Source organism: Ectopseudomonas khazarica, from assembly GCF_004521985.1.
GTDB classification, from domain to species: domain Bacteria; phylum Pseudomonadota; class Gammaproteobacteria; order Pseudomonadales; family Pseudomonadaceae; genus Aquipseudomonas; species Aquipseudomonas khazarica.
Map to the genome: position 1 here is coordinate 166308 of NZ_SBHZ01000010.1, position 40640 is coordinate 206947.

Below are 40640 nucleotides of genomic sequence, written 5' to 3' on the forward strand. Positions count from 1 at the left end.
AGGTGCTGGAGGAGAAACTCTCCGCCCAGGCACGCGGCGAGGAGCAACTGGGTCTGGCCAAGGCCAAGGCGACCAAGGAACAGGGTTCGGCCGAAGCCGCGATCCTGCTGGAGCGCCTCAGCGCCGAAGCCGAAGGTCTGGGCAAGAAGTTCGGTGCGCTGGATTCGCTCAGCGACGCGGCACGCGCTCACGAAGAGTTCCGCATGCAACTGGAGAAGAGCTTCGAAGAGGCCATGGCCGCCATCGACGCCAACAAGGACATCGCCAAGGACCAGGCCGAAGTGCTGGCCGCAGCCATGGCCAAGGCGAAGATCGAGATCGTCGGCGGCGAGGGCGACTTCTTCAACTCCTTCGCCAAGTCGCTGTCGGTGGGCAAGGCCATCGAAGGCGTGGTCGGCAAGAGCCCGGTGGTGCAGGACGTGATTTCCCGCCTGCTGGCCGGCAAGGCCGCATCCGCCGCGCCGGTCGTCGCCCCGAGCGCTGGTTCGGAGCAGGCCTGATAGCAGGGTGGGCGACGCGCAGCATGTCCACCGCTTGCATCGCCAAAGGTGGACAGAAAGCGTTGTCCACCCTGCCGACCATCCATTCATTGCTAGGTCCGGTGGGAGGTGCTTGAGCGGCGATTTTCGCGGCTCCAGCCATCCCGCGGCCCTATCGTTCGACCAATCAGGGACTACGCAATGTCAGAATCAAGAGACTATCTGGAGATGACCTTTCGCTCGATCCAGTGCTTCAGTAACGACGGCCGCCTGGATGCGCAGGAGCTCAAGAGTCTGCTGGAGATCGCCGAGCGCGATGGCGTGATCGACGACAACGAAGTACGGGTGCTGCGCAAGATCATCGCCCAGGTACGCCCCGAGGAAATCGACGCGGCGCTGCGCGACAAGATCGCCATCGTCGAGCAGAAGATCGGCGCGTAACCCACCGGGAGGCTTGCCCACCCGCAGTGTGGCCCTCACCGGCGCACTACGCATTTCTCAGCAGCCTCAGCGCACTGCGCGGGTGAGGCTGCTCGATGCCGCATATCCAGGAAGAACACGATGTCGGACGTACAGACACAGGACGTATTGGACAAGGCCGTCGCCGAGGGCGGCGCCTACGAGGTGCTGCACAAGCGCCTGCAGGAGCAGGGGCAGCGCCTGCGCGGGTTGACCGAGGCGCTCAATGGCCAGCGCCTGGCCGAGTTCGGCAGCAGTGCGATGGAGGCCATCGGCCGGGTCCGCATCCGCACCGAGAACAACTGCATCGCCCGCGATATCGTCCAGGTCGGCGAGTGCCTGCTGTTCGGCTACAACGTGTTCCTCGGCCTGAAGAAGGAAACCACGATCTCCGACGTGTTCTCCCTCTACCGGCTGGTGCAGGGCGCGGAAGGCTTCGATGCCGAGCCGGTGTCCCTGGAGGGTTCCTTCCTGGCGCAGGCCAGCTTCGTTGCCGACTTCAACGAGCTGTACACCTATTACAAGAACACCCGTCTGCTGCAACTGGCGATTCGCGATGGCAAGCTGCTGGCGAGCTTCCAGATCGGCGAACGGGTCAGCGACATCCGTGTGTTCCGCTGGTCGATCTCCACCGACGGCAAGGAAGTTCGCTACATCGATAACCGTGGCGAGCGTGATATCGCCCTGCCGGCGCCGTTCGATTTCGAATGGCAGAAGACGTCCCGCGAGATGGCGGTCACCGGCCGCCATCCGCACATGAACATCCTCGACACGGTGTTCGTCGAAACCGTCGGTGGCGACCTCACGATCAAGGTCGAGAACAACACCCAGGACGGCCTGGGCATCTACCGCGAAGCCGTGGTGGACAAGACCCAGTCGCTCGACGACGCGCAGATCGAATACGCCCGCCTGGGCAGCCTGATCCTGCTCAAGGTGCTGCCTTACCGCGAGGAGCAGTGGCGCTACCTGGTGTTCAACAGCCTGACCAACCAGGTCGAGCGCATCGACGCCATCGGCCTGGCCTGCGTACAGCTGCCGGAAGATCACGGCATCATCTTCCCCGGCGGCTACTACCTGCAGAGCGGCGAGTACAAGACCTTCGAACAGCCCATGGACGGCATGCGCTTCAAGCGCTCGGTCCGCTCGCCCAACGGCGAGGACGTGCAGTACATCTTCTACCACCCGGAGGAAGGTCGTTCGGCGCTGTTCACCTACAACATGATCAAGCGTCAGCTGCACAACCCGATCTTCGGCCACGGCTACGCGCGCCTGGAGGACGGGCGCATGGTGATCTTCTCCGCCGAGGGCAGCGAGCCGACCCGCATCCATCCGATGCAGATCTGGCAGACGCCGTTCGAGAGCGACGATTACGCGGCTCGCCAGCCGGCGCGCAGCGGCTTCTTCGGTCGTATCGGCAATGCCGAGCTGGTGCGCGGCGTGTCCGACCTGCTCAACCTGAGCCGCGAGATCGACAGCCGCGAAGTGTCGGTGGCGCGCTACACCCAGCTGTGCCAGAACACCCGTCGCCTGTTCGACGTCTACCACTGGCTGGGTGACGCCCAGTGCGCCGAACTGGCGCCGCTGCTGCGCGAGGTGGCTGCCACCTCCGAGCTGGTGCTCGACGAGTTCGAGAAGGTCGAGAGCATTCGCCAGCAATCGGCCCGTGCCATGACCGAGGCCGAGACGCGGCAGAAGAGCCTGCTCGCCGGCCTGCTGGTCGACAGCTGGGACGAGGTGCAGCATTTCGTCGAGGCGCTGAATGCCATCACCGCGCAGCGCGGCCAGCTGCTGACCATCCGTGACTACCGCTACATCGACGTGGCGCGCATCGACGCCATGGAAGCCGAGTTGCTCGAAGCGCAGGAGCGTGTGGCGGCGGCCACTTCGAACTTCCTCGCCAGCGACGCGGCCCTGCAACCCTATGTGCAGCGCCTGGGTGAACTCGATGGCCAGGCGCAGAAGGCCGAGAGCGTCACCCAGCTGAACGAGCCGCTGGTCGAGATGCAGGCCATGGCCGGCAACCTGGACATGCTGTCGAGCCTGATGGCGTCGCTGAAGATCGACGATGCCACCCAGCGCACCCGCATCGTCGAGTCGATTTCCGAGGTCTATGCCCACCTCAACCAGGCCAAGGCGCGCGCCGAACAGCGGCGCAAGGGGCTGGGCTCGGCCGAGACCGTGGCGCAGTTCGGCGCCCAGTTCAAACTGTTCAGCCAGGGCATCACCAACGCCCTGGCGCTGTCGCAGGACCCGGAGAAGTGCGACGAGCAGCTGTCCCGCCTGCTGGTGCAGCTGGAAGAGCTGGAAAGCCAGTTCGGTGATCACGAGGAATTCCTCAGCGACATCCTGGGCAAGCGCGAAGAACTGCTGGAAACCTTCGAGTCGCACAAGCAGAGCCTGCTCGACGACCGTCAGCGCCGTGCCCAGGGCGTGCTCGACGCCGCCCAGCGCATCCTCGACAGCCTGGGCCGGCGCACCGCGCGCCTGACCCAGATGGAGGAGCTCAACGCCTTCTTCGCTGCCGACCCGCTGATTCTCAAGCTGCGCGAGATGGCCGAGCGCCTGCGCGAGCTCAAGGACAGCGTCAAGGCCGATGACGTCGAGGCGCGCCTCAAGGGCGCCCGCGACCAGGCCGTGCGTGCCCTGCGCGACAAGAGCGAGCTGTTCGAAGAGGGCGGCAACGTTATCAAGCTCGGCCCGCGCCACCGTTTCAGCGTCAACACCCAGGAACTCGACCTGACCCTGATGCCGCGTGGCGATGGCCTGTACCTGCATCTGACCGGCACCGATTTTCTCGAGCCGCTGCGCGACGAGACACTGGAAGGCCTGCGTGACTACTGGCAGGTGTCGCTGGAGTCCGAGTCGCCGTCGCTGTACCGCGCCGAATACCTCGCCGGGCTGGTGCTCGACGCCGCCGTGGCTGGCCGTGAAGGGCTAAGCCTGGACCTGCTCAAGACTCACCTGGCGCAGCCGCAGAGCCTGACCCGGGTGATCCGCGACTTCGCCGCCCCGCGCTACAAGGATGCCTACGAGAAGGGCATCCATGACCATGATGCGGCGCTGATCCTCAGCCAGCTGCTGCCGCTGCGCGAAAGCGCCGGCCTGCTGCGCTTCGCGCCCACCGCGCGCGGGTTCGCCGCGCTGTTCTGGAACCGCTGGGGGGCGGACATCGAGGCCGAACTGTGGCCGGAGCGTGCACGCAGCAGCCTGCACCTGCGTCAGCTGTTCGGCAGCAGCGATGGTGTCCGCCGCCTGCAGGACGAAATCGATGCGGCGATGCAGCGCTTTCTCGCTCAGCATCCGCTGCCGGTCGATGCCGCGCAGCGTCAGCAGGCTGCGGCCTATCTGATCGAGGAACTGGCGGCCAAGCCCATCGAGTTCACCTTCAGCAAATACGCCCGCCAGCTGCTCGACACCCTGCAGCAGCGCATGCAGGCCAGCCACGTGTGGGACGACTACCGCGCGGCCCTCGACAACCTGCGCGGCCGCCCGCAGCAGCGCTGGTCGCTGGTGCAGACCTGGCTCGATGGCCTGTGTGCGCAGGACGAGGCCCTGCGCGAGCTGCTCGACTACGTGCCCGAGGCGATCGCCATCAGCCTGCTCGATGACGACTTCCCCCGGCGCTTCACCGAGGTCGACCTGCGCTTCAGCGTCAGCGGCCTGCTCGGTGACCATCCGCGTCTGCAGGATGCGACCCTGGTGCTGGCCATCGACGATTACTTCGCCCGCCTGCAACAGCATCTGGAGCACTTCGTGCCGCAGCTGCAGCGTTACCAGACGCTGCGTCAGGAGGTCATCAACCGCGAGCGCGAGGCGCTGCGCCTGGCCGAGTTCAAGCCGCGGCCGCTGTCGTCGTTCGTGCGCAACAAGCTGATCAACGACGTCTACCTGGGCTTCATCGGCGACAACCTGGCCAAGCAGATGGGCACCGCCGGCGAGAACAAGCGGACCGACCTGATGGGCCTGCTGATGCTCATCTCGCCGCCGGGTTACGGCAAGACCACCTTGATGGAGTACGTGGCGCACCGCCTGGGTCTGATCTTCATGAAGGTCAATGGCCCGGCGCTGGGCCACGAGGTGCGCTCCATCGATCCGGCGCAGGCGCCGGACGCCACCTCGCGCCAGGAGCTGGAAAAGCTCAACCTGGCGCTGGAGATGGGCAACAACGTCATGCTCTACGTCGACGACATCCAGCACACCCACCCCGAGTTCCTGCAGAAGTTCATCTCGCTGTGCGACGGCACCCGGCGCATCGAGGGCGTGTGGAAGGGCAAGACCAAGACCTACGACATGCGCGGCAAGAAGTTCTGCGTGGTGATGAGCGGCAACCCCTACACCGAGTCCGGCGAAGTCTTCAAGATTCCGGACATGCTCGCCAACCGTGCCGACATCTACAACCTGGGCGACACCCTGGGCGGCATGCAGGAGGCCTTCGCGCTGTCCTACATCGAGAACAGCCTGACCTCCAACCCGGTGCTGGCGCCGCTGGCCACCCGCGACATGGCCGACGTCTACCGTTTCGTCGCCAAGGCCGAGGGCAAGCCGTTCTCCGCCAATGAACTGAGCCACACCTACAGCGCCGCCGAGATCAACGAGATTTCCTCGACCCTGCAACGCCTGATGCAGGTGCGCGACGTGGTCGGCCGGGTCAACCAGCAGTACATCGTCAGCGCCGCGCAGGCCGACCAGTACCGTACCGAGCCGCCGTTCAAGCTGCAGGGCAGCTACCGCAACATGAACAAGATGGCGGAGAAGATCAGCTCGGTGATGAACGATGGCGAGCTGCTGCAGCTGATCGCCGACCACTACCAGGGCGAGTCGCAACTGCTCACCACCGGTGCCGAAGAGAACCTGCTCAAGCTCGCCGAGCTGCGTGGCAATCAGACGCCCGAGCAGGCCGAGCGCTGGGCGCAGATCAAGCGCGACTTCATGCGCAACAAGGCCATGGGCGGCAGCGACAGCGATGTCGGTGGCCGCGTGGTGGCGCAGCTCAACGACCTGGTGGAAAGCGTGCGTGGCCTGGGTGCCGGCAAGCCGGCGGCCGAGGCGCCCAGCGTGCCCTGGGAGCAGCTGCTGGCGGGGTTGGACAACCTCGGCAAGCTGCGGCCACAGGTGGAAGTGGTTGCACCTGCGCAGCCGGGCACGCAAAAATTGCTTGAGAACCTGGCCGACAGCCTGGAAAACAGCTTCCTGCCGCTGATCAAGGCGATGGACAAGAAGATCGACATCGATTTGCGCACGCACAACCGCATGCTGGAAATATCCACCCAACTGCGCGACCTCGGCACGCTGCTCGGACACGAGCAGCGCAGCGACGCCGCGGATGACGAGGCGCCGTGAGGCGAGGCTGGCTGGTTGAGCTGCGTCCGCTGCTGCTGATCAGTGGTGCGATGCTGCTGCTGCAACTGGCCAACAGCGCCCTTGGCGGCGCCCTGAACGTCTGGGGCCTGGTGCCCCGGCATGTCGAGGCATTGCCGGGCATTCTCTTCGCGCCCTGGCTGCACGGCAGCTGGGCGCACCTGCTCAGCAACCTCAGCGGTTTGCTGGTGCTGGGCAGCCTGGTGCTGTTGCGCTCACGGCGCGACTTCCTGTTCTCCAGCGCCTTCATCATCATCGGCAGCGGCCTGCTGGTCTGGGTGTTCGGCCGTACCGGCCTGCACATCGGTGCCAGTGGCTGGCTGTTCGGTTTCTGGGGCCTGTTGCTGGCGCGCGCCTGGTTCGAGCGCAGCCTGCTCGACCTGCTGCTGGCGGTGCTGGTGTTCTTTCTCTATGGCGGCTGGTTCTTCGGCTTGTTGCCGCGTGCCGGCGTTTCTTTCGAATATCACCTGGCGGGAGCGTTCTGCGGTGTGTGTTACGCCGCCCTGAGCCGCCGCCGTCTCACTCGATGAAAAGGACTTTGCATGGACTTCAACCATCTCGATCAGCAACTGCGTGACAGCCTCGCCGACCTGCGTCTGAGCAACGAGGAGCGCGACGAACTGCGCCAGCTGGGCAGCGAGCTGAGCAGCGACCAGGTGCGCTTCATGCGCAACCGCGCCTTCGCCCTGGCCCGTGAGCTGATGCGCGAGCCGACCAATGTCGAGCCGGTGCTGAAGTGGCTGGAGCAGGTGATCAAGACCCTCGACAGCGTCGGCAGCGCTCCGCGCGTGGAGCATGCTACGGCGCACTTCAGTCCGGGCGAGAGCTGCCGGCGCAAGATCCGCGACCTCTGCCGCCAGGCGCGCAAGAGCGTGGAGATCTGCGTCTACACCATCTCCGACGATCAGCTCAGCGAAGAGGTGCTCGCCTGCCATGAGCGCGGCATCGCGGTGCGGGTGATCAGCGACAACGAAAAGCAGTTCGATGCCGGCAGCGACATCCAGCGCCTGCGTGACAAGGGCGTGCCGCTGCGCATCGATGCCGGTCCCTTCCACATGCACCACAAGTTCGCCCTGTTCGACGGTCGCCTGCTGCTCAACGGCAGTTTCAACTGGACCCGCAGCGCCAGTACCAGCAACGAGGAAAATCTGCTGGTGATCGACCATCCGCAACTGGTGGCGGCCTACAGCCGCGAGTTCGAGATGCTCTGGACGCGTTACGCAGACAACTGATGACTCAGCCTCACGCCCAACGGCTTCTCGGTTTCTACCGCAGCTGCTACCTGGCCGACAGCCGCGACCTGGACCTGGACAACGTTGCCCGGCTGCCCGGCAAGCGCTGGGCCTGGCTCGACGGGGACGAGGAACTGGCCAGCGGCGGTGTGCCGCTGCTGCCGCTGTCGGCCGAGCTGGGCCGGGAGCTGGCCGAGGCGCAGACGCTGTACCAGCGTGAGCTGCAACTGATCTACGGCGTGCTGCCGATCTGTGGTCGCCAGCAGCTGGACGGCGGCGCATCGCGGGCCATCTGCGGCCCCCTGATGTATTACGAGGCCAGCCTGCAGCCGACTGCCGATGGCCAGGCCCAGTTGCTGGTCATCGATCCGCAGCAGGTGCGTGGCAACTGGCGTCTGCTGCGCAGCCTGTTCGACGAAAGTGGCGCGGACAGCCTGGACGGCCTGCCGTTGCCCAGCGGGGTGCTGGACGCCTCGGCACTGGGTCAGTTGCTCGCCTGGGTGGCGCGCCATACGCAGGTGCGTGAGGTCAGCGAGGCGGCGGGCTTTCCCCGGCTGGTCGACGGCGAGGCGCTGGGCAAGGCCCAGCGCCGGCGCAGCCTGTCGCTGCAGGCGGGCGCCTTCGTCGCCCTGGTGCCGCGTGGCAGTGGCAGCCGTGGCATCGCCCATGAGCTGCAGTTGCTGCAGGAGGCGCAGCAGCTGTCGCCGGCCCTGTTGCAACTGCTCGGCGAGGCGTCGGACGCGCCGTTGTCCGTGGTCGCGAGCACGCCGCAGCGCCTGCCGGCCCAGCTCAGCCTGGCGCAATGCCGCGCGCTGGACAATGCCGCGCGCCATTGCCTGAGCCAGATATCCGGTCCGCCCGGCACCGGCAAGAGCTACAGCCTGGCGGCGCTGGCGCTGGATCGTTACCTGCAGGGCGAGAGCGTGCTGCTGGTCAGCCGCAGCGCCCAGGCCGTGCGGGTCATCGCGCAGAAGCTGCGTGAAGACTTCGGCCTGCGCGAGGGTATCCTGGAGGGCGATGGGCAGAGCCTGCGCCAGGCCTTGCGCGACCGCCTGCAGCGCATGCTGCAGGGCGAGATTTCCGATGTCAGCGACCAGCTCGAGGCGCGCCAGCGCAGTGAGCTGGAGGTGCTGACCCAGGCCGAGCGCCGCCTTTCCGGCGACTTCGTGGCCCGCTGCGAGCAGGCCGTGCGCTGGAGCCGTCTGCTGCTGCGCGCCGAGCGCGGCAGCCTGGCTTTCTGGCGCCGGTGGCTGCAGGTGCCCTGGGTACGCAGGCGGGTCGGCAGCAGCGTGCGTCCCTGGGCGTTGCTGGACGAGCTGCGTGAATGCCAGCAGCGCCGCCAGCAGCTCAGCCGCGAGCACCTCAACAGCCATCACAGCCTGGCACTCAAGCGTCTGCTGATGACCGACCGCAGCCTGTTCGTGCGCTACAACCAGGCCATCCGTGCGCGCAATTCGCAGCGCCAGCTGGCGCTGTTCGAGGGCATCGATCCGGCGCGCCTGCTGGCCGCGTTCCCGATCTGGGTGGTGACGCTGGACGAGCTGCACCGCCTGCTGCCGTTGCGCGCCGGGTTGTTCGACGTGATGGTGATGGACGAGGCGACCCAGTGCGACATCGCCTCGGCGCTACCGGCCTTCCAGCGCTGCAAGCGCGCGGTGGTGACCGGCGACGCGCGCCAGCTGCGGCATATCTCCTTTCTCTCCCGCGTGCGCGAGGCGCAGCTGCTGCAGCGTGCCGGGCTGCAGGCGGACGAGCGCGAGGCCTGGAGCTACCGCGACAACAGCGTGCTGGACCTGGTCGGCCTGCAACTGGCCAGCCAGGACGCGGTGGTGTTCCTCGACGAGCACTTCCGCAGCCGCCCGGCGCTGATCCGTTTCAGCAACGAGCTGTTCTACGACCAGCGCCTGCGGGTGATGAAGGAACGTCCCGGTGGCGACACCTGCGACAGCCTGCAACTGCTGCGCGTCGAGGGCGCACGTGGTCGCAATGGGGTCAACGAGGCGGAGGTCGAGCGGGTGCTGGAGTTGCTGCGCGAGCACTTCGACACCTACCGGAACAGCCCGCTCAAGCCCAGCGTTGGCGTGCTGTCGCCGTTTCGCGACCAGGTCGAGCGCATCCGCGAGCGCATTGGCGAGAGCATGCCGCTGGAGCAGTTGCGCGCGTTTCGCCTGCTGGTGGACACGCCCTACGGCTTCCAGGGCGAGGAGCGCGACCTGATGATTCTCAGCTTCGCCATCGACGTCGAGTCCACCCAGGCGGCCCACTACCTGAACCGCGCCGACCTGTTCAACGTGGCCATCACCCGCGCCCGTGAGCGCCAGGTGCTGCTGTTCAGTGGTGACGAACGCCAGTTGCCGGCCACCCATCTGCTGCGCCGTTACCTGGAATTTCAGCAGCAACCGGCGGTCAGTTTGCAGGCAGGGGCCATCGATGTCGCTCGCCAGGATCTGTGCCAGGCGCTCGAAGCGCAGGGCGTCGGGGTGTGGAGCCACTACCCGCTGGCTGGGCAGGTGCTGGATCTGTTCTGCCGACGCGGCGACAGATGCCTGGCCATCGACCTGATCGGTTTCCCTGGCGAAGGCGAAGGCTTTCTCGAACTGGAGCGCTACCTGGTGCTGGCCCGCGCCGGTCTGGAAACCCTGCCGCTGAGTTACGGTCTCTGGCAGGAGGCGCCGGACCAGGCCGTGCAGGCGGTGCTGGCGCGGCTCTGAGGCGCCGCTTCGCGGATGCGTCGTCGCGGCGTCGCTTGACGCGTGCGGCGATCGTGGCCTAGGCCTTTGGTAGACCAACACTGTGCCGGGGGGCTCATGACACTGCGCAATGCTGTTCAACTGATCACCTATCCCGACCGCCTGGGGCGCAATCTGGGCGAACTCTACCAGCTGCTCGACCGGCACCTGGGCGATGCCCTGGGCGGTGTGCATATCCTGCCGCTGTATCCGTCCAATGCCGACGGTGGCTTCTCGCCGCTCACCCACATGGAGGTGGACCCGCGCTACGGCGACTGGGCGGATGTCGAACGCATCTCCGCGCGTTTCGACCTGTGCGTCGACCTGGTGATCAGCCATATCGCCGACGAGTCACCGGAGTTTCTCGATTTCGTCGCGCGCGGCCAGGACTCGCCCTACGCGGAGCTGTTCGTGCAGGTCGACAGCCTGGGCGAGATCAGCCATGACGACCTGGCCAAGATCCATATCCGCAAGGAGAAGGAGCCATTTCGCGACGTGCGGCTGGCCAACGGCGAGACCTGCCGGGTCTGGTGCACCTTCACCGAACGGCAGATCGACCTGAACTACGATTCGCCACAGACCTACCAGCTGATGGAGCAGTACATGGCCTTCCTCGCCGCGCGCGGGGTCAAGCTGTTCCGCCTGGACGCCTTCGGCTACACCACCAAGCGCATCGGCACCAGCTGCTTCCTGGTGGAGCCGAACGTCTATCGCATCCTCGAATGGTTTCGCGAAACCGGGGCCAAGTACGAGACCGAGATGCTCCCGGAGGTGCACGACCATATCAGTTACCAGTACGCCATCTCGCGTCGGCAGATGCGCCCCTATGCCTTCGCCTTGCCGCCGCTGGTGCTGCATGCCTTGCTCACGGGGAGCAGTCGCTACCTCAAGCACTGGCTGCGCATGTGTCCACGCAACCAGATCACCGTGCTCGATACCCATGACGGCATCTGCATTCCCGATGTCGAGGGCATGTTGCCCGAGGCGCAGATCCAGTACCTGGTCGACGAGATCTCGACGCGCAGCGCCGACCCGATCCTGCGCCGCTCGGCGGTGAACGTGCACAGCGTGGGCGCCATCTATCAGCTGACCTGCACCTTCTACGAGGCGCTGATGCGCAACGACGAGGCCTACATTGCCGCACGGGCCATGCAGTTCTTCACCCCGGGCATCCCGCAGGTGTACTACGTCGGCCTGCTCGCCGGCTGCAACGATTTCGATCTGCTCGAGCGAACCGGCGAGGCCCGCGACGTCAACCGCCATTACTACAGCGTCGAGGAGGCCGAGCAGGCCTTGCAGCAACCGCTGGTGCAGCGCCTGCTGGCGCTGATGCGTTTCCGCTGCCGGCACCCGGCCTTCGAGGGGCGTTTCGAGCAGAACTATTCGGCGGATGACCAGCTGCTGCTGGCCTGGCGCCATGGCGAGCACTACTGCCGCCTGCACCTGGACCTGAGCAGCCTGCAGGCGAACATCGAGTACAGCGACGAGCAGCGGGGGATCTGCCACATGACCTGCTGAAGGTCGGCGGGGGCCATGCTTTCGCGGTAGACTTGCGCTCTTTCGACCAGCCAAGAAGCCCGCCATGGCCCTGCCATCGACCACCTACAAGATCGACCTGAACCTCACCGACATGGATCGCAGCGTCTACCAGACCCTGCGTTTCACCGTCGCCCGCCATCCTTCGGAAACCGAGGAGCGTCTGGCCGCGCGGTTGATCGCCTATGCGCTGTTCTACGACGAGCAACTGGCCTTCGGCCGTGGTCTGTCGGACGTCGACGAGCCGGCGCTGTGGGAGAAGAGCCTGGATGATCGCGTGCTGCACTGGATCGAGGTGGGGCAACCGGACAGCGAGCGCATCACCTGGTGCTCGCGGCGTACCGAGAAGTTCAGCCTGGTGGCCTACGGCAACCTGCGCGTGTGGCAGGGCAAGTGCCTCGACCCGGTGCGCAGCCTGAAGAACATCAACGTCGTGGCCCTGGGGCAGGAGGCGCTGGCCGAGCTGTCGCTGGACCTGCCGCGCTCGCTCAGCTGGAGCGTGATGATCAGCGATGGCGAGCTGTTCGTCACCGACGAGCGCGGCCAGCACGAGATTCCGCTGGAGTGGTTGGCCGGCCAGCGCTGAGCGCTGTAGGGTGGACGACGCCCTTTTCGTCCAGCACAACGCGTGTGCGGGGTGGATGGATGCCGTGTCGCCCACCCTGCGCATCAGCCCGGCGAGTGTCGAGCCGTAGCCCGGATGCGATCCGGGGCCGCCCCTACCCAATGTCCGGACTGCATCCGGGCCACATCTGAAAAGCGACCTTTTGTTCATGCGTATCGAAGCCCGTCCCTTGCCTGCTCAGTTGCCCGACCTGGGCAACCTGCCGCCCTTGCTGACCCGCCTGTACGCCGCCCGTGGTGTGCAGTCCGCCGAGGAGCTGGACAAGGGCCTGGCGCGGCTGATTCCGTATCAGCAGCTCAAGGGCATGACGGCGGCGGTGGAGCTGCTGGTCGAGGCGCTCGAGCAGCGCCAGCGCATCCTCATCGTCGGTGACTTCGATGCCGACGGCGCCACCGCCAGCAGCGTCGGCGTGCTCGGCCTGCGTCTGCTCGGCGCGGCGCATGTCGACTACCTGGTGCCCAACCGCTTCGAATTCGGCTACGGCCTGACCCCGGAGATCGTCGCCGTGGCGCTGCAGCGCCAGCCCGACCTGCTGCTGACCGTGGACAACGGCATTTCCAGCGTCGAAGGCGTGGCTGCGGCCAAGGAGGCCGGACTCAAGGTGCTGGTGACCGACCACCACCTGCCGGGGCCCGAATTGCCGCAGGCCGACGCCATCGTCAATCCCAACCAGCCCGGCTGCGAGTTCCCGAGCAAGGCCATGGCCGGGGTCGGGGTGATGTTCTACGTGCTGCTGGCGCTGCGGGCACGCCTGCGTGAAAGCGGCTGGTTCGCCACTCGCCAGGAGCCGAACCTGGGCGAGCTGCTCGACCTGGTGGCGCTCGGCAGCGTGGCCGACGTGGTGCCGCTGGATGCCAACAACCGCATCCTGGTCCACCAGGGGCTGGCGCGTATCCGTGCCGGCCGTGCGCGGCCCGGGCTGCGGGCGATTCTCGAAGTGGCCGGGCGCGATCATCGGCGCATCACCTCCACCGACCTGGGGTTCATCCTCGGCCCGCGACTGAATGCGGCGGGGCGCCTGGACGACATGAGCCTGGGGATCGAGTGCCTGCTCAGCGACGACGAAGCGCTGGCCCGCGACATGGCGGTGCAGCTCGACCAGCTCAACCAGGACCGCAAGGCCATCGAGCAGGGCATGCAGCGCGAGGCGCTGGCCCAGCTCAAGGACCTGCCCGTGGCGGACATGCCGTTCGGCCTGTGCCTGTTCGAGCCGGACTGGCACCAGGGGGTAATCGGCATCCTCGCCTCGCGCCTGAAAGAGCGCTACCACCGTCCGGCCATCGCCTTCGCCGATGCTGGCGATGGCATGCTCAAGGGCTCGGCGCGCTCGGTGCCAGGGTTGCATATCCGCGACGCGCTGGACGCGGTGGCGGCGCGACATCCGGGGCTGATCAGCAAGTTCGGCGGGCACGCCATGGCCGCCGGGCTGTCCCTGCGACAAGAACATTTCGGTGCCTTCGCCGCGGCCTTCGATGCCGAGGTGCGCCGTCAGCTCAGCGAGGATGACCTCACCGGCAGGCTGCTTTCCGACGGTCAGCTCGACGCCACCGAGTTTCACCTCGAACTGGCTCGTGCGCTGCGCAATGCCGGGCCCTGGGGCCAGCACTTCCCCGAGCCGCTGTTCCACGGCGTGTTCCAGATCGTGGGCCAGCGCATCGTCGGCGAGCGTCACCTGAAGCTGGTGCTCAAGACCGAGTGCGGCAGCGTGCAGCTCGACGGCATCGCCTTCAACATCGACCGCGACATCTGGCCCAACCCCACGCTGCGCTGGGCCGAGGTGGCCTACAAGCTCGACCTCAACGAGTTTCGCGGCAACGAGAGCGTGCAGCTGATGGTGGCGCATATCGCCCCGCGCTGAGGCGGGGCAGCGCGGGAGCTAATTCGCCAGGCCTTCGAGTACCTGGCGCAGCTGTTCGCGGTTGGCCGGCGAGCAGGGCAGGATCGGTGCGCGCACCTCGTCGCTGCTCAGCCCCAGCAGGGCCAGGGCCGCTTTCAGCGCAGCCGGGTTGGCTTCGCAGAAGGCCGCCTGCATCCAGGGCAACAGGCGATAGTGCAATTGCCGGGCGCCGCGCAGATCACCCTGCATGACGCACGCGTGCATGCGCGCATAAAGGTCGGTGCGGACATGCGCCGAGGCCGAGATGGCGCCATGGCCGCCCAGGCACAGGGTGCTGAATATCTGCGTATCCTCACCGGCAAGCACCTGCACCTGTGCGTCCGCGATCAGGGCCATGGTGGTTTCCGCATCGCCTGCACAGTCCTTGATGGCGGCGATACTGGCGTGGCGCACGATGCGGCGCAGCGTGTCGCGCTCGATCCGCACGCCGGTCCGGTAGGGGATGTCGTAGAGCACCAGCGGGACGCTGGCGGCATCGGCCAGGGTGGTGAAGAAGTGCTCCAGCCCGGCCTGGGAGGGGCGAATGTAGTAAGGCGCCGGTACCAGCAGCCCGGCCAGCGGGCGGCGCTGGATCTCCCGCTGCCGATCGAGCAGGGCATTCAGCTGGTTGCCGGCCAGGCCCATGATCACCTGGTGCGGCGCGGCCTGGCGCAACACGGCGTCGAGCACGGCGAGCTGTTCGTCCTCGCTCAAGGCCGCGGCTTCGCCCGTGGTGCCGCACACCACCAGGCCGGCCGCGCCATCGGCGAGCAACCGCTGCACCAGCCGATCGAGGCTGGCGAAGTCGATCTCACCGTTGCGCAACGGGGTGGCCAGGGCGACCCAGATACCACTGAAACTGGACATGTGAAACTCTCCTTGCGACTGACCGTCTGGTCGCCGTCAGGGAGGGTGCGGGAGAGGTGCTGGAGGGTATGAACCTGGCGCCTGGTGTCCTGTCAGCCCATCTGACGGGACAGCGCGCCCCGGTCAAATGAGCGACTGTTTCTTGGATTTCTTGGCAACGACGACGCACGCGCACTGGCAGGCACGGAAGCCTGGGAGCAGTGAGCTGTGGTCGAAGGTGGCGTACATGGGAGGCCCGTTGCATCAATCGTTCGCCGATGGTGCTTGGCCCGGCGCGCGGCTGTCAAGCGCGAGCGACGGTAATATCTGGAAGCATTCCGCAGGCTGCCCGGCCAGGGGACGAGGCCTACACTCGAGCGGATTTCCTCAGGAGGATGCTCAATGAATACCCGTGGCTTGCTCGATCAACTGCTCAAATCCGGTCAGGAGCTGCTGCAACAGAAAGGGGCGGGCGGTGCGTCGTCGGGGCTGGGCGGCGCGCTCGGTGGGTTGCTCGGTGGTGGCGCAGGTTCCGGCAGCAAGGGCGGCAGCGATCTCGGCGCCATGCTCAAGGGCGCTGGCGGCGGTGCGGCGCTGGCCATGCTGCTGGGCAACAAGCGGGTGCGCAAGGTGGGCGGCAAGGTGGCGGTCTACGGTGGCCTGGCTGCGCTTGGCGTGCTGGCCTACAAGGCTTACGGCAACTGGCAGGCGCAGCAGGCCCAGCAGAGTGGCGCGCAGCCGCTCGAGCCGCAGACGCTGGACCGCCTGCCGGCGCCGCAGGCCGAGCAGCACAGCCGGGCGATTCTCAAGGCGCTGGTGGCAGCGGCCAAGGCCGACGGCCATGTGGACGCCCGCGAGCGTCAGTTGATCGAGGAGGAACTCGGCAAGCTGGCGCAGGACGCCGAGCTGCAGGGCTGGCTGCACACCGAGCTGAACAAGCCGCTCGACCCCGCCGATGTCGCCCGCGCCGCGACCACGCCGGAAATGGCCGCCGAGATGTACCTGGCCAGCGTGCTGATGGTGGATGAGGAGCACTTCATGGAGCGTGCCTACCTCGAGGAGCTGGCGCGCCAGCTGCAGCTGGCGCCGGCGCTGAAGGCCGAGCTGGAGGCGCAGGTGCGTCAGGAGCTGTCCGGCGTCCGCTGATGCGGCGTGCGCATCAGTCCCTGTGCCAGGCGCGGCCCGGCACTCTGTTCTCGGCCTGCCAGTCGACGTCATGATCGGCGAGGTAGGCGTCGACTGCGGCGCCTACCGTGGGCTGGATACGCTGTTCGCGGTTTTCCCGCAGGAGCCCGAAGCGCCTGAACTTGTCCTTGACCGGCCCCTTGACCTCGGCGAAATGCAGTTCGATGCCGGCTTCGGCCAGCATCTGCTCCAGTTCGGCGAGCATGTCGGCGGAGGTGACGTCGATGCTGGTCACCGGCTCGGCGGCGATGACCAGGCGACGCACCGGCGTCGGCGAGCGGGTGATCGCCTGTAGCACGCACTGCTGGAACTGTTCGGCATTGGCGAAGAACAGCGGCGCATCCCAGCGCAACAGCAGCAGGCCAGGTATCAGGCGGGCTTCCGGGTGGCGCTGGATATCGTGAAAGCCCCGTACGCCGTCGACCTGGCCCAGCACCGCGTAGTGCGGACGCCAGCCATCCCAGAGAAACTCGATCACCGCCAGCAGCACAGCAATGCCGATGCCGGGGATGGCTCCGAAGGTGGCGACGCCGGCGAAGCAGGCCATCGACAGCCAGAACTCCCACTGTTGCACGCGATAGATGCGCATGAGGTCTCGCACCTCGAACAGGCCGATCACGGCAGCGATCACCACCGCCGCCAGGGCGCTGGTGGGCAGGTGCTGCATCAGGTTGGGGGCGGCGACCAGCAGCAGGGCGACCGCCAGGGCGCCGACGACGCCGGCCATCTGCGTCTGTGCCCCGGCGGCCTCGGCTACCGGTGTGCGTGACGAGCTGCTGCTGATCGGGAACCCCTGGAAGAAACCGCCGATCAGGTTGGCGGCCCCCAGGCCGACCATCTCCTGGTTGGGGTCGACATGGCGGCCACTGCGCGCGGCATAGGTGCGCGACAGCACGCTGGTGTCAGCGAAGGCGACCAGCGCCGCCGCCACACCGCCGAGCACGACGGCGGACAGATCGATGCCGCTGAGCCAGGGCAGGGTGAAGCCCGGCAGCCCCTGCGGCAGTTCGCCGAGGACGCTGGCGCCATGGCGGGCGAGGTCCAGCAGCTCCACCGCCAGGGTGGCGAGGGTGACGGCGATGAGGATGCCGGGCAGGCGCTTGAAGCGCCGCAGCAGCAGGATCAGCGCCAGCGTGCCGCCGCCGATGGCCAGGCTGGCCCAGTTAAATTGCGCGTCCAGCACGCCGCCGACGATGGCCCAGATGTCCTGCACCGGTCCCTGGCTGTCGATGGAGAAGCCGAGCAGCTTGGGCGTCTGGCTGATCACCACGCTCAGGGCGATGCCGTTCATGTAGCCGTAGCGAATCGGCTTGGACAGCAACTCGGTGATGAAGCCCAGGCGCAGCAGGCCGGCGACGATGCAGGTCAGGCCGGCCACCACGGCCATCATGCTGGCCAGGGTGATCGCCCGCAGCGGATCACCTCCCGACAGCGGCAGGACCACGGCGAGAATCACTGCGGTCAGGGCCGAGTCGGGGCCGAGCACCAGGATGCGGCTGGGGCCGAACAGGGCGTAGGCCAGCAGCGGCACGATGGTGGCGTACAGGCCGTAGATGCCGGCGACGCCCGAGGCTTCGGCATAGGCGATGCCCACCGGCACCAGCATGCTGGTCAGCACCAGGCCGGCGGCGATGTCCCTGGGCAGCCAGCCCAGGCGATAGTGGAGCAGCGTGTGCAGACCAGGGAGCCAGCGTCGCCAGCCGCGTTGCTGCACGATGACGGGAAGCGATTTGTAGTGAGGGGCGGGCATCGCGTGGCGCTCGGGAGACATCTGCCTAGTAAAGCGCAGAGTAGGGGCGCCTCACCAGCCTGGCGGCGTTGCACTGTCTTGCCGGTGTTTCCGCAGAGGTTCTGCAGGGATATTCACGCGCTGCATGTCAGACCAAAAGATCATACTGTTGCGACGCGATGCCCGTTAGGCTCGGGGTTTCGATCCGCCGCCTCGCGAGGATGCTCATGGCGCAGTTGCCCCTGGAGAGTTACGACTACCTGATCGTCGGTGCCGGCCCGGCCGGTTGCCTGCTGGCCAATCGTCTGTCCGCAGACCCCTCCGTCAGCGTGTTGCTGATCGAGGCCGGCGGCCCGGACAACTACCCCTGGATCCACATCCCGGTCGGTTACCTCTACTGCATCGGCAATCCGCGTACCGACTGGTGCTACAGCACCGAGGCGGACCCCGGCCTGCACGGTCGTTCGCTGAAGTACCCGCGTGGGCGGGTGCTCGGCGGCAGCTCCTCGATCAACGGCATGATCTACATGCGCGGGCAGGCTGCCGACTATGACGGCTGGGCGGCGGCGGGCAACCCGGGCTGGGCCTGGCGCGACGTGCTGCCCCTGTTCAAGCGCTCGGAGAACCATTTTGCCGGAGCCAGCGAACTGCATGGCGCTGATGGCGAGTGGCGGGTCGAGCGCCAGCGCCTGTCCTGGGAGATTCTCGAGGCCTTCCGCCACGCGGCGGCGCAGCGCGGCATCGCCAGCATCGACGACTTCAATGGCGGCGACAACGAAGGGTGCGGTTACTTCCAGGTCAATCAGCGACACGGCGTGCGCTGGAACGCCTCGAAAGCCTTTCTGCGCGATATCGGCCAGCGCCCCAATCTGCAGGTGCTGACCGGTGCCGAGGCCGAGCGCCTGGAGCTGGAGCAGAGTCGCGCCAGCGCCGTGCAGCTGCGCTGGCAGGGGCGGGCACTGCGCATCGCCGCGCGCCGCGAAGTGCTTCTGTGCGCCGGCGCCATTGGCTCGCCGGCCTTGCTGCAGCGCTCGGGTATCGGCCCGCGACCGCTGCTGGAACGGCTGGGGATCGGTGTGCGCCACGAACTGCCAGGGGTGGGTGCGAATCTGCAGGATCACCTGCAACTGCGCCTGATCTACCGCATCGAGGGGGTGAAGACGCTGAACCGCATCGCCGCAACGCCCTGGGGCAAGCTGGGCATGGGACTGGAGTACCTGCTCAAGCGCAGCGGGCCGCTGTCGATGGCGCCCAGCCAGCTCGGCGCCTTCGCCAAATCCGACCCCGGTCAGGCGCGCGCCAACCTGCAATATCACGTGCAGCCGTTGTCGCTGGAACGCTTTGGCGAGCCATTGCATGACTTCCCCGCGTTCACCGCGTCGGTCTGCAACCTGCGCCCGGAGAGCCGTGGCTGCGTCGAAATCCGCTCGGCGGACGCCAGTGTCGCGCCGGCGATCCGCCCCAACTACCTGAGTGACGAGCGCGATCTGCAGGTGGCCGCCGATGCGATTCGCCTGACCCGCGAGATTGCCGCAGCCCCGGCACTGGTCCCCTACCACCCGCAGGAATACAAGCCGGGGCCGGACTATCGCAGCGACGCGGACCTGCGGCAGGCGGCGGGGGAGATCGGCACCACCATCTTCCACCCCGTCGGCACCTGTGCGATGGGCCAGGGGCGCGACGCCGTGGTCGATGCGCGTCTGCGCGTGCACGGCATTGCCGGTCTGCGCGTGGTCGACGCGTCGATCATGCCGAGCATCACCTCCGGCAACACCTGCTCGCCGGTACTGATGATCGCCGAGAAGGCCGCGCAGATGATCGCCGAGGATGCGCAGCGCCCGGCGAGCGTCGTTGCGCCCCAGGCCGTCGCGCTCAGCTGAGGTCAGCCGCTGGCTGATGAAAGCGGGCGCAGTTGCGCCCCCCGTGCTTGGCCTGGTAGAGCGCCAGGTCGGCCAGTTGCAGGACGTTGCCCAGGTTGTCGTGATCCTGTGGCCAGATCGCGCCGCCGACACTGCAGCCGATGTTGACCTGTCCCGCCTCCAGCGTGATGGGCATGCCGAGCGCGGCGATGGTGCGTTCGGCCACCAGCTGAGCATGACGCTGGGCGTCCTGCTCGGGCACCAGCAGCACCATCACGAACTCGTCGCCACCCAGGCGCGCGACCATGTCGCCCTCGCGCAGGCAGTGGCGCAGGCGCTGTGCGACTTCGGCCAGCAGTTGGTCGCCAGCCGCGTGGCCATGGCTGTCGTTGATCGGTTTGAAGCCGTCCAGGTCGAGGTACAGCAGGGCCAGGCAGCCCTGCAGCAGGCGGCTGCGCTGCTGTGCCAGGGGCAGGAATTTCTCCAGGGCGATGCGGTTGGGCAACCCGGTGAGCGCATCGTGGTGAGCCAGGCTTTCCATCACGCCGAGGGCCGTCTGCTGCTGGGTCAGGCTTTCCACCAGGTGGCGGATCGAATGGCTCAGCTGGCGTACTTCGCGGCTGCCCTGCAATTCGGGGATTTCCGTCGCCTCGCCGGCGCTGAGGCGATCCGCTGCGCTGGCGATGTCCTGCAGCGGGCGGGTGAAGTAGCCGCTGATCAGCCAGCCGAGAAAGGCGAAGATCATCGCCAGTCCGCCACCGATGAACAGGATGTTGGTGCGCAGCTCATGGGCCGGGGCATAGGCCTGCTCCAGCGACTGGCGCGCGACCACCGTCCAGCCCAGGCCGGGGTAGTCCTGATAACCCTGGCTCAGGGTGAGGCCAGTCAGGTATTCCTCGCCATCGGGCCAGCGCTGAATCCTCCAGCGGCTCTGGCCAGGCTGCAGTTCGCCGAGAACGGGCAACTCCAGCTTCTGGCCGATCATGGCGCGCGGGCCGAGAAGGATGCTGTGATCCTGACCGATCACGAAGAACTCGACCAGGTGGCGGTCCTGGCTCGGCGCCAGGATCGACCGGCGCACCTCGTCGGCCCAGGCCCAGGACAGGTGGCTGGCCAGCACGCCGACCAGATTGCCGTCGCTCCCATGAATCGGCAGGCTGATATCGACGAACTTCATCGCCTCGCCCGTCGGGTTGGGCAACAGGTTGGCGAGCAGCACCGCGTCATGCACATCGCCGATGAACAGGCCGTCGCGGCCCTGGAGGTAGACGGGCCGCTGGGCGATGCTGACACCCTCGAGCACGCCGTTGCTGGAGGCCAGGACCAGGCCTTGCGGGTCGGTAAAGCCGATCCAGGACATGCTCGGCATTTCCTGCTGCAGGCTGTCCAGCAGGCGGCGTATCTCGCGCGAGTCGTTCGGCGCGAGCAGCGCCTGCTGGCTGCCAAGGAGGCGCAGTACGGAGGCCCGCGAGGCCATGTCGCGGTCGAGACGACCGACCATGGCGAACGACACCTCCGCCAGGTCGCCGCCGACGTTCTGGCGAATCTGCTGGCTGCTGTGCTGGCTGATCAACGACCCCAGCAGGGCGCAGAGCAGGCTGACCAGGACGGCGATGAACAGGGCGATATGGCTGCGCATGCTGTGTGATGGGAGCATGGGGTGGGGCTCGTCTGAAGTCGTCAGCTCAGTATATGCACCGTTGATCCAGAGAGTTGCGATTGACAGCCGATAGTGGGCTGCCAGCCTGGGCCGGCTCGGGTATAATCGCCGGCTTTTCCGTCCGATTTGCCGCGAGCGCCGACCACCATGGAAATCAATCCGATCCTCAACGCCATCAAGGACCTGTCCGAGCGAACCCAGTCGATTCGGGGGTATCTTTGACTACGATCACAAGCATGATCGCCTGGTCGAAGTAAACCGCGAGCTGGAAGACGCCAGCGTCTGGAACAAGCCCGAGTACGCGCAGAGCCTGGGCCGTGAGCGCGCCATGCTGGCGCAGATCGTCGAAACCATCGATGACCTCACCGGCAGCCTGGCCGATTCCAGGGACCTGCTGGAAATGGCCGCCGAAGAGAACGACGAAGGCGCGGTGAGCGATATCGCCGCCGAAGTCGAGCGCCTGCGCGAGATTCTCGAGAAGCTGGAATTCCGCCGCATGTTCAGCGGCGAGATGGACCCGAACAACTGCTACCTGGACATCCAGGCCGGCTCCGGCGGCACCGAGGCCCAGGACTGGGCCAACATCCTCCTGCGCATGTACCTGCGCTGGGCCGACAAGCGCGGCTTCAGTGCCGAGATCGTCGAGCTGTCCGAAGGTGAAGTCGCCGGTATCAAGGGTGCCACCGTGCACATCAAGGGCGAGTACGCCTTCGGCTGGCTGCGCACCGAGATCGGCGTGCACCGTCTGGTGCGCAAGAGCCCGTTCGACTCCGGCGCGCGCCGCCACACCTCGTTCTCGGCGGTGTTCGTCTCGCCGGAGATCGACGACAAGGTGGACATCGAGATCAACCCGTCCGACCTGCGCATCGACACCTACCGCTCCTCCGGGGCCGGTGGTCAGCACGTCAACACCACCGACTCGGCGGTGCGGATCACTCACGTGCCGACCAACACCGTGGTGGCCTGCCAGAACGAACGTTCGCAGCACGCCAACAAGGACACCGCCATGAAAATGCTGCGGGCCAAGTTGTACGAGCTGGAGATGCAGAAGCGCAACGCCGCTTCGCAGGCACTGGAAGACAGCAAGTCGGACATCGGCTGGGGTCACCAGATCCGCTCCTACGTGCTCGACGATTCGCGGATCAAGGACCTGCGTACCGGTGTCGAGCGTAGCGACTGCCAGAAGGTGCTCGATGGCGATCTCGACGGTTACCTCGAGGCCAGCCTCAAGCAGGGCCTGTAAGCCTTACCCTGTAGGAGCCAGCTTGCTGGCGATGCTCTTCGGGAGCGTGATCGCCAGCAAGCGGGCTCCTACCAAACCCCATTTGATCTAGACGCCAGGCAGATAAAGCGACCATGAGCGACCAACAACTCGACCAGAACGAACTGCAACAGGAAGAAAACAAGCTGATTGCCCAGCGCAAGGAAAAGCTTGCTGCCGTCCGTGAGCAGGGCATTGCCTTCCCCAACGATTTCCGCCGTGACAGCCTGTGCGCCGAGCTGCAGAAACAGTACGAGGGCAAGAGCAAGGAAGAGTTGGAGGCCGCTGCCATCCCGGTGAAGATCGCCGGGCGCATCATGCTCAACCGTGGCGCCTTCATGGTGCTGCAGGACACCTCCGGTCGCCTGCAGGTCTACGTCGACCGCAAGGGCCTGCCGGCCGAGACCCTGGAAGCGATCAAGAGCTGGGACCTGGGCGACATCATCGCCGCCGAAGGCACCCTGGCGCGCTCCGGCAAGGGTGACCTGTACGTGCACATGACCGACGTGCGCCTGCTGACCAAGTCGCTGCGCCCGCTGCCGGACAAGCACCACGGCCTGACCGACACCGAGCAGCGCTACCGCCAGCGCTACGTCGACCTGATCGTCAACGAGGAAACCCGCCACACCTTCCGCGTGCGTTCGCAGGTGATCGCGCACATCCGTCGCTTCCTCAACGAGCGCGGCTTCCTCGAAGTCGAAACCCCGATGCTGCAGACCATTCCGGGCGGCGCCGCGGCCAAGCCGTTCGAGACCCATCACAACGCGCTGGACATGGCCATGTTCCTGCGTATCGCCCCGGAGCTGTACCTCAAGCGCCTTGTTGTTGGCGGCTTCGAGAAAGTGTTCGAGATCAACCGCAACTTCCGTAACGAGGGCGTGTCGACCCGGCACAACCCCGAGTTCACCATGCTCGAGTTCTATCAGGCCTACGCCGACTACCGCGACAACATGGACCTCACCGAGGAACTGTTCCGCGAGCTGGCCCTGGCCGTGCTGGGCAGCACCGACGTGCCGTACGGCGACAAGGTGTTCCACTTCGGCGAGCCGTTCGTACGCCTGTCGGTGTACGACTCGATCCTCAAGTACAACCCGGACCTCACCGAGGCCGACCTCAATGACGTCGACAAGGCCCGTGCCATCGCCAAGAAGGCCGGCGCCAAGGTGCTCGGCCACGAAGGCCTGGGCAAGTTGCAGGTGATGATTTTCGAGGAACTGGTGGAGAGCAAGCTGGAGCAGCCGCACTTCATCACCGAGTACCCGTTCGAGGTCTCGCCGCTGGCCCGTCGCAACGATGACAACCCCAGCGTCACCGACCGTTTCGAGCTGTTCATCGGTGGCCGCGAGATCGCCAACGCCTACTCCGAGCTCAACGACGCCGAAGACCAGGCCGAACGCTTCCTCGCTCAGGTGGCCGAGAAGGACGCCGGCGACGACGAGGCCATGCACTACGATGCCGACTTCGTTCGCGCGCTGGAATACGGCATGCCGCCGACCGCCGGTGAGGGCATCGGCATCGATCGCCTGGTGATGCTGCTGACCAACTCGCCGTCGATTCGCGACGTCATCCTGTTCCCGCACATGCGCCCGCAGGCCTGATGTTCCAGCAAGAAGCCGCCCAAGGGCGGCTTCTTGCTATCTGTTTTCTGCCCGCGGTTCGTTGACGGTGCGACAGGCAGGCGCATCCGGCCTTTTGGTTGATCGGCGAACCCAGTACTCTGCCCCTCATAATCAGAACGTAGAGGTCTTCCCGCCGTGAGTCCTGTGCCTGCGTCCCCGAATGCCAGTCAGGCGGCCAGTGCCGTCGTCGAAAGTGTCCAGTATCAAGGACGCAAGGCCAGCCGCCAGGGCAGCGAGCAGCGGCGCCAGGCGATTCTCGACGCGGCCATGCGCATCATAGTGCGTGACGGCGTGCGCTCGGTGCGTCATCGCGCGGTGGCGGCCGAGGCTCAGGTGCCGCTGTCCGCGACGACCTACTACTTCAAGGACATCGATGACCTGATCACCGATACCTTCGCCCAGTTCGTCGAGCGCAGCGCTGCGCAGATGGCAGCATTCTGGGCCGGCACCCAGGGCGTGCTGCAGGAGCTGGTCGGGCGTCTCGACGGCAGCGAGCGGGCGCGCCGGCAACTGGCCGACGAGATCGCCGAGCTGGCGGTGCAGTACGTCCAGCGCCAGCTGCGTGATCGACGTGACCACCTGATCGCCGAGCAGGCGTTCCAGCAGGAAGCCTTGCTCAACCCGCGCCTGAGCGACCTGGTGCGGGCGCATCGGCAGATTCTCCAGCAGGGCGTCACCCACTTCTTCGAGGTGCTCGGTTCGCGCCAGCCGGAGCAGGATGCCGTGCTGTTGACGGCCACCATCATGCGGATGGAGTATCAGGGCTTGCTGGACGGTGTCGAGCATCTGGACAGCCAAGGAATGCTGGCCATCCTTAAGCGCTACATGAACCTGGTTCTGGGGTTGTAAGTCCTCGATCTCGCGGTCGAGGGTTTTTCACAAGGAGAGCGAAATGAAAGCCTGGCGCGCACTGGTCGCCCTGTCCTTCCTGCTGTTGAGTGGCTGCCTGGTCACCTTCAAGGACCCAATTCCGGCCAACGAGGCGGCGCCCATGCCGCTGCTGGGCGAATGGAGCCGCGAGGACGAGTGGGGCGATCAGCTGTTCCTGGAGATCACCCGGGCCGGCTCCAACCTGTACGAGGCGCGCATCTACGAAGGCAGCCCGGACAACCTCGACAGCCTCGAGGAGTTCGGCTTCACCGTCGCCCACCACGGCCGCCGCTGGTACCTTTCGGCCGGTTTGCCGAAGAGCCTGGGCGCCAATTTCGCCATCGCCGGCTTCGAGCTGACCAGGGACAACGAGCTGGTGGTGTATAACCTCGACACCGACCGTATTCTTCAGGACATGGACAAGGGCCTGCTGGAAGGCCAGATGGTCTCCATGCCCGAAGCCGACGGTGCCTTGATCACCAGCCCGCTGGACCGGGTGTTCGCTTACCTCGACGATCCGGCCAATGCCGATCTGTTCGTCGAGATCGCGCGCTATCAGCGGGTTGCCGAGTAGGGAGTGCAATGAACAGCCAGCAGAAACTGGACGACTATCAACTCGGTATCCGCGCCCTGAGCGACCGCATCGTCGAGGCGCAGACACCGATCCGCGTGCTCGACGCGGTGAAGTGGGACGACGGCATCCGCGACGGTTTCCTCAAGGCCAAGGGCAAGCAGCCGCCGGCCATCGATCGCGCCTATTACCTGGGCCGTCCGCTGGGCTTCGATGCCGCCGCCAAGCGCCTGGAGTTCCAGAACATCGAGCGTGACATCACCCGCCAGCTGGGTCAGTTCAGCCCGGTGGGGCAGATCATGCGGCGCATGTGCCGCGAGTACCGCATGGTCATCCGCATGCTCGAGGCGCGTGGCACCGAGGACTTCGGCCTGATCAGCCAGGAGCTCTACGGTTCGGCCTCCGATGCCTTCCACGCCGGCGATCCGACGCTGGCCGACCTCGGCCTGATGCTCTCCGACTACCTCAACAACATCGACGCCCGTGGCGACCTGGAAGACGAAGCCAAGACGCTGGGCGCCGGGGATGCGGTGAACATGCTGCAGCAGCGCCTGGCCGAGGTGTTCGGTGACGACACCGTGCGGGTGCTGGAGTCCGACGGGATTCTCGCCGACGCCGCCGCCGGCGCCGACTACATCAAGATCCGCAGCGATGCGCGCTTCAACGAGCGTGACGTCAAGGCGCTGGAGGTGCACGAAGGGCTGGTGCACGTAGGCACCACCCTCAACGGCCTGAACCAGCCGATCTGCACCTTCCTGGCCAAGGGGCCGCCCTCGTCGACGGTGACGCAGGAAGGCCTGGCGATTCTCATGGAGGTGATCGCCTTCGCCTCCTACCCGACCCGCCTGCGCAAGCTGACCAACCGCACCCGCGCCATCCACATGGCCGAGGAGGGCGCGGATTTCCTCCAGGTCTTCGAATTCTTCCGCGAGCAGGGCTACGGCCTGGAAGGCAGCTACAGCAACGCCAGCCGGGTGTTTCGTGGCTCCCTGCCGAGCGGCCTGCCGTTCACCAAGGACCTGTCCTACCTGAAGGGCTTCATCCTCATCTACAACTACATCCAGTTGGCGGTGCGCAAGGGCAAGCTGGAGCAGATCCCGCTGTTGTTCTGCGGCAAGACCACCCTGGAAGACATGCGCACCCTGCGCAAGCTGGTCGACGAGGGACTGGTGCTGCCGCCCAAGTACCTGCCGCAGCAGTTCCAGGACATGAATGCACTGTCGGCCTGGATGTGCTTCTCCAACTTCCTCAACCACTTGAGCATGGACCGCATCGAAGCGGACTACGCCAACATCCTCTAGGCGCCGGACGGGCGCCGCATTTCTCTGTACAGGGAGTACAACATGGAACATTCGGTTTTCGAGCGGCAAGTGCAGCTCACGGATCGCACCATCAGTCCTGCGGTCTACAACCTGGTTATCGGCTTGACCCTGCTCTGGGGCTTCGCGGTCAACTGGGGGATGGTGGACGCGATCAGCGTCGAGTGGATACGCAGCATCAATATCTGGGTCTTCTTCGGCGGATACTTCGCGTCCTGCATGCTGGGCGTCTACCTGTTCTCCAGCTCCAGCAATCCCCTGGTGAGTTTCGTCGGCTACAACCTGGTCGTGGTGCCGTTCGGCCTGATCATCAACCTGGTCGTCAGCCGTTACGACGCGAACCTCGTTCAGCAGGCGATCCGCCTGACGGCCCTGGTCACCCTGGGCATGATGGCCCTGGGTACCTTGTTTCCCGCATTCTTCCAGCGCATTGCCTCAGCGCTGACGATCGCGCTGCTGCTGGTGATCGTCGTGGAACTGGTGGAGGTCCTGGTGTTCGGTATCCGTCATGGCATCCTCGACTGGATTGTGGTGCTGATCTTCTGCGGCTACATCGGCTATGACTGGGGCCGCGCCAATCAGATTCCCAAGACGCTGGACAACGCGATAGACAGTGCAGCCGCGCTGTACATGGACATCATCAACCTGTTCCTGCGCATTCTGCGAATCCTGGGACGCAAATGAAGGGTGCCGTGCCTGGCGGTTGTCCTGCGCCCGTCACCCGCCTTGATATGAACGATCCAGAGGTCCAGTAATGCCCAGCCATCAACTCGACTACGAAATCCTCGGCAGTTCCGCACAGTCGGTGGAGATCATCCTCGATCCGGGGGAAACGGTGATCGCCGAGGCCGGGGCGATGAACTACATGACCGAGGGCGTGCGCTTCGACACCCGCATGGGCGACGGCTCGTCCAGCGGCCTGCTGGGCAAGCTGTGGAGCGCCGGCAAGCGCATGCTCACCGGTGAGTCGCTGTTCATGACCCACTTCAGCAATGCCGGCAAGGGGCAGGCACGGGTCGCCTTCGCCGCCCCTTACCCCGGTACCGTGGTGCCGATCGAGCTGGCGCGGATCGGCGGCACGCTGATCTGCCAGAAGGACGCCTTTCTCTGCGCCGCCCATGGCACCCGCGTCGGCATCAGCTTTGCCAAGCGCATCGGCGCGGGCTTCTTCGGCGGCGAGGGCTTCATCCTGCAGAAACTCGAAGGCGACGGCCTGGCCTTCGTGCATGCAGGCGGCACGGTGATCCGCAAGGAGCTGAACAACGAAACCCTGCGTCTCGACACCGGCTGCCTGGTGGCCTTCAGCGACGGTATCGACTACGACATCGGCCTGGCCGGCGGCCTCAAGAGCATGCTGTTCGGCGGCGAGGGCATCCTCCTGACCACCCTCAAGGGCACGGGCAGCGTGTGGATCCAGAGCCTGCCGTTCTCGCGTCTGGCCGAGCGCGTCTACACGGCGACCGTGCAGGCCCGTGAGGAGGTTCGCGCGGGTGGCAAGTAGACTCGGGCGCTGGGCCCTGCTGCTGGTCAGCCTGTGGCTGGCCGGTTGCAGCGGGTTGCTGTTCTATCCCGAGCCGGGATTGCCGATCACGCCCGAGCGCGCCGGCCTGGCGTATCGCGACATCGAACTGCAGGCCGCCGATGGCACCCGCCTGCACGCCTGGTGGTTGCCGGCCAAGGCAGGTACGCCAGTCAAGGGCACGGTGCTGCATCTGCATGGCAACGGCGGCAACCTGGCCTGGCACCTGGGCGGCGTGCACTGGCTGCCGGAGCAGGGCTATCAGGTACTGATGCTGGATTACCGTGGCTACGGGCTTTCCGCAGGCAAGCCCAGCCTGCCTGCGGTGTACCAGGATATCGACGCGGCGTTCGCCTGGCTCGAGCAGGCGCCAGAAGTCCGGGGGCAGCCCCTGTTCGTGCTGGGGCAGAGCCTCGGCGGGGCGTTGGCCGTGCACTATTTGGCTGAGCACCCCGAGCGGCGGGCAGCCGTGCGGGCCATGGCCCTGGACGGCGTACCGGCGAGCTATCGCGATGTCGCGCGCCATGCGCTGAGCACGTCCTGGCTGACCTGGCCACTGCAGGTACCGCTGTCCTGGCTGGTGCCGGATGCCGACAGCGCCATTCATGGCATCGACAAGCTCGAGGGTTTGCCGCTGCTGATCTACCACAGTGTTGACGACACGATCGTGCCGCTTTCCAATGGCCGGCGTTTGTATCAAGCTGCGCGCCCGCCACGTGCTTTCCAGGCGACCCGCGGCGCGCACGTGCAAACCTTCGCCGAACCGGCCTGGCGCGCGTCGTTGCTGGCGTTCTTCGAGACGCCGCTGGCCACGCTCGAACGCCTGGAAACGGCTACCGAATCCGCAACAGAGAGTCCGCAATGACCGAACGCAACCCCATCCCGCTGATCATCACCGCCATCGGCAGCATCGTCGGCACCGTCGCCGTGCTCTGGTACTACGGCTACGTGCATTTCGCCAAACCCGAAGATGCCCTGTTGCTGTCCGACTTCACCATGCTCAAGACCATCCCCGGCGAGGACTACAAGGTGTCGCTGAAGCCGGCCAACCAGGTCGCGCAGTGCATCGACGGGGTGCTGGTGCTGTTCGATCTGGAGCAGAAGGGCCTGACCGGCGTGCTGGTGGACAACAAGAAGCAGGCCGTACGCTGCATGGGCGAGGAAACGCCTGCGCTGCAGCAGTAAGGGCTGGCAGAGCCCTGCGACAAGCGAACCCCGGAAAACAAGAAACCCGCCAACAGGCGGGTTTCTTCATGGCGCTCGGCGATCAGGCGTCGCTGGAGGAGCGGGGCGCGACCGGCTGGTTGTCGTTGGAGATGGTCACCTCCACACGGCGGTTCTGCGCACGGCCTGAGTCGCTGCCGTTGTCCGCGACGGGATATTCCTTGCCGTAGCCCTGGGCGACGATGCGCGACGGTGCGACACCGGCGCGGATCAGCGCGCGACGGACCGACTCGGCGCGTCGTTCCGACAGGCCCTGGTTGTAGCTGGCGGAGCCGACGCTGTCGGTGTAGCCCTCGACGATCACCTGGCGTTCCGGGTTCTTCTGAAGGAAGCGTGCCAGCTCGGTGACGTTGGGCAGGGCGCTGCTCTTCAGCTCGGCCTTGTTGAAGTCGAACAGGACGTCACCGAAGGTCACCAGGGTGCCGCGTTCGGTCTGCTTGGCATCGAGGCTGTCCTGCAGCTTGCGAATCTGCGCGTCGCGAGCGTCCAGCAACGCCTGGGCGCGGCGTGCCGATGCGTTCTTCAGTTCGGCTTCGGCGCTGCGCAGGACGATGGTCTGCTTGGCCACCTCGACGCGCTGATTGGTCAGGTAGGCCAGCTGGTCGACCTTCTTCTCGTCTTCCTTCTCCATGTAGGCCTTGTCGGCCTTGTTCAGCCATTCCTGGGCTTCCTTGGTTTCCAGCGCCGCGACCTTGTTGGCCTGCGGGTCGCTCTGCAGCGAGGAGAAATTGCTGCGGGCCGACTCGAGGTTGGCGTTGGGCTGGTGCGAGCAGGCGGCGAGGCCGACGCTCATGGCCAGGAGGGCGGGGATCATCACGTGTTTACGCATGGCGATTCATCCTTATATCTGTCAGCGAATGGGCGAGGTGCGGGCGCTCACTGAGCGTTGCGCATGCCTTCCTCGCGTAGTTCCTGAACACCCTGGCGGGCATCCTGCACAGCACGTTCGGCCTTGGCGGCCTGGGCCTTGCGCTCGGCGAGGCGAGCGTCCCATTCGGCCTGCTCGGCCAGGCGACGGGCTTTCTCGTACTCTTCCTCGTGCATGGCGAACTCGGCTTGCTTGAGCTTGTCCTGCGCGGCTTTCATTTCCACCGGGGCGAACTCGGTACCGCCGGCGCTGATCGCCGAGTTCACGGCGGACTCCGTGACGGCGTACTGCTCACTGGGCGGGTTGCCGGCGCAACCAGCGAGCACGAGGCTGCTGCCCAGGACCAGGGCAGCCAGTTTGATTCCGCGCAGGCTGGTGTTTGGACGCTTCTCGGTATGGGTCTTCATGGCGGCTAACTCCATTTGAAACACTCCTATGAATGACGATATCCGTGACAAGTGGCGCATCGAGGAGCCGTCCCGCGGGAGGCTGGCGTGCCTCGATGACCTGAAATTGGGACCCGCGTGTTTTTTGAATGGTTCAGAAAAAATGACAGTTTGCTCACGATTCGCCTGATGCGGGGGCGTCATTTGGCCAGCTTTCAGCAGCGGTTTCGGGCGCCGGGGCGGTGCGCTGCAATCCCCGTCAGTACTGCGCGGAGGCCGTTTCTACTGGGTTTCTGAGGAAGGCTGTGCTGGCTTGACGTGGAACCGTGGATTTTTTTTGCGCGGTGTCAGTTGAGGCGGCGTAATAGAAAAACGCCTCGAGGGATGCGAGATGACCGGCGAAGTGAGCGATATATCGAACGCTCAGGTGCCGTGGCGGGCCTGCGGGTTCTGCTCGTCCATCTCCGTGATCTCGCGCAGGTACTTGCGCGACAGCGCCAGGAAGCGCGGTGTCGGGCCGACGTCCTCGTAGAGCGGATCGCCCTGTTCGTCCAGGGCCACGACCTTGCTGCCGCGCACGTAGGGCAGGCTGGCTTCCAGTTCCTCCAGGGCCGCGCCGATCAGCTCGCCAAGCAGTTCTTCGCTGTGGTGTTTGGGGTACATCTCGGTGAGCGCGGCCAGGCGGGCGGCCGCTTCGACATCCAGGTGAATCTGGTAGCGGGTCGTCGTCAGGCGGCCCTGGGCATTCTGTTCCCAATGTTCTGCCAGCTCTCGGATTCTCATGCTGTCACTCCTCGCGAACGGGGCAGGCGACCCCTGTGTACAAGCCTAGACCCAGCGCTGTCGCGCGCCCTGCTGCGCGTCGCACCCTTGTAAGAAGTTGGCGCGCTGGGCACTCTGTTGACATCGGTCAGGAGAAGGAGTGCGACATGGCAGAAATCGATGCGCGTCTGCGTGAGGAAGTGCACCTGCTTGGCGAGCTGCTGGGCAAGACCATCAGCACCCAGCTGGGCGACGAGTTCCTCGACAAGATCGAACGCATTCGCAAGGGCGCCAAGGCCGGTCGTCGCGGGACCGCCACCGACACCGAACAGCTGGCCAGCACCCTCGGTCAGCTCGGCGACGATGAGCTGCTGCCGGTGGCGCGCGCCTTCAACCAGTTCCTCAACCTGGCCAATATCGCCGAGCAGCAGCACCGCGTGCGCCGGCGTCGCGCCGACGAACCCGAACCCTTCGAGTTGCGCGTGCTCGACGAGCTGCTCGAACGTCTGCTCGCCAGCGGGCAGGGCGCGGAGGAGCTGGCGCGCCAGCTCGGCCGCCTGGACATCGAACTGGTGCTCACCGCCCACCCCACCGAGGTGGCGCGGCGCACCCTGATCCAGAAGTACGACGCCATCGCCGCGCAGCTGACGGCGCTGGATCACAGCGACCTGCTGCCGGCGGAGCGCCAGGCTATCGTCGAGCGCCTGCAGCGGCTGATCGCCGAGGCCTGGCATACCGAGGAGATTCGCCGCAGCCGCCCCAGCCCGGTGGATGAAGCCAAGTGGGGCTTCGCCGTGATCGAGCATTCGCTGTGGCAGGCGGTACCGCAGTTTCTGCGACGCGCCGACAACAGCCTGCGCGCCGCGACCGGCCTGCGCCTGCCGCTGGAGGCCGCGCCGGTTCGCTTCGCGTCCTGGATGGGCGGTGACCGCGACGGCAACCCCAATGTCACCGCGCGGGTGACGCGCGAGGTGCTGCTGCTGGCGCGCTGGATGGCCGCTGACCTGTACCTGCGCGATATCGACCAGCTGGCCGCCGAGTTGTCCATGCAGCAGGCCAGCGCCGAGCTGCGTGCTCAGGTCGGTGACAGCGCCGAGCCGTATCGCGCGTTGCTCAAGCAGTTGCGCGAGCGCCTGCGCGAGACACGCCGCTGGGCGCAGCAGGCGCTCGACGCCGACATCGCACCGAGCAGCGCAGTGCTGCGCGACAATCATGATCTGCTGGCGCCGCTGCAGCTGTGCTACCAGTCGCTGCATGCCTGCGGCATGGGCGTGATCGCCGACGGGCCGTTGCTCGATTGCCTGCGCCGGGCGGCGACCTTCGGCCTGTTCCTGGTGCGCCTGGACGTGCGCCAGGATGCCGCGCGCCATGCTGCGGCGCTATCGGAGATCACCGACTACCTGGGGCTGGGCAAGTACGCCGAATGGGACGAGGAGGCGCGCCTGGCGTTCCTCCAGCGTGAGCTGGAAAGCCGCCGGCCGTTGCTGCCCGTCGACTATCGTCCGGCGGCGGACACCGCCGAGGTGCTCGCCACCTGCCGCGAGGTGGCGGCCGCACCGGCGGCATCGCTGGGCTCCTACGTGATCTCCATGGCCGGTGCGGCTTCCGATGTCCTCGCCGTGCAGTTGCTGCTCAAGGAGGCCGGGTTGCGCCGGCCGATGCGTGTGGTGCCACTTTTCGAAACCCTGGCCGACCTCGACCACGCCGGCCCGGCGATCGACCGCCTGCTGGGCCTGCCTGGCTACCGGGCGCGCCTGCACGGGCCGCAGGAGGTGATGATCGGCTATTCCGACTCGGCCAAGGATGCCGGTACTACCGCGGCGGCCTGGGCGCAGTACCGCGCCCAGGAAGAACTGGTGCGCCTGTGCCAGGCGCATCAGGTCGAGTTGCTGCTGTTCCATGGTCGCGGTGGCACCGTGGGCCGTGGCGGTGGCCCTGCGCATGCGGCGATCCTGTCGCAACCGCCGGGCTCGGTGGCCGGGCGTTTCCGCACCACCGAACAGGGCGAGATGATTCGCTTCAAGTTCGGCCTGCCGGACATCGCCGAGCAGAACCTCAACCTCTACCTGGCGGCGGTGCTGGAGGCCACGCTGCTGCCACCACCGGCGCCCGAGCCCAGCTGGCGGGCGATGATGGACCGTCTCGCCAGTGCCGGTGTGCAGGCCTACCGTGGCGTGGTGCGCGAGCACCCGCAGTTCGTCGAGTACTTCCGCCAGGCCACGCCGGAGCAGGAGCTGGGCCGGTTGCCGCTGGGCAGCCGGCCGGCCAAGCGGCGCGCGGGCGGCGTGGAGAGCCTGCGGGCGATTCCGTGGATCTTCGCCTGGACCCAGACGCGCCTGATGCTGCCGGCCTGGCTGGGCTGGGAGCAGGCGCTGGGGCAGGCCCTGGCGGGGGGCGATGGCGAGCTGCTCAAGCACATGCGCGAGCACTGGCCGTTCTTCCGCACGCGCATCGACATGCTGGAGATGGTCCTGAGCAAGGCCGACGCCAGCATCGCGGCACTGTACGACGAGCGGCTGGTCGAGCCGGCCTTGCAGCCGCTGGGTGGGCAATTACGCGACCTATTGTCGCAGGCGTGCTCTGCCGTGCTGGAACTGACCGGCCAGTCTCGCCTGCTCGCGCACAGTCCCGAGACGCTGGAGTCGATCAGCGTGCGCAATACCTATCTCGATCCGCTGCACCTGTTGCAGGCCGAGTTGCTGGCCCGCTGCCGGCTCCGCGAGCAGGCGCCGGAGAGCCCTCTCGAGCAGGCGTTGCTGGTCAGCGTGGCGGGTATCGCGGCGGGTCTGCGCAACACCGGCTGAGGCCGTCGCAGGGGCATGAGGCGCGTGTCGCGCCGCCCCTGCCGGCTGTCGGCACTGCATCGGGCGGAGGGTTTTTATCCGACTTTAGGCGGCTTGTGCGCCTGGGGAGTGCTGTGTATCTTGAGCAGCCTTTTGGCCGCTACAGCTGCCGCACACCATTCAAGAGATTGGCCCCACGAGGCGAGTCCGACCGATTACTAGATAAATCTTGAGGAGCACATCGATGCGCGTGATTCTGCTGGGGGCGCCCGGTGCCGGCAAAGGTACCCAGGCTCGCTACATCACCGAGAAGTTCGGTATTCCGCAAATCTCCACTGGCGACATGCTGCGTGCTGCGGTCAAGGCCGGCACCGAGCTCGGCCTGAAGGCCAAGAGTGTGATGGACGCCGGCGGTCTGGTCTCCGACGACCTGATCATCAACCTGGTCAAGGAGCGCATCGCTCAGGCCGATTGCGCCAACGGCTTCCTGTTCGACGGCTTCCCGCGCACCATTCCGCAGGCCGAAGCCCTGCGTGATGCTGGTGTGGCGCTGGACCACGTGGTGGAAATCGCCGTGGACGACGAGGAAATCGTCAAGCGTCTGTCCGGTCGTCGCGTACACCCGGCTTCCGGCCGCGTCTACCACACCGAATACAACCCGCCGAAAGAGGCCGGCAAGGACGACCTCACCGGTGAGGAGCTGGTGCAGCGCGAAGACGACAAGGAAGAGACCGTGCGTCATCGCCTGTCCGTCTACCATTCGCAGACCAAGCCGCTGGTGGACTTCTACCAGAACCTCTCTGCCGAGACCGGCACGCCGAAGTACACCCACATTCCGGGTGTCGGCAGCGTCGAGCAGATCACCGCGAAGACCCTGGCCGCGTTGGACTGAGTCCACCCCGCCAGTCGTCCTCCTGCCAAGGCCCCGAAAGGGGCCTTGGTCGTTTCTGCAACATGGTATGTTCGGGTCGCTCTCAAGCATGGCCCGCACTACAGGGCCGACTAGTATCGACCGTGCAAGCCTCGGGCGGGCGCCTGGGGCGTGTCGACAGGTGAACCAATAAGGAAGAGGGTATTCAATGACCGATAAACGTATCTGGCTGGGCCTTGCCGCATCGCTGCTGGCCGCTCCGCTGGCATTCGCCGATTCCGCAGCACCGAGCAAGACCGACTGTTCCGTTGCCGAGTTCCGCATGGGCCTGCGCTTCCAGCAGCAGTCGGCGGAAATCCAGGCGCTGCAGTTGCAGGCCTACAACATCGCCACGGAGAAACTCGACAAGGCCGTGGCTGCGGCGAAAGACCCCGCCAAGCTGGCCATCGTCACCGACCTCGACGAAACGGTGATCGACAACAGCGCGCTGCTGGCGCGGGACCTGGCCAACTGTCATCAATACGACGCCTGGGACACCTGGCTGCCCTGGGAGCGTGACGGCACACCGGCGCTGATCCCCGGCGCGAAGAAATTCCTCGAACACGCCGACAAGCTCGGGGTGACCATTCGCTACGTGTCCGACCGCTCCGACGAGCAGAAGAAGTACACCCTGGCCACCCTGAGCAAACTGGGGTTGCCGCAGGTCTCGGCGGACAGCGTGCTGCTGCTGGGCCCGCCCAAGGTCGAGCGCCGCGCCATCGTCAGCGCCGATCACCAGATCGTGCTGCTGCTCGGCGATACCCTGCATGACTTCGATGCCCGTTTCCGCAAGACCCCGCTCGATGCGCAACGCAAGACCGTCGCCGAAGAGGCGGGCAAGTGGGGCACCGAGTGGATCGTCTTCCCTAACGCCGGTTACGGCACCTGGTCCAAGGCGCCGCTCCAGGGCTGGGACGCCGAGACAGTCATCGAGCCCTGGTAAGGCTCCCGTCGGTCGCCCGGCGCAGGCCGAGCACCGTCATGAAACTGGAAAAAAAATCCTCGAGCCGGTCTAATGCCGGCTCTTTTTCTTCAGCCGTCTGAACCCAATGACCACTCTCCTGGCCCTGGATACCGCCACCGAAGCCTGCTCCGTCGCGCTGCTGCACGACGGTCGCGTGCTCAGCCACTACGAAGTCGCTCCGCGCCTGCATGCCCAGCGCCTGCTGCCGATGATCCAGCAACTGCTGGGAGACGCCGGCATCAGCGCCGCGGCACTGGATGCCATTGCCTTCGGTCGTGGCCCCGGCGCCTTCACCGGCGTGCGTATCGCCATCGGCGTGGTGCAGGGGCTGGCCTTCGCGCTCGAGCGCCCGGTGGTGCCGGTGTCCAACCTGGCCGTGCTGGCTCAGCGCGCCCTGCGTGAGCGCGGGGTGACACAGGTCGCGGCGGCCATCGATGCGCGGATGGACGAGGTCTACTGGGGCTGCTACCAGGCTCAGGAAGGCGAGATGCGCCTGCTTGGCCAGGAAGCCGTGCTGCCGCCGGAGCAGGCCGAAGCGCCGCGTGGCAGCGCTGGCGAGTGGTTCGGCGCCGGCACCGGCTGGGGCACCTTCGCCGCGCGCATCGCGCTGCAACCGAGTGGCATGGATGGCAGCCTGCTGCCGCATGCCGAGGACCTGCTCGCGCTGGCCCGCTTTGCCTGGAGTCGTGGCGAGGCGCTGCCTGCCGATCAGGCGCAGCCGGTGTACCTGCGTGACCAGGTCGCCACACCCAAGGCGCCGCCGGCGTGACAGCCGGTCGGATGCGCGGCGTCGACGGGCGGATGGTATTTGCCAAGGTCGATACACGCCGCTACATTGCCAACACAATGCCTTGTTCAGCCGAGCCTACCGAGCAGTCCTAGATGCGGATCGACGGTTACCTACCTTCCTACTCGCCAGATCGCGGCCCCCGTTCGGGGACTGCGGTCACGCCCTATCGCGAGGCGCAGCGGGAAGTCGAGGCTCAGCGCGAGCAGCCGGCCGCTCCGGCCAGCAGCCAGGGGCTGGAGCAGACCCCGCAGATTCGCCGGGTCCAGGCCAGCAGCAGTAACGGCGACAGCCTGCCCGCGCGCTCCCAGGACCTGGGCTATCAACAACCTGCTCTGAGTGGTCGTGCCGCTCAGGCGCTGGCCAGCTACAGCACCACCGCCGCCTACGCGAGCGAGTCCGATGCGCAGGAAGTACTCGGTCTCGACCTCTACGCGTAACTCCGTTTCACCGCGTTTTCCGCGCCTCTGCCAGGTGGCTTGCATCGACCGATGACTGCTGCGCTTCCTTACTACCTCGGTTGCCCGTCCTGGAGCGAAGCGGCCTGGCGCGCCACGCTCTACCCTGACGACACGCGGCCGGCCGAGTTTCTCGCGCGCTATGTCCAGGTGTTCAATGCGGTGGAGGGCAATACCACCTTCTATGCCCGGCCCAGTGAGCAGACGGTGGCGCGCTGGGCGCAGCAGATGCCGGAGCATTTCCGCTTCTGTGCCAAGCTGCCGCGTGAGATCAGCCACAGCGACGACCTCTGCCAGCAGCTGGATGAGGTGGCGCAGTTTCGCCAGTTGCTGGCGCCGCTCGGCGCACGGGTGCAGCCGTACTGGTTGCAGCTGCCGGCCAGCTTCGCTCCTTCACGACTGGCGGAGCTGGCCTCGTTCATCGAGCACTGGGGGGACCTGCCGCTGGCGATCGAGGTGCGTCACCCGGAGTTCTTCGCCAAGGGCGATGCCGAACGGCTGCTCAATCGCCTGCTGCACGAGCGCGGCATCGAGCGCGTCTGCCTGGATTCGCGTGCGCTGTTCAGCTGTGAGTCGCAGGCGCCTGCGGTGTTGCACGCCCAGGCCAAGAAGCCGCGCCTGCCCACTCGACCCACGGCCTTCAGCCAGAGCCCGCAACTGCGTTTCATCGGCCACCCCGAGCTGCTGGCCAATGATCCTTTCATGCTTCCCTGGCTGGACAAGGTCGCCGGCTGGATCGAGCAGGGGCTGCGCCCCTACGTGTTCGCGCATACGTCGGACAACCGCCTGGCCCCCGAACTGGCCCGGCGTTTCCACCAGCAGCTGATGCAGCGCCTGCCCGGGTTGCCCGAACTGCCCGTGTTGCAGGTGGAGCCGGAGCTGGAACAGCTCGGCCTGCTCTGACGGAGAATGTCGATGCTGATACGCAAGGTCGGCTGGCTGTTGCTCGTGTCCGTGCTGCTGGGCGCGGCGCTGCTGCTTGCCCTGTGGCGCGGCTGGCTGGATGTCGCGCCGCGTTTCAACCCCTGGGCACCGCTGGATGTGCGGGACGCGCCGAACCTGCTGACCGGTTTCAAGGTCTGGCGTCTGAGCGAGGATCGCGCGCTGTGCGATCTGGCCCTGGCGACCGCCGACCTGCGTTTCACCCGCCTGCCTGACAGCACGCCGCAACCCGGTTGTCCGCTACGCAATGCCGTGCGCGTCCAGGGCGGCCGCGTCGGCCTGAGCAGCAGCTTCATGGCCACCTGTCCGCTGGCGGTGAGCTTCGCGCTGTTCGAGCGCCATGGTCTGCAGCCAGCGGCGCAACGCGTGTTCGGCCAGCCGGTAAGCCGTGTCGAGCATGTCGGCAGCTTCGCCTGTCGCAGCATCGCCGGCAGCCAGCGACCGAGCCAGCATTCCTATGCCAATGCCCTGGACCTGGTCGGTTTTCGTCTGCGCGATGGCCGGCGCATCAGCGTGCTGCACGACTGGTCGGGGGAGGGCGACAACGCGCGTTTCCTGCGCCTGGTACAGGACGCCGCCTGCGAGCGCTTCAACATCACCCTGGGGCCGGACTACAACGCGGCGCACCGTGACCACTTCCACCTGGACATGGGCATGTGGCGGATGTGCCGCTAGGGCGTCGCGTCTGGCTGCTGCAGGGCTGGGTTTACACAGCTAGCGCTTGGCCAGCAGCAGGTCGGCCGCCTGCCCGTTGCGTCCGTCGCTGAACTCGAACCGTCCCAGCTGGGCGATCTGGTCGTAGGCACCCAGGGCGATGCTGACGTCGCGCGCCTGCAGGTCGATGGCGCTGACACCCGCTTCGTCGAGTGTCTGCAGGTGCTGGCGGCCCTGGGCGTCGAAGCGCAGCAGGCGCAACTGGTCGAACACGGCATCGGCCGCGTCGATGCGGCCATCACCGTTATCGTCGAAGCGCGCCAGCTCGGCGAAGCCGTTGGCGGCGCCATGCTGGTCGCCGAACAGTTCGCGGCCGTCGTCGATGCGGCCATTGCCGTTGCGATCCAGCGCCAGCAGCGCATCGTCGCCGCTGGGCATGCTGACCGAGTCCGTGCGGCCATCGGCATCCAGGTCGAAGCGTGTCGGGCGGAGCAGGCCGCTGGTGGAGAAGCCGTTGCCGGCCAGGTCCAGCACCAGGGGGTCGACCTGCTGAGGCGTCTGCTCGAGCGTGACGTCGAGTTCCAGCGAGCGCTGGTCGACCACCGCCTGGCTGACGGAGGCGGCGCTGGCGGATACCGCCGGCGGCTCGACGGTGTCGTTCAGCTCGCGGGCGATCTCGCCGGGCTTCTGTTTGTCCTCGATGCCCAGGGTACGGCGCAGAATCTGGTAATCGAGGGATTCGCGCGCCGCCTTGTCCAGGTCATCGTCGTGCGGGCGTGGGCTCGCCGGACTGCTGAGCGGGCGTGGAGCGGATAGAGCGTCGAACATGATCACACTCGATGCGGCTGTCGGCGGCCGGGTCTGGCAGAATGCCGCTTCTTCGCTATCGGCCTGCGGGTCGATGACTTGAGTGATTTCTGGGCAGGCAGAACCAATGACCGACGAGCGGCACAACGCCAGTATCTACATGCAAGCCTTGCATCCCCAGTACGCCGAAGCGGCCGCCCGGTGGGCCGCGCGCCTTGGCCTGGCGCAGCAGGGGGACACCGAGTTCGCCTTGCAGCTCGGCGATGACGGGCTGCAACTGGTCGAGCTGGGCGACAAGGCGCCTGGGCCGGTGCGGGTGGACTTCGTCGAGGGGGCGGCGGCGCATCGGCGCCAGTTCGGGGG

Annotated in this window: 35 protein-coding genes (1 of these 35 only partly in view); 28 read left to right on the forward strand and 7 right to left on the reverse strand. The window is 66.4% G+C overall.

The window, feature by feature from the left end; genetic code table 11:
• The 9 genes from EPK82_RS14960 to recJ all read left to right on the forward strand — a co-directional run.
• On the forward strand, nt 1-500 hold the final stretch of the coding sequence (locus tag EPK82_RS14960) for a flotillin family protein (protein WP_037049406.1). 1546 nt of this gene lie to the left of the window's left edge; the window shows 500 of its 2046 coding nt (coding positions 1547-2046); its start codon lies beyond the left edge, outside the window; it ends in the stop codon at nt 498-500.
• A 180-nt stretch (nt 501-680) separates the two neighbouring features.
• Nucleotides 681-920, forward strand: a complete 240-nt coding sequence (locus EPK82_RS14965) for a hypothetical protein (RefSeq protein ID WP_037049404.1) — start codon at nt 681-683, stop codon at nt 918-920.
• 120 nt (nt 921-1040) lie between these two features.
• On the forward strand, nt 1041-6278 hold the full coding sequence (locus tag EPK82_RS14970) for a DNA repair ATPase (protein ID WP_134677061.1): 5238 nt from the start codon (nt 1041-1043) through the stop codon (nt 6276-6278).
• Nucleotides 6275-6826, forward strand: a complete 552-nt coding sequence (locus EPK82_RS14975) for a rhomboid family intramembrane serine protease (protein ID WP_134677062.1) — start codon at nt 6275-6277, stop codon at nt 6824-6826. Before EPK82_RS14970 ends, EPK82_RS14975 begins: the two co-directional genes overlap by 4 nt.
• Before the next feature lie 12 nt (nt 6827-6838).
• Complete coding sequence (locus EPK82_RS14980) at nt 6839-7528, forward strand: phospholipase D-like domain-containing protein (RefSeq protein ID WP_037049398.1); 690 nt, start codon at nt 6839-6841, stop codon at nt 7526-7528.
• Complete coding sequence (locus EPK82_RS14985) at nt 7528-10239, forward strand: DEAD/DEAH box helicase (RefSeq protein ID WP_244229976.1); 2712 nt, start codon at nt 7528-7530, stop codon at nt 10237-10239. The genes EPK82_RS14980 and EPK82_RS14985 overlap by 1 nt, the downstream gene beginning before the upstream one ends.
• Nucleotides 10240-10335: 96 nt before the next feature.
• Nucleotides 10336-11775 carry a sucrose phosphorylase gene (gene gtfA / locus EPK82_RS14990; protein ID WP_134677064.1) on the forward strand — a complete coding sequence of 480 codons (1440 nt, stop codon included), beginning with the start codon at nt 10336-10338 and terminating at the stop codon, nt 11773-11775.
• Between the two features lie 64 nt (nt 11776-11839).
• Nucleotides 11840-12379, forward strand: coding sequence for a YaeQ family protein (locus tag EPK82_RS14995; RefSeq protein ID WP_037049391.1), 540 nt, complete (start codon nt 11840-11842; stop codon nt 12377-12379).
• A gap of 187 nt (nt 12380-12566) precedes the next feature.
• Nucleotides 12567-14276: a single-stranded-DNA-specific exonuclease RecJ gene (gene recJ / locus EPK82_RS15000; protein ID WP_134677065.1), complete on the forward strand. Its 1710-nt coding sequence runs from the start codon at nt 12567-12569 to the stop codon at nt 14274-14276.
• Between the two features lie 18 nt (nt 14277-14294).
• Here the strand turns inward: recJ and dapA are convergent, their stop codons facing one another.
• Nucleotides 14295-15161 carry a 4-hydroxy-tetrahydrodipicolinate synthase gene (dapA, locus tag EPK82_RS15005; RefSeq protein WP_134677066.1) on the reverse strand — a complete coding sequence of 289 codons (867 nt, stop codon included), beginning with the start codon at nt 15159-15161 and terminating at the stop codon, nt 14295-14297.
• 381 nt (nt 15162-15542) lie between these two features.
• On the opposite strand from dapA, the gene EPK82_RS15010 reads away from it, so the two are divergent.
• Complete coding sequence (locus tag EPK82_RS15010) at nt 15543-16286, forward strand: tellurite resistance TerB family protein (RefSeq protein WP_134677067.1); 744 nt, start codon at nt 15543-15545, stop codon at nt 16284-16286.
• Between the two features lie 13 nt (nt 16287-16299).
• Here the strand turns inward: EPK82_RS15010 and EPK82_RS15015 are convergent, their stop codons facing one another.
• Nucleotides 16300-18075 (reverse strand): SulP family inorganic anion transporter, encoded by a 1776-nt coding sequence (locus EPK82_RS15015; protein ID WP_134677068.1) that lies wholly within the window; start codon nt 18073-18075, stop codon nt 16300-16302.
• A gap of 206 nt (nt 18076-18281) precedes the next feature.
• On the opposite strand from EPK82_RS15015, the gene EPK82_RS15020 reads away from it, so the two are divergent.
• Nucleotides 18282-19934: a GMC family oxidoreductase gene (locus EPK82_RS15020; protein WP_392493611.1), complete on the forward strand. Its 1653-nt coding sequence runs from the start codon at nt 18282-18284 to the stop codon at nt 19932-19934.
• On the opposite strand, the gene EPK82_RS15025 is transcribed toward EPK82_RS15020, so the two are convergent.
• Complete coding sequence (locus EPK82_RS15025; protein ID WP_134677069.1) at nt 19927-21570, reverse strand: sensor domain-containing diguanylate cyclase; 1644 nt, start codon at nt 21568-21570, stop codon at nt 19927-19929. The two genes, EPK82_RS15020 and EPK82_RS15025, sit on opposite strands and share 8 nt — an antisense overlap.
• A 150-nt stretch (nt 21571-21720) precedes the next feature.
• Between EPK82_RS15025 and prfB the strand changes: the two genes are divergently transcribed.
• The 9 genes from prfB to EPK82_RS15070 all read left to right on the forward strand — a co-directional run bounded on the left by prfB (nt 21721) and on the right by EPK82_RS15070 (nt 29917).
• Nucleotides 21721-22816, forward strand: a protein-coding gene (gene prfB / locus EPK82_RS15030; protein ID WP_134677070.1) for a peptide chain release factor 2 whose coding sequence is annotated in 2 segments (ribosomal slippage) — nt 21721-21792 and nt 21794-22816 — 1095 coding nt in all. Because the reading frame shifts where the segments join, the coding sequence is not laid out codon by codon here.
• 113 nt (nt 22817-22929) lie between these two features.
• On the forward strand, nt 22930-24432 hold the full coding sequence (lysS, locus tag EPK82_RS15035) for a lysine--tRNA ligase (RefSeq protein ID WP_037049380.1): 1503 nt from the start codon (nt 22930-22932) through the stop codon (nt 24430-24432).
• Between the two features lie 156 nt (nt 24433-24588).
• Nucleotides 24589-25302: a TetR/AcrR family transcriptional regulator gene (locus EPK82_RS15040; RefSeq protein WP_037049378.1), complete on the forward strand. Its 714-nt coding sequence runs from the start codon at nt 24589-24591 to the stop codon at nt 25300-25302.
• A 43-nt stretch (nt 25303-25345) separates the two neighbouring features.
• On the forward strand, nt 25346-25897 hold the full coding sequence (locus EPK82_RS15045) for a hypothetical protein (protein WP_037049376.1): 552 nt from the start codon (nt 25346-25348) through the stop codon (nt 25895-25897).
• Between the two features lie 8 nt (nt 25898-25905).
• Nucleotides 25906-27195, forward strand: a complete 1290-nt coding sequence (locus EPK82_RS15050) for a flavohemoglobin expression-modulating QEGLA motif protein (RefSeq protein ID WP_037049374.1) — start codon at nt 25906-25908, stop codon at nt 27193-27195.
• Nucleotides 27196-27237: 42 nt separating this feature from the next.
• Nucleotides 27238-27897: a Bax inhibitor-1 family protein gene (locus EPK82_RS15055; protein WP_134677071.1), complete on the forward strand. Its 660-nt coding sequence runs from the start codon at nt 27238-27240 to the stop codon at nt 27895-27897.
• 70 nt (nt 27898-27967) lie between these two features.
• The gene (locus EPK82_RS15060; RefSeq protein ID WP_037049368.1) at nt 27968-28714 is read left to right on the forward strand and encodes a TIGR00266 family protein; all 747 of its coding nucleotides are present in this window, start codon (nt 27968-27970) and stop codon (nt 28712-28714) included.
• Between the two features lie 19 nt (nt 28715-28733).
• Nucleotides 28734-29597, forward strand: a complete 864-nt coding sequence (locus EPK82_RS15065; protein WP_134677083.1) for an alpha/beta hydrolase — start codon at nt 28734-28736, stop codon at nt 29595-29597.
• Nucleotides 29594-29917: a hypothetical protein gene (locus tag EPK82_RS15070; protein WP_037049362.1), complete on the forward strand. Its 324-nt coding sequence runs from the start codon at nt 29594-29596 to the stop codon at nt 29915-29917. The genes EPK82_RS15065 and EPK82_RS15070 overlap by 4 nt, the downstream gene beginning before the upstream one ends.
• An 82-nt stretch (nt 29918-29999) precedes the next feature.
• Here the strand turns inward: EPK82_RS15070 and EPK82_RS15075 are convergent, their stop codons facing one another.
• From EPK82_RS15075 to EPK82_RS15085, 3 genes are all read right to left on the reverse strand, one after another.
• Complete coding sequence (locus tag EPK82_RS15075; RefSeq protein ID WP_134677072.1) at nt 30000-30785, reverse strand: OmpA family protein; 786 nt, start codon at nt 30783-30785, stop codon at nt 30000-30002.
• Nucleotides 30786-30832: 47 nt separating this feature from the next.
• Entirely contained in the window at nt 30833-31246 is a 414-nt protein-coding gene (locus EPK82_RS15080) for a DUF4398 domain-containing protein (RefSeq protein ID WP_134677073.1), read from the reverse strand.
• A 387-nt stretch (nt 31247-31633) separates the two neighbouring features.
• A complete protein-coding gene (locus tag EPK82_RS15085; RefSeq protein WP_037049353.1) occupies nt 31634-31993 on the reverse strand; it encodes a hypothetical protein in 360 nt (119 codons plus the stop codon).
• A gap of 146 nt (nt 31994-32139) precedes the next feature.
• Here EPK82_RS15085 and ppc point away from each other — a divergent pair, with 146 nt between their 5' ends.
• From ppc to EPK82_RS15120, 7 genes are all read left to right on the forward strand, one after another.
• The gene (gene ppc / locus EPK82_RS15090) at nt 32140-34776 is read left to right on the forward strand and encodes a phosphoenolpyruvate carboxylase (RefSeq protein WP_134677074.1); all 2637 of its coding nucleotides are present in this window, start codon (nt 32140-32142) and stop codon (nt 34774-34776) included.
• A 223-nt stretch (nt 34777-34999) separates the two neighbouring features.
• On the forward strand, nt 35000-35647 hold the full coding sequence (gene adk, locus EPK82_RS15095; RefSeq protein WP_047588432.1) for an adenylate kinase: 648 nt from the start codon (nt 35000-35002) through the stop codon (nt 35645-35647).
• Nucleotides 35648-35834: 187 nt separating this feature from the next.
• A complete protein-coding gene (locus EPK82_RS15100) occupies nt 35835-36608 on the forward strand; it encodes a 5'-nucleotidase, lipoprotein e(P4) family (RefSeq protein ID WP_037049347.1) in 774 nt (257 codons plus the stop codon).
• Between the two features lie 106 nt (nt 36609-36714).
• Nucleotides 36715-37398, forward strand: coding sequence for a tRNA (adenosine(37)-N6)-threonylcarbamoyltransferase complex dimerization subunit type 1 TsaB (gene tsaB, locus EPK82_RS15105; RefSeq protein WP_037049346.1), 684 nt, complete (start codon nt 36715-36717; stop codon nt 37396-37398).
• A gap of 113 nt (nt 37399-37511) precedes the next feature.
• Nucleotides 37512-37856: a hypothetical protein gene (locus EPK82_RS15110; protein ID WP_037049343.1), complete on the forward strand. Its 345-nt coding sequence runs from the start codon at nt 37512-37514 to the stop codon at nt 37854-37856.
• 51 nt (nt 37857-37907) lie between these two features.
• Nucleotides 37908-38777, forward strand: coding sequence for a DUF72 domain-containing protein (locus EPK82_RS15115; protein ID WP_134677075.1), 870 nt, complete (start codon nt 37908-37910; stop codon nt 38775-38777).
• 12 nt (nt 38778-38789) lie between these two features.
• Nucleotides 38790-39491, forward strand: coding sequence for an extensin-like domain-containing protein (locus EPK82_RS15120; RefSeq protein ID WP_134677076.1), 702 nt, complete (start codon nt 38790-38792; stop codon nt 39489-39491).
• Between the two features lie 39 nt (nt 39492-39530).
• On the opposite strand, the gene EPK82_RS15125 is transcribed toward EPK82_RS15120, so the two are convergent.
• Complete coding sequence (locus EPK82_RS15125; protein ID WP_244229981.1) at nt 39531-40298, reverse strand: hypothetical protein; 768 nt, start codon at nt 40296-40298, stop codon at nt 39531-39533.
• A gap of 106 nt (nt 40299-40404) precedes the next feature.
• Here EPK82_RS15125 and EPK82_RS15130 point away from each other — a divergent pair.
• Nucleotides 40405-40640 (forward strand): class I SAM-dependent methyltransferase (locus EPK82_RS15130; protein ID WP_167494361.1); only part of this gene is annotated, 236 nt, incomplete at its 3' end.

Coding starts and splice junctions, on each gene's coding strand:
- EPK82_RS14980 (WP_037049398.1), top strand. CDS start 6,839: ATGGACTTCAACCATCTCGATCAGCAACTGCGTGACAGCCTCGCCGAC.
- EPK82_RS15080 (WP_134677073.1), bottom strand. CDS start 31,246: ATGGAGTTAGCCGCCATGAAGACCCATACCGAGAAGCGTCCAAACACC.
- EPK82_RS15045 (WP_037049376.1), top strand. CDS start 25,346: ATGAAAGCCTGGCGCGCACTGGTCGCCCTGTCCTTCCTGCTGTTGAGT.
- EPK82_RS15010 (WP_134677067.1), top strand. CDS start 15,543: ATGAATACCCGTGGCTTGCTCGATCAACTGCTCAAATCCGGTCAGGAG.
- gtfA (WP_134677064.1), top strand. CDS start 10,336: ATGACACTGCGCAATGCTGTTCAACTGATCACCTATCCCGACCGCCTG.
- EPK82_RS14965 (WP_037049404.1), top strand. CDS start 681: ATGTCAGAATCAAGAGACTATCTGGAGATGACCTTTCGCTCGATCCAG.
- EPK82_RS15075 (WP_134677072.1), bottom strand. CDS start 30,785: ATGCGTAAACACGTGATGATCCCCGCCCTCCTGGCCATGAGCGTCGGC.
- EPK82_RS14995 (WP_037049391.1), top strand. CDS start 11,840: ATGGCCCTGCCATCGACCACCTACAAGATCGACCTGAACCTCACCGAC.
- EPK82_RS15055 (WP_134677071.1), top strand. CDS start 27,238: ATGGAACATTCGGTTTTCGAGCGGCAAGTGCAGCTCACGGATCGCACC.
- EPK82_RS15110 (WP_037049343.1), top strand. CDS start 37,512: ATGCGGATCGACGGTTACCTACCTTCCTACTCGCCAGATCGCGGCCCC.
- lysS (WP_037049380.1), top strand. CDS start 22,930: ATGAGCGACCAACAACTCGACCAGAACGAACTGCAACAGGAAGAAAAC.
- EPK82_RS15120 (WP_134677076.1), top strand. CDS start 38,790: ATGCTGATACGCAAGGTCGGCTGGCTGTTGCTCGTGTCCGTGCTGCTG.
- recJ (WP_134677065.1), top strand. CDS start 12,567: ATGCGTATCGAAGCCCGTCCCTTGCCTGCTCAGTTGCCCGACCTGGGC.
- EPK82_RS15070 (WP_037049362.1), top strand. CDS start 29,594: ATGACCGAACGCAACCCCATCCCGCTGATCATCACCGCCATCGGCAGC.
- EPK82_RS14985 (WP_244229976.1), top strand. CDS start 7,528: ATGACTCAGCCTCACGCCCAACGGCTTCTCGGTTTCTACCGCAGCTGC.
- EPK82_RS15125 (WP_244229981.1), bottom strand. CDS start 40,298: ATGTTCGACGCTCTATCCGCTCCACGCCCGCTCAGCAGTCCGGCGAGC.
- tsaB (WP_037049346.1), top strand. CDS start 36,715: ATGACCACTCTCCTGGCCCTGGATACCGCCACCGAAGCCTGCTCCGTC.
- EPK82_RS15020 (WP_392493611.1), top strand. CDS start 18,282: ATGGCGCAGTTGCCCCTGGAGAGTTACGACTACCTGATCGTCGGTGCC.
- EPK82_RS14970 (WP_134677061.1), top strand. CDS start 1,041: ATGTCGGACGTACAGACACAGGACGTATTGGACAAGGCCGTCGCCGAG.
- EPK82_RS15025 (WP_134677069.1), bottom strand. CDS start 21,570: ATGCTCCCATCACACAGCATGCGCAGCCATATCGCCCTGTTCATCGCC.
- EPK82_RS15050 (WP_037049374.1), top strand. CDS start 25,906: ATGAACAGCCAGCAGAAACTGGACGACTATCAACTCGGTATCCGCGCC.
- EPK82_RS15060 (WP_037049368.1), top strand. CDS start 27,968: ATGCCCAGCCATCAACTCGACTACGAAATCCTCGGCAGTTCCGCACAG.
- ppc (WP_134677074.1), top strand. CDS start 32,140: ATGGCAGAAATCGATGCGCGTCTGCGTGAGGAAGTGCACCTGCTTGGC.
- adk (WP_047588432.1), top strand. CDS start 35,000: ATGCGCGTGATTCTGCTGGGGGCGCCCGGTGCCGGCAAAGGTACCCAG.
- EPK82_RS15100 (WP_037049347.1), top strand. CDS start 35,835: ATGACCGATAAACGTATCTGGCTGGGCCTTGCCGCATCGCTGCTGGCC.
- EPK82_RS15115 (WP_134677075.1), top strand. CDS start 37,908: ATGACTGCTGCGCTTCCTTACTACCTCGGTTGCCCGTCCTGGAGCGAA.
- EPK82_RS15015 (WP_134677068.1), bottom strand. CDS start 18,075: ATGCCCGCCCCTCACTACAAATCGCTTCCCGTCATCGTGCAGCAACGC.
- dapA (WP_134677066.1), bottom strand. CDS start 15,161: ATGTCCAGTTTCAGTGGTATCTGGGTCGCCCTGGCCACCCCGTTGCGC.
- EPK82_RS15085 (WP_037049353.1), bottom strand. CDS start 31,993: ATGAGAATCCGAGAGCTGGCAGAACATTGGGAACAGAATGCCCAGGGC.